The organism is Salinispora mooreana (assembly GCF_000379065.1).
GTDB classification, from domain to species: Bacteria; Actinomycetota; Actinomycetes; order Mycobacteriales; family Micromonosporaceae; genus Micromonospora; species Micromonospora mooreana.
The window spans coordinates 3343309-3399781 of record NZ_KB900614.1; the positions used below are offsets into that span (position 1 = coordinate 3343309).

Annotated in this window: 52 protein-coding genes, 6 pseudogenes and 1 riboswitch (1 of these 59 cut by a window edge); of the genes and pseudogenes, 20 read left to right on the forward strand and 38 right to left on the reverse strand. The window is 66.5% G+C overall.

The features are described 5' to 3' along the window. Positions 1-195, forward strand: partial view of an AEC family transporter gene (locus SALPAC6_RS0115880; RefSeq protein WP_018254375.1) — the 3' end only. 840 nt of this gene lie to the left of the window's left edge; only the last 195 of its 1035 coding nucleotides appear in the window; its start codon lies off the left edge, out of view; its stop codon occupies positions 193-195. 66 nt (positions 196-261) lie between these two features. Here SALPAC6_RS0115880 and SALPAC6_RS0115885 read toward each other — a convergent pair whose 3' ends face one another. The 4 genes from SALPAC6_RS0115885 to SALPAC6_RS0115900 form a co-directional block, all read right to left on the reverse strand. After that, positions 262-552, reverse strand: coding sequence for a putative quinol monooxygenase (locus tag SALPAC6_RS0115885; protein WP_018254376.1), 291 nt, complete (start codon positions 550-552; stop codon positions 262-264). A 215-nt stretch (positions 553-767) separates the two neighbouring features. Next, complete coding sequence (locus SALPAC6_RS0115890) at positions 768-1058, reverse strand: putative quinol monooxygenase (protein ID WP_018254377.1); 291 nt, start codon at positions 1056-1058, stop codon at positions 768-770. A gap of 146 nt (positions 1059-1204) precedes the next feature. Beyond that, a complete protein-coding gene (locus tag SALPAC6_RS0115895) occupies positions 1205-2383 on the reverse strand; it encodes an alpha/beta fold hydrolase (protein ID WP_018254378.1) in 1179 nt (392 codons plus the stop codon). A gap of 233 nt (positions 2384-2616) precedes the next feature. After that, positions 2617-3321 carry a TetR/AcrR family transcriptional regulator gene (locus SALPAC6_RS0115900; protein ID WP_018254379.1) on the reverse strand — a complete coding sequence of 235 codons (705 nt, stop codon included), beginning with the start codon at positions 3319-3321 and terminating at the stop codon, positions 2617-2619. Between the two features lie 110 nt (positions 3322-3431). On the opposite strand from SALPAC6_RS0115900, the gene SALPAC6_RS0115905 reads away from it, so the two are divergent. The 4 genes and pseudogenes from SALPAC6_RS0115905 to SALPAC6_RS27900 all read left to right on the forward strand — a co-directional run. Further along, positions 3432-4415 (forward strand): NAD(P)-dependent alcohol dehydrogenase, encoded by a 984-nt coding sequence (locus SALPAC6_RS0115905; protein ID WP_018254380.1) that lies wholly within the window; start codon positions 3432-3434, stop codon positions 4413-4415. A 35-nt stretch (positions 4416-4450) separates the two neighbouring features. Further along, positions 4451-6241, forward strand: coding sequence for a glycoside hydrolase family 15 protein (locus SALPAC6_RS0115910; RefSeq protein WP_018254381.1), 1791 nt, complete (start codon positions 4451-4453; stop codon positions 6239-6241). A 26-nt stretch (positions 6242-6267) separates the two neighbouring features. After that, on the forward strand, positions 6268-7047 hold the full coding sequence (locus SALPAC6_RS0115915; RefSeq protein ID WP_026189729.1) for a glucose 1-dehydrogenase: 780 nt from the start codon (positions 6268-6270) through the stop codon (positions 7045-7047). A gap of 27 nt (positions 7048-7074) precedes the next feature. Next, positions 7075-7296 (forward strand): annotated as a pseudogene (locus SALPAC6_RS27900) (NmrA family transcriptional regulator); the annotation flags it as partial. A 38-nt stretch (positions 7297-7334) separates the two neighbouring features. Here the strand turns inward: SALPAC6_RS27900 and SALPAC6_RS0115925 are convergent. Next, a complete protein-coding gene (locus tag SALPAC6_RS0115925) occupies positions 7335-8246 on the reverse strand; it encodes an SMP-30/gluconolactonase/LRE family protein (RefSeq protein ID WP_018254384.1) in 912 nt (303 codons plus the stop codon). A 96-nt stretch (positions 8247-8342) separates the two neighbouring features. Here SALPAC6_RS0115925 and SALPAC6_RS0115930 point away from each other — a divergent pair, with 96 nt between their 5' ends. Then, the gene (locus SALPAC6_RS0115930) at positions 8343-8798 is read left to right on the forward strand and encodes an Lrp/AsnC family transcriptional regulator (protein ID WP_018254385.1); all 456 of its coding nucleotides are present in this window, start codon (positions 8343-8345) and stop codon (positions 8796-8798) included. A gap of 65 nt (positions 8799-8863) precedes the next feature. On the opposite strand, the gene SALPAC6_RS0115935 is transcribed toward SALPAC6_RS0115930, so the two are convergent. The 6 genes from SALPAC6_RS0115935 to SALPAC6_RS30300 form a co-directional block, all read right to left on the reverse strand. Next, positions 8864-10171: an MFS transporter gene (locus SALPAC6_RS0115935; RefSeq protein WP_018254386.1), complete on the reverse strand. Its 1308-nt coding sequence runs from the start codon at positions 10169-10171 to the stop codon at positions 8864-8866. 109 nt (positions 10172-10280) lie between these two features. Further along, positions 10281-11309: a hypothetical protein gene (locus tag SALPAC6_RS0115940; RefSeq protein ID WP_018254387.1), complete on the reverse strand. Its 1029-nt coding sequence runs from the start codon at positions 11307-11309 to the stop codon at positions 10281-10283. Between the two features lie 111 nt (positions 11310-11420). Then, positions 11421-11924: an S-ribosylhomocysteine lyase gene (locus SALPAC6_RS0115945; RefSeq protein WP_018254388.1), complete on the reverse strand. Its 504-nt coding sequence runs from the start codon at positions 11922-11924 to the stop codon at positions 11421-11423. A 61-nt stretch (positions 11925-11985) separates the two neighbouring features. Beyond that, positions 11986-13182, reverse strand: a complete 1197-nt coding sequence (locus SALPAC6_RS0115950; protein ID WP_018254389.1) for a UDP-N-acetylglucosamine--LPS N-acetylglucosamine transferase — start codon at positions 13180-13182, stop codon at positions 11986-11988. After that, the gene (locus SALPAC6_RS0115955; protein WP_018254390.1) at positions 13179-14033 is read right to left on the reverse strand and encodes a polysaccharide deacetylase family protein; all 855 of its coding nucleotides are present in this window, start codon (positions 14031-14033) and stop codon (positions 13179-13181) included. The genes SALPAC6_RS0115950 and SALPAC6_RS0115955 overlap by 4 nt, the downstream gene beginning before the upstream one ends. Before the next feature lie 28 nt (positions 14034-14061). After that, positions 14062-14478, reverse strand: coding sequence for a hypothetical protein (locus tag SALPAC6_RS30300; RefSeq protein WP_018254391.1), 417 nt, complete (start codon positions 14476-14478; stop codon positions 14062-14064). Between the two features lie 733 nt (positions 14479-15211). Here SALPAC6_RS30300 and SALPAC6_RS0115970 point away from each other — a divergent pair. The 4 genes from SALPAC6_RS0115970 to SALPAC6_RS27920 all read left to right on the forward strand — a co-directional run bounded on the left by SALPAC6_RS0115970 (position 15212) and on the right by SALPAC6_RS27920 (position 17798). Then, positions 15212-16030, forward strand: a complete 819-nt coding sequence (locus SALPAC6_RS0115970; RefSeq protein ID WP_018254392.1) for a helix-turn-helix domain-containing protein — start codon at positions 15212-15214, stop codon at positions 16028-16030. Next, entirely contained in the window at positions 16027-16347 is a 321-nt protein-coding gene (locus SALPAC6_RS27915; RefSeq protein ID WP_080636073.1) for a DUF397 domain-containing protein, read from the forward strand. Before SALPAC6_RS0115970 ends, SALPAC6_RS27915 begins: the two co-directional genes overlap by 4 nt. A 279-nt stretch (positions 16348-16626) precedes the next feature. Continuing rightward, the gene (locus SALPAC6_RS0115975; RefSeq protein WP_018254393.1) at positions 16627-17400 is read left to right on the forward strand and encodes a class I SAM-dependent methyltransferase; all 774 of its coding nucleotides are present in this window, start codon (positions 16627-16629) and stop codon (positions 17398-17400) included. Next, positions 17397-17798: a hypothetical protein gene (locus tag SALPAC6_RS27920; protein ID WP_018254394.1), complete on the forward strand. Its 402-nt coding sequence runs from the start codon at positions 17397-17399 to the stop codon at positions 17796-17798. The genes SALPAC6_RS0115975 and SALPAC6_RS27920 overlap by 4 nt, the downstream gene beginning before the upstream one ends. 65 nt (positions 17799-17863) lie before the next feature. On the opposite strand, the gene SALPAC6_RS26115 is transcribed toward SALPAC6_RS27920, so the two are convergent. After that, a complete protein-coding gene (locus SALPAC6_RS26115; protein WP_223874312.1) occupies positions 17864-18553 on the reverse strand; it encodes a DUF3626 domain-containing protein in 690 nt (229 codons plus the stop codon). A 217-nt stretch (positions 18554-18770) separates the two neighbouring features. Further along, positions 18771-19970 (reverse strand): RtcB family protein, encoded by a 1200-nt coding sequence (locus tag SALPAC6_RS0115990; RefSeq protein ID WP_018254396.1) that lies wholly within the window; start codon positions 19968-19970, stop codon positions 18771-18773. Positions 19971-20213: 243 nt separating this feature from the next. Between SALPAC6_RS0115990 and SALPAC6_RS26120 the strand changes: the two are divergent. After that, positions 20214-20792: pseudogene (locus SALPAC6_RS26120) on the forward strand (hypothetical protein); the annotation flags it as partial. 118 nt (positions 20793-20910) lie between these two features. Continuing rightward, positions 20911-21451: pseudogene (locus SALPAC6_RS27925) on the forward strand (IS1380 family transposase); the annotation flags it as partial. Positions 21452-21807: 356 nt separating this feature from the next. Here the strand turns inward: SALPAC6_RS27925 and SALPAC6_RS0116010 are convergent. The 8 genes and pseudogenes from SALPAC6_RS0116010 to SALPAC6_RS0116045 all read right to left on the reverse strand — a co-directional run bounded on the left by SALPAC6_RS0116010 (position 21808) and on the right by SALPAC6_RS0116045 (position 27936). Then, positions 21808-22470, reverse strand: a complete 663-nt coding sequence (locus tag SALPAC6_RS0116010; protein WP_026189731.1) for a 4Fe-4S single cluster domain-containing protein — start codon at positions 22468-22470, stop codon at positions 21808-21810. Next, entirely contained in the window at positions 22463-23320 is an 858-nt protein-coding gene (locus SALPAC6_RS0116015) for a ComEA family DNA-binding protein (RefSeq protein ID WP_080636074.1), read from the reverse strand. The genes SALPAC6_RS0116010 and SALPAC6_RS0116015 overlap by 8 nt, the downstream gene beginning before the upstream one ends. Further along, on the reverse strand, positions 23304-23522 hold the full coding sequence (locus SALPAC6_RS0116020) for a DUF2997 domain-containing protein (protein WP_011905833.1): 219 nt from the start codon (positions 23520-23522) through the stop codon (positions 23304-23306). The genes SALPAC6_RS0116015 and SALPAC6_RS0116020 overlap by 17 nt, the downstream gene beginning before the upstream one ends. After that, complete coding sequence (locus SALPAC6_RS0116025) at positions 23519-23974, reverse strand: hypothetical protein (RefSeq protein WP_018254401.1); 456 nt, start codon at positions 23972-23974, stop codon at positions 23519-23521. The genes SALPAC6_RS0116020 and SALPAC6_RS0116025 overlap by 4 nt, the downstream gene beginning before the upstream one ends. Positions 23975-24005: 31 nt before the next feature. Further along, complete coding sequence (locus tag SALPAC6_RS0116030; RefSeq protein WP_223874310.1) at positions 24006-25340, reverse strand: AAA family ATPase; 1335 nt, start codon at positions 25338-25340, stop codon at positions 24006-24008. A 552-nt stretch (positions 25341-25892) separates the two neighbouring features. Further along, positions 25893-26054: pseudogene (locus SALPAC6_RS29080) on the reverse strand (IS1380 family transposase); the annotation flags it as partial. A gap of 156 nt (positions 26055-26210) precedes the next feature. Further along, positions 26211-27479 (reverse strand): hypothetical protein, encoded by a 1269-nt coding sequence (locus tag SALPAC6_RS26135; protein ID WP_223874442.1) that lies wholly within the window; start codon positions 27477-27479, stop codon positions 26211-26213. A gap of 52 nt (positions 27480-27531) precedes the next feature. Beyond that, a complete protein-coding gene (locus SALPAC6_RS0116045; protein WP_162561498.1) occupies positions 27532-27936 on the reverse strand; it encodes a hypothetical protein in 405 nt (134 codons plus the stop codon). Between the two features lie 40 nt (positions 27937-27976). Beyond that, positions 27977-28053, forward strand: a riboswitch (S-adenosyl-L-homocysteine riboswitch). A gap of 15 nt (positions 28054-28068) precedes the next feature. On the opposite strand from SALPAC6_RS0116045, the gene metH reads away from it, so the two are divergent. Next, positions 28069-31695, forward strand: coding sequence for a methionine synthase (metH, locus tag SALPAC6_RS0116050; RefSeq protein WP_018254406.1), 3627 nt, complete (start codon positions 28069-28071; stop codon positions 31693-31695). A gap of 438 nt (positions 31696-32133) precedes the next feature. Here the strand turns inward: metH and SALPAC6_RS0116055 are convergent, their stop codons facing one another. Both SALPAC6_RS0116055 and SALPAC6_RS0116060 read right to left on the reverse strand, forming a co-directional pair. Next, on the reverse strand, positions 32134-32781 hold the full coding sequence (locus SALPAC6_RS0116055; protein ID WP_018254407.1) for a nucleotidyl transferase AbiEii/AbiGii toxin family protein: 648 nt from the start codon (positions 32779-32781) through the stop codon (positions 32134-32136). A gap of 2 nt (positions 32782-32783) precedes the next feature. Next, positions 32784-33350, reverse strand: coding sequence for a hypothetical protein (locus tag SALPAC6_RS0116060; protein WP_018254408.1), 567 nt, complete (start codon positions 33348-33350; stop codon positions 32784-32786). On the opposite strand from SALPAC6_RS0116060, the pseudogene SALPAC6_RS30305 reads away from it, so the two are divergent. From SALPAC6_RS30305 to SALPAC6_RS29450, 4 genes and pseudogenes are all read left to right on the forward strand, one after another. Further along, a pseudogene (locus SALPAC6_RS30305) lies at positions 33321-33542 on the forward strand (IS110 family transposase); the annotation flags it as partial. The gene SALPAC6_RS0116060 and the pseudogene SALPAC6_RS30305 overlap by 30 nt on opposite strands. A gap of 383 nt (positions 33543-33925) precedes the next feature. Continuing rightward, positions 33926-34417: an IS110 family transposase gene (locus tag SALPAC6_RS30310; RefSeq protein WP_223874311.1), complete on the forward strand. Its 492-nt coding sequence runs from the start codon at positions 33926-33928 to the stop codon at positions 34415-34417. Between the two features lie 267 nt (positions 34418-34684). Continuing rightward, positions 34685-36253, forward strand: a complete 1569-nt coding sequence (locus SALPAC6_RS0116075) for an ISL3 family transposase (protein WP_018254410.1) — start codon at positions 34685-34687, stop codon at positions 36251-36253. 212 nt (positions 36254-36465) lie between these two features. Beyond that, positions 36466-36612 (forward strand): hypothetical protein, encoded by a 147-nt coding sequence (locus SALPAC6_RS29450; RefSeq protein ID WP_162561499.1) that lies wholly within the window; start codon positions 36466-36468, stop codon positions 36610-36612. A gap of 506 nt (positions 36613-37118) precedes the next feature. Here SALPAC6_RS29450 and SALPAC6_RS0116085 read toward each other — a convergent pair. Together SALPAC6_RS0116085 and SALPAC6_RS0116090 are read right to left on the reverse strand one after the other, a co-directional pair. After that, positions 37119-37982, reverse strand: coding sequence for an IS5 family transposase (locus tag SALPAC6_RS0116085; RefSeq protein WP_018253008.1), 864 nt, complete (start codon positions 37980-37982; stop codon positions 37119-37121). Between the two features lie 698 nt (positions 37983-38680). After that, entirely contained in the window at positions 38681-39523 is an 843-nt protein-coding gene (locus SALPAC6_RS0116090) for an IS5 family transposase (protein WP_018251394.1), read from the reverse strand. A gap of 316 nt (positions 39524-39839) precedes the next feature. Here SALPAC6_RS0116090 and SALPAC6_RS27940 point away from each other — a divergent pair, with 316 nt between their 5' ends. Continuing rightward, on the forward strand, positions 39840-40712 hold the full coding sequence (locus tag SALPAC6_RS27940; protein WP_223874443.1) for a DNA-methyltransferase: 873 nt from the start codon (positions 39840-39842) through the stop codon (positions 40710-40712). A gap of 91 nt (positions 40713-40803) precedes the next feature. Here the strand turns inward: SALPAC6_RS27940 and SALPAC6_RS0116105 are convergent, their stop codons facing one another. The 8 genes from SALPAC6_RS0116105 to SALPAC6_RS26145 form a co-directional block, all read right to left on the reverse strand. Beyond that, positions 40804-41220: a hypothetical protein gene (locus tag SALPAC6_RS0116105; protein WP_018254412.1), complete on the reverse strand. Its 417-nt coding sequence runs from the start codon at positions 41218-41220 to the stop codon at positions 40804-40806. Further along, entirely contained in the window at positions 41217-43193 is a 1977-nt protein-coding gene (locus tag SALPAC6_RS27945; RefSeq protein WP_080636075.1) for an AAA family ATPase, read from the reverse strand. Before SALPAC6_RS27945 ends, SALPAC6_RS0116105 begins: the two co-directional genes overlap by 4 nt. Continuing rightward, positions 43194-43433 (reverse strand): hypothetical protein, encoded by a 240-nt coding sequence (locus SALPAC6_RS0116120; protein ID WP_162561541.1) that lies wholly within the window; start codon positions 43431-43433, stop codon positions 43194-43196. Beyond that, positions 43426-45084: a DEAD/DEAH box helicase family protein gene (locus SALPAC6_RS27950; protein ID WP_162561540.1), complete on the reverse strand. Its 1659-nt coding sequence runs from the start codon at positions 45082-45084 to the stop codon at positions 43426-43428. Before SALPAC6_RS27950 ends, SALPAC6_RS0116120 begins: the two co-directional genes overlap by 8 nt. Positions 45085-45572: 488 nt before the next feature. Beyond that, entirely contained in the window at positions 45573-46238 is a 666-nt protein-coding gene (locus SALPAC6_RS31290; RefSeq protein ID WP_397540900.1) for a hypothetical protein, read from the reverse strand. A gap of 118 nt (positions 46239-46356) precedes the next feature. After that, positions 46357-47082: a transposase gene (locus tag SALPAC6_RS0116125; RefSeq protein WP_450097619.1), complete on the reverse strand. Its 726-nt coding sequence runs from the start codon at positions 47080-47082 to the stop codon at positions 46357-46359. A gap of 979 nt (positions 47083-48061) precedes the next feature. Continuing rightward, a complete protein-coding gene (locus SALPAC6_RS0116135) occupies positions 48062-48508 on the reverse strand; it encodes a prepilin peptidase (protein WP_223874390.1) in 447 nt (148 codons plus the stop codon). Between the two features lie 233 nt (positions 48509-48741). Continuing rightward, complete coding sequence (locus tag SALPAC6_RS26145) at positions 48742-49128, reverse strand: winged helix-turn-helix transcriptional regulator (RefSeq protein ID WP_050563453.1); 387 nt, start codon at positions 49126-49128, stop codon at positions 48742-48744. 282 nt (positions 49129-49410) lie between these two features. Here SALPAC6_RS26145 and SALPAC6_RS26150 point away from each other — a divergent pair. After that, a pseudogene (locus SALPAC6_RS26150) lies at positions 49411-50305 on the forward strand (IS5 family transposase). Between the two features lie 20 nt (positions 50306-50325). Here the strand turns inward: SALPAC6_RS26150 and SALPAC6_RS0116150 are convergent. Next, on the reverse strand, positions 50326-51123 hold the full coding sequence (locus SALPAC6_RS0116150) for a MarR family winged helix-turn-helix transcriptional regulator (protein WP_162562067.1): 798 nt from the start codon (positions 51121-51123) through the stop codon (positions 50326-50328). Between the two features lie 119 nt (positions 51124-51242). On the opposite strand from SALPAC6_RS0116150, the gene SALPAC6_RS0116155 reads away from it, so the two are divergent. After that, a complete protein-coding gene (locus SALPAC6_RS0116155; RefSeq protein ID WP_026189523.1) occupies positions 51243-52598 on the forward strand; it encodes an IS4 family transposase in 1356 nt (451 codons plus the stop codon). Between the two features lie 234 nt (positions 52599-52832). Here SALPAC6_RS0116155 and SALPAC6_RS0116160 read toward each other — a convergent pair whose 3' ends face one another. The 4 genes from SALPAC6_RS0116160 to SALPAC6_RS0116175 form a co-directional block, all read right to left on the reverse strand. Then, positions 52833-53183 (reverse strand): histone-like nucleoid-structuring protein Lsr2, encoded by a 351-nt coding sequence (locus SALPAC6_RS0116160; RefSeq protein WP_018254420.1) that lies wholly within the window; start codon positions 53181-53183, stop codon positions 52833-52835. Positions 53184-53315: 132 nt separating this feature from the next. After that, positions 53316-54473: an FAD-dependent monooxygenase gene (locus SALPAC6_RS0116165; protein WP_018254421.1), complete on the reverse strand. Its 1158-nt coding sequence runs from the start codon at positions 54471-54473 to the stop codon at positions 53316-53318. 234 nt (positions 54474-54707) lie between these two features. Continuing rightward, complete coding sequence (locus tag SALPAC6_RS0116170; protein ID WP_018254422.1) at positions 54708-55235, reverse strand: hypothetical protein; 528 nt, start codon at positions 55233-55235, stop codon at positions 54708-54710. A 112-nt stretch (positions 55236-55347) separates the two neighbouring features. After that, entirely contained in the window at positions 55348-56082 is a 735-nt protein-coding gene (locus SALPAC6_RS0116175) for a hypothetical protein (protein WP_018254423.1), read from the reverse strand. Positions 56083-56473 lie beyond the last annotated feature (391 nt).

Sequence of the window (56473 nt, forward strand, 5' to 3'; positions counted from 1 at the left end):
GCCGCCGCGCACGTCTTCGGTATTCACGGCCCCTGGCTGACCTATCTCGTCCTCATCGCGGCGATGCCGGCACCACAGAGCCTGTTCATCGTCGCGCAGCGCTACGGCGTTGATGTAGAGATGTCGGCCGCACTGGTGGTGAAGAGCTCGGTCGCGGCGCTACTGCTGCTGCCACTCTGGATCCACTGGACGTAAGCGGGGTGAACTCGCTCCCCACACCCCTGCACGGCGAGACCAGAGCCAACCCCGACCAACGATGACTCACTCAATCTGCGTCATGTCCGTAAAATTGTATTCGTCAATCTTGCCGGCGGTCGCAGCCATGTACTCCTGCAGGTGCGGGACGTGCTTGTGAGCCTCCCAGATCTCGCGGGTCTCCCAGTTCTCGTAAAGGAAGAAATGAGCCGGGTCGTTATTGTCCTGGTGCAGGTCGAAGTTTATGCACCCCTCCTCCGCTCGAGTTAACGGGAGAAGCTTTTTCAACTCGGCTTTGACCAGGTCCACCTGGCCCGGCTTGGCATGAACGTTGGCAACAATGGTCAAGTGCGACATGCGGAACTCCTGGTCACCTGGTCGTTCATTGTGGAACTTCCTCAGCCTAGTGGAGGAGTCCGCACCAAGCCCAGCGAATCACCGAAGGAGCGCTCGAGGTTGATCAGGCAGTCGTCACCCTGGACCTCGACCGGACTCCGGCCCCGGACACACTGGGCACCACCGCCACGTCCCACCCCCGCAGGACGCAGCCGAGCCACACACCCTAACGACCGTCAATCAATGTGGGTCATCTCGTTGAGTATGAAGTCATCCACTTTACCGGCGGTCGCCGCGGCGTACGCCTGTAGGTGTGCGGCGCTCATGTGGGCCTGCCAGAGGTCGCGGGACTCCCAATTCTCGTAGAAGACGAAGTGGGCCGGATTACTGTTGTCCTGGTGCAGATCATAGTTGATACACCCCTTCTCTTCACGAGTAATCGGGATGAGCTTTTTCAGCTCCGCCTTGACCAGGTCCACCTGGTCCGGCTTGGCGTGAATGTTGGCAACAATAGTCAGGCGTGGCATGTTGTACTCCTGTCGCCGCATCGTTCATTTGTGGAACTTCTTCACGCTAGCGGAGGAGTCCACCCCCAGCCACCAAGTCGCCAGATGAGGGTTCAAAATTGATCAGGTGGTCGTAGATCGTACGGCGCGACGCGGCGTACCCGCCCTCACGGTCCGGTCGCGGCCGCATGGACGGACTTCACCGCCTCCACCACCACCGACGGAACCTCGTCCTGCACCCAGTGGCCGTGGGTGCTGTCCCGCCACTGGCCGACGACCGCGCTGGGGTGCCACTCCGACAGGAACCGCTCCAGCGGATACCAGTAGGCCGCACCGGTCTCATCGTCCACGCAGTTGGTCCGGGTGGTGACCGCCGCGGTCTCCGGGTGATAGCCGGGCTGGCAGAGTTCCCGTTCACCGCCGAGAATCGCCAGGTCGACCTTGTACGGCCCGAAGGCCGTGTCGTCGCCGAAGGCGAAGAAGACCGGCTTCGACCGCAGCGCGGCCAGTTCCCGGTCGAGTTGGTCGAGGAAGGCACCGTCCGCGATGGTCGCCATGGCGGAGATGTGCACGGGCTGGGTCACCTCCGGGTAGCGCAGGTCATGCGGGGGTTCCAGGGTGAGGTAGGGCCCCCACATCGCGTCCCGCAGCGCCGCGTACTCCGCCGATCCTTCCACCGCGTTGCGTTCGGCGACCCCGATCGCACCACGGCGGATGAGCTCGCCCTGCGTGTAGAACTCTGGCTCCAGCTGCGCATGGCGCCCACGGTCGTGCACCGCGTGCATGAATCCGGTCCGCCCCTGGTCGATGTGGTCGAGCTGCCAGGCCCAGGTGTTCATCAGCACGAGACCCCGCACCTTCTCCGGGGTGGCGACTCCGGCGGCCAGTCCGATGGGTCCACCCCAGTCCTGCAGCACCAGGTAGAGATCCTCTAGGGCCAGGTCGGCGATGAAGTCCCGCAGCACCGTCGTGTGCGAACTCGGCAGGTAGTCGAATTCGCTGACCCTCGGCTTGTCGGAGAACCCGAAACCGAGGTGGTCGGTGAGGATCACCCGAAAGCCAGCCGCGCGCAACGGGTCGACGATCTTCCGGTAGATCATGCTCCAGGTGCCGTTCCCGTGGACCGCCAGAACGGTGCCCTTGGGGGCATGGCCCGCCGCTGGTGGTAAGTCCACATAGTGGTATGCGAACCCACGCCACTCGTAAACCTTCGACTGGAACGGGTATACGCTCTCCGCCACCGGAAACGGCCGTTCCCATTCCGGGGTAGCCCTGCTGTCCCGCCGCGGGACGCCGCTACCGGTGGCGGCTGCCAGGGCGGCGAGGGTCAGCACCACCGACGCCACGAGGAGGCGAACAGAAATCTTCCTCGACCTACCGCTCACGGCAATCTCCCCAATCCCAACGACCTGGTCGGAGAGCAGCACGATCTCAGCCCATGGCCGGCGAACCGCTCCCGTCATAGCGAGCCTAGGAACGCAAGGGTGGGCCAGGACATACGGCGTGCCAGCCAGTCTTTACTGGGGACAGCCCTACCCGAATTGGCGGCGCAATACGGTCCGCTGTCCCTAACGGCGCCTCAGCGAGAGGACGTCCAGCCCTGCTGATGCAGCCGTTCGATGCCCTCCAGCAACAGGTCCAGGGCGAACTCGAACTCAAACTGGTCGTCGCAGCCACGCCCCACCACCGACGCATCGTCGTGGGAGGCCACCACGGCGATCTCTGCAAGGTTCGGGAATCGGTCGGCGAACTGCGCTGGTAGGGCCGCCGGCGGCTCCGGACTGCTCGCGCCGCTCCGGCCGGCTTTCCGTGCGGCGTCGAAGAGTTCCTGACTGAAGCCCAGGATGCGGCTGCCCATCGCGTGCATCACGTGGTGGGCAAGGTCAACGGAGAAGCCGCCGCCTCGGAACGTCCCGACCATCGAGTCGAGGTAGGCGAGGATGCCCGGCGTCGCCGTCTGCTGTGACTCGATGGCGAGGGACATCCAGGGGTGACGCTGCAGCACCCGCCGCGCGGAGAGAATTCGCTCCCGGACCGCATGCTTCCAGCCACCGTCGGCCACCGGCGGGTCGATCTCGTCGACGACCACATCGATCATGCCGGCGACCAGTTCGTCCTTGTTGGCCACGTGCTTGTAGAGGGCCATCGGCACGACACCCAGGTCCTGGGCAAGGTTGCGCATGCTGAGGGAGTCGATCCCGGCCTCGTCGGCGAGCGTGACAGCGGCCCGCAGGACTCGCTCTCTGCTCAACGGCGTTCGGCGCACCTCGGTCTGCTCAGCCATCTCGGTTCCTCGTCTCCAGCGGTGCTGGAAACCATAACCGCCTTGACGAGTGTACGGCGTACACCTATTCTGTTCAGGCATCAGCGTACGCCGTACACCTTGGAGTGAAAATGAAGGCCATCGTGCAAGACCGCTACGGGCCGCCGGAGTCCCTCACCCTCGCGGAGGTTGACCCCCCGGCACCCGCCGCCAACGAGGTGCTGGTGCGGGTCGAAGCCGCAGCCCTCAACGCCTATGACTGGCATGTGCTGCGCGGCGACCCCCGGCTGGCACGGTTGGCGCTGGGCCGGTCAAGGCCCCGGGCCCACATCCGTGGTCGCGACTTCGCCGGCGTGGTGGAATCCGTCGGCGAGAACGTTCAGCAGTTCCGCCCCGGCGATGCGGTCTTCGGCGATCTCGGCGACGCCAACGGCGCCTTCGCCGAGTACGTCCGCGTACCCGAAACGCTGATCGCACCGAAGCCGAGCAACCTGACGCCGCGGCAGGCCGCCAGCCTGCCGCTCGCCGGCGTCACCGCACTCATGGGGCTGGCTGACCTCGGGCGGGTCGAGCCCGGCCACCGCGTCCTGATCAACGGCGCCTCCGGCGGCGTCGGCACCCTCGCCGTGCAGCTGGCCAAGGCGCTCGGCGCGAGCGTGACCGCGGTGTGTAGCACCCGCAACACCGACCTGGTCCGCTCCCTCGGCGCCGATCATGTCGTTGACTACACCCGGAGCGACTTCACCCACGACTTCCAGCCCCACGATGTCGTGTTCGACCTGGTCGGCAACCGCTCGCTCACCGCACTCCGGCGAGTGCTGACCCCCGCCGGGATGTTGATCCTCTCCGGCGGCGGGGTCTACCGCGGCGGTAGCCTCGTCGGACCGGTCTGGCTCATTACCCGCGGGCGACTGCTGGCACCCTTCGTCCGACACCGCATCGCCGTTCTCACCACCATGCCCAGCCGCAAGCACCTCGACCTGCTCCGCGACCATGCCGAGACCGGCGACCTCACCCCGGTTATCGACCGGAGCTACCCGCTGCACGAGGTACCGCAAGCACTGAGGTACCTCGAAGGCGGACACGCGCGGGGGAAAGTAGTGATCACCATCTGAGGCGTAACGGGCGCCATCGCGGGTAGAAGCCGGGTGTGGCGGAGATCAGTGACTATGCGTTTCTGGGCGACTGCCAAGGCGCGGCGTTGGTGTCGGCGGACGGTTCGGTGGACTGGTGGTGTCCACCCCGGTTCGACGGGCCAAGCGTCTTCGCGCGGCTACTCGGCACCGCTGGCGGCCACTGGTGGATCCGACCGCACGGGCAGTACACGACGAGCCGCTGCTACCTCGACGGCACGATGGTCGTCCAGACCGACTTTCACACCCAGGACGGGGTGCTGCGGCTGACCGATGCGCTCAGCCTCGGCGTCGGGGAACGCGGTCACCAGATCGGCCTCGGCTCGCCGCACGTCCTCCTGCGCCGGGTCGATGCCATCGTCGGCCCGGCGCAGGTGACGGTCGAGGTGGCGGCCCGGCCCGAGTACGGCCTGGTCAGCCCCACCGTTTCCGACGCCACGACAGGGATCGAGATCTCCGGCGGCGCCGATCGACTCACCCTGACCAGCGACCACGACCTGACCATCGATGGTTCCGTGGTGACCGGAGAGTTCAGCCTCGCCGAGGGGGAGAGCGCGGTCTTCGCACTGCACCACCGATGGGCCACCCACCCACCGACGATTCCCCTCGACGGGCGGGCGGCGCTGCGGGACACCATCGCCGCCTGGCGGTCCTGGGACCGCATTCACCAGGGCTACCGAGGGCCGTACCGGGAGCAGGTCCGACGCAGTGCCCTCGTGCTGCAGGCGCTGACCTACCAGCCAACCGGAGCCGTGATCGCCGCCCCCACCACCTCCCTGCCGGAGGAGGTCGGTGGCGAGGCGAACTGGGACTACCGTTTCGGCTGGCTCCGCGACGGCGCCTTCACCCTGAAGGCGCTCTGGGTCGCCGCCTGCCCGGACGAGGCACACCGGTTCTTCGACTGGATGGCCGAGTCGGTGGGCTCGGTGGAGGCCGAGGACCATGTCCCGATCATGTTCGGCGCGGGTGGCGAGCGTGATCTCACCGAACACACCCTCGAGCACCTTGAGGGCTACCGGGACAGCCGCCCGGTGCGGGTCGGCAACGACGCCTGGCTACAGAAGCAACTCGACGTCATCGGCGAGGTCATCGAGTGCGCCTGGGTCCTGCGGGACCAGCTCACCGAGCTGTCGCCCGCCGCCGCCAGCCTGCTCCGTTCCCTGGCCGACCGGGCCGTGGACACCTGGCGGGAGCGGGATGCCGGAATCTGGGAGGGGCGTGAGGGTCAGCGGCACTACCTGACCTCGAAGGTGATGTGCTGGTTGGCCCTCGACCGGGCCGTCAAGCTCGCCGGGCTTCTGGATGCCGAGGCGAAGGTCCCGCAGTGGACGGAGGCGATGGCGCAGGTCCGGGCGGCGATCCTGGAGGAGGGGTGGAACAGCTCGACCAGGGCGTTCACCGGTGCCTTCGGCTCCGACCACCTGGATGCCGGAGTCCTGGTCATGCCCATCCTCGGGTTCCTCCCCGCCGACGACGACAAGATCCTGGCCACGGTCGATGCCATCGAGCGGGACCTGGTCCAGGACGGCCTGGTGCAACGCTGGACCCGGGCCGGGGACGAGGGCGCCTTCATCATCTGCTCGTACTGGCTGGTCCAGGCCCTGGCCCTGGCCGGGCGCCTCGACCGGGCCCGGCAGGTCTTCGAGACCGTCACCGCGCGGGCGAACGATCTCGGCCTGCTCGCCGAGGAGATCGACCGACGCGACGGACGCCTGATCGGCAACTTTCCCCAGGCGTTGTCCCACATCGGTCTGATCAACGCCGCCTGGACCATCGGCCAGGCCGAGGCCGCGGGAACCAGTAGGTAGTGGCAGTCGAGGAAAGGAGCACGTTGATGAGCGGACGACTGATGGGTAGAACCGCCCTGATCACCGGCTCGGACTCCGGTATCGGGCAGGCCACCGCGATCGAGTTCGGCCGGGAGGGCGCCGACGTGGTGGTGCACTACCTGCATGACCATGCGGGGGCGAGCCACACCAAGGCCGAAATCGAAAAGGCGGGTCGACGCGCCGTGGTGGTGCAGGGCGACATCAGCGTCGAGCACCAGGTCGAGGCGATGTTCGACGAGGCCTTGGCGACCTTCGGAGAGCTGGACATCCTGATGAACGACGCCGGGGTGGACGCGTCCGGCATCCCGGTCGCCGATCTGGACACCGAGACCTGGGACCGCGCCATCCGCACCAACCTGTACGGGATGTTCTTCTGCTGCCGGCGGTTCGTCCGGCACCGCCGCGACCACGGCGGACACGGGAAGATCATCAACATCACCTCCATCCACCAGGAGGTGGCCCGGGCCGGCGGCGCCGACTACGACGCCAGCAAGGGCGGCATGCTGGAGCTGGCCAAGAGCATCGCGCTGGAGGTCGCCCCGATACACATGAACGTCAACAACATCGGGCCGGGCATGGTGCTCACTCCGTTCAACCAACGCGCGATCGACGACCCGCAGTACCTGGAGGAGCAGGTGCAGTCGATCCCGTGGAAGCGGGCCGCCCAGCCGGAGGAGATCGCGAAGCTCGCCGTCTTCCTGGCCAGCGACGACGCCAACTACGTCACCGGGTCGACCTACTTCATGGACGGTGGCCTCATGCAGAACCAGGGGCAGGGCGCGTAGGGCGCGCTCCGACGCGAAGGGGGGACGGTCGGCGCCGCGATCGGGCGCGACATGCGCTGGGAGGATGTCCCCCCTCCGGCCATCCGCCCGATGCTGGCCGAGGCGATGGGGAGCCCCGCCTGCACGGAGATGGCGTTGACCGGCTGGGCATCGATGGTGGAGACACCGAAGCAGGTGGCCGACGATGTCGCGACGGCACTGGGGCGGCCTGCACGCACCTTCGCCCAGTGGGCCGCCGACCTCGCCTGAACCGCCCCGGGGGCCCGGCTTCAGGGTCATCAGCCGCTTCATTCCGGGTAGCGGGCGCCGTTGAAGGTGACCCGCAGCGCGTACACCGACCGGCCGGCGGTGATGTAGAGCTGGTTGCGTTTCGGTCCACCGAAGGTGAGATTGGCGACGGGCTCGGGCAGGAGCAACTTCCCGATGAGGCTGCCATCGGGAGCGAAGCAGTGCACGCCGTCCCAGGCCGCGGCCCAGACTCGGCCGGCGTCATCGACGCGCAGCCCGTCGAAGCGGCCGTAGTCACACTCGGCGAAGATCTTGCCGCCGCTGAGGGTGTCGTCGGCGGCGACGTCGAAGACCCGGATGTGGCTGGGTTCCTGTCGCGTGTCGACGATGAACAGCCGTTGTTCGTCCGGCGAGAACGCCAGCCCGTTGGGGCGGAAGAAGTCGTCCGCGACCACCCGCAGGTCCCCGGTGCGGGGGTCGAGCCGAAACACATAGCACGAGCCGCCGAACTCGGGCTCGGCCCTGTTGCCCTCGTAGTCACTGTTGATGCCGTAGCTCGGGTCGGTGAACCAGATCGTGCCGTCGGACCGGACCACGACATCGTTGGGACTGTTGAGCCGCCTGCCGGTGTAGCGGTCTGCCAACACGGTGATCGTTCCGTCGTGCTCGGTGCGGGTCACCCGCCGGCTTCCCTGCTCGCAGGTGATCAGCCGGCCCTGCCGGTCGATCGTGTTGCCGTTGGCGTAGCCCGAGGGTTGGCGGAACACCCCGACCGCGCCGGTGGTCTCGTCCCAGCGCAGCAGCCGATCGTTCGGGATGTCGCTCCACACCAGGTAGCGCCCGGCCGTGAAGTAGACCGGGCCTTCCGACTTCCGCGCGTCGCCGTGCAGGACCTCAAGAACGAAGTCACCGTCGAGGTCCCGGAAACGCTCGTCCAGCAGTCGGAACTCAGCAGGGACTGTATCAGGCATATTGACCTCCTAGCAGGATGATGTTCTACAGCAAAGCCTGCCTTCCGAATCTGGTAAGGTCAAGTTGTTCATCTTTCCAATCCCGATGGGTGTTCGATGCTTGACGATATTGACCGCGTCCTGGTGACCCGCCTGCAGCAGGACGCGACCCAGTCCTACGCGGCCCTCGGCGCGGCCGTTGACCTGTCCGCCGGTTCGGCACACGAACGCGTACGTAAGCTGCGCGAGCGGGGCGTGATCCGGCGTACCACCGTTGACGTCGATCCGGCCGCAGTCGGCCGGGGCGTGCTCGCCTACGTGATGCTCGGCGCCGACGCGTGGATGGGGGACGCGGCCACCCGGGACGCACTCGCGGCTATACCCGAAATCCAGGAGGCACACATCACCGCCGGCACGGCGAGCGTGCTGGTGAAGGTTCGCACCGCCACCACCGAGGACCTGCAAGCCCTCCTGAGACGCCTCTTCGCCATCGACGGAGTCACCAGCACCCAGACCATCGTCGTCCTGGAGTCGTTCTTCGAACGGCCGATCAGCGTTGACCCGGCTCGCTGAGCACAGCCCCGACCGTCAGCCGAGGCACCGGGCAGACCCGACCTCCGGCGCGGAGCCAAGGGCGTTCACACCTGCTGCTCCGCATCCCGCTCGGCAGCGTCAATCGCGCTGTCGGTCACCCAGAACAATCCGATGACCAGGCTGAGCGCCAGCACACCCATGACCGCGAAGACCGCGCGCAGGCCAAGCCACTCCGCCAACAGACCGCCGGTGAGCGCACCGAGAGGCATGCCGCCCCAGGCCAGCATCCGGTAACTGCTGTTGACCCGGCCAAGCAGCCGGTTGGGGGTGATCCGCTGGCGGAGCGAGATCGTGATGACGTTCCAGGTGGCGACCAGAATCCCGCCCCCGAAGTAGACGGCGCCCACCACGTACGGGTTGGTGCTCAACGCCGGTGCGCCGACAAGCACGGCGGCGGCGACCATTGCCACGCCGAGTGTGGCGGAGCGACCCAGCCGTCGCTCAATCGCCCCCGCGACCAACGAGCCGAGCACAATGCCGACGGCCAAGGTCGCGAGCAGCAGGCCGTACCCCGGCTCGGTGAGCCTCATCGCCGAGCCAGGGCCGACCGCGTAGAGCACCAGCACCGCGAGGACCGCGCTCATCGTGAAGTTGCTGACGCCCACCATCACCGCCATGGTGCGCAGTAGCTGGTGTCGCCAGAGAAACCGGAGGCCTTCCGCGATGTCCCGGCGCAAACTGGTCGACGTGTCCCGTGCGACCTGGAAACGGCCACGGATGAGAAGCAACACCACGGCCGCGACCACCCACAGCCCCGCCGGCCCCGCCACCGCCAACGCCACGCCGGTAGAGACCAGGAACCCCGCCAGTGGTGGGCCGACGAACTGGTTGGCCGTCAACTCGACCGCGTTCAGCCGTCCGTTGGCGCGCGGTAGCGCGTCCCGCGACACCAGCTGCGGCAAGATCGACTGGGCCGAGGTGTCGTAGAGCGTCTCGGCGACGCCGGCGCCGAACGCCACCACGTAGAGCAGCCAGATCGACGCCACGTCCAGGGCCGCGGCCAGCGCCATCGCCCCGAACAACACCGCGCGCACCGTGTTTGCGGCCGTCATCACCCGGCGGCGGTCCAGCCGGTCGGCCAACGCGCCCGCCGGCAACGCGACCAGCAGCCACGGCAGGCTGAACGCCATCGCCACCCCGGCCACCAGCACCGGCGAATCCGTGAAGCTGACCGCGACCAGCGGCAGCGCGAGCTTGACGATCCCGTCGGCGAGGTTCGACGCGGCGGACGCGGACCACAGCTGCCAGAACGGGGTGCCCAGCTTCTCGGCGTCCCGACGCGGGGCAGGCAGGTGACGTTCCGGGCCAGGCGTCGTCCGTTCATCCGGGCGGGCGAGATCGTCAATCGTCACCCGGGGATGCTCTCAGAACGGGCACATAGTTCGCCGCCCAATAAGCAGACAGGCGAAACCACCGAAGGACGGGTGAGTGCGCGGGCTCGGCGGCGGAGAGCGAACCGGCCTACTCGAAGGTCACCCGCAGTTGACGCAGCAGGCCACCGTAGTCCTCGTCGTCGTCCCCGATGAAGATCGGAAGTGAGCCGGCGACCAGTCCCACGCCTTCGACCTTGAGGCCCGAGCTGCGCGCCAGCTGCTGGGGCGGCTCGACCGGACGCAGCTGCGCGCCGATGCGTCCGCCCTCCCGGACCGTCGCCGCGCGGTACACCGCGCTGTCAAAGGGGCCCAGATCACCCGGGTCGTACGCGGACGAGACGAAGATGTTGCCCCACCGGTCGATGTCCATGCCCGAGGCGGGTCGTCCATCCGGTGGTTCGAGCGCCGTGAAGGGAACCGAGGTCCAGCGCCGGCCAAACCTGATCTCGCCGTCCTCGTACACCTTCAGGCGAGTCATGTTGATGAAGGTGGTGTCCCGGCCCTCCGCCCGCTCGGCGTAGAGGAAGTAGTCCTCTCCGCGGATCGTCGCCACGGCCGTCGCCTCGACGTTCACCAGCGGCTCGGGCGTCTCGGGCCACGGCACCGCGCTCACGATCTCGACGTTGAGGTCCCGGTCCCACCGGGCGAGATAGATCGTGGGGTCGGGGTCGTCGCCGTCGGCGTTGCTCTCCGCCAACAGGGCCGCGTTCCGGCCGGGCAGCCGGGCGATGCTCTCGAGGTCATTCGGCACACTACGACCGGGAAAATCGACATCGAGCTCGTCAACGATGATGCCGTTCGGATCGACGGGCGTACGCACGATCGAGAGGCGCGGCAGGTCGCGCTCCGCATCGTTGTCCCGGGTGTCGTGGCAGACCAGGAAGACCTCCTGCACCACCCCGTCGTTCTTTTCGGTGGTCAGCCAGGCGATGCCGCTGAACTCGCGGGGTGCCCGGATCTCGAGCCGCTCGGCCGAGGAGGCGTCAACCGTGTCTCGGGCCGAGAGGCTGTCCGCCCCCTGGCTGAGCTGCGCCGAAACCGGTGTGGCGGGCGCAAGCAGGCTCAGTCCGGTGGCGACCGGCAGCAGCCCGCAGGCGATGAACCGACGGCGAATCATTCGTCCCCCTCCACCTGGCGGGCACGACCGCCGGGCCCGCTCGGGACAAAAGTAAAATCATTCTCGCCTTGTCGCGGAACGTTCCTCCCCCGTTACCACCTTCGTGTCGGCTCACTGGCCCGCGGCGAGTTCCCGCAGGTCCGCCTCGCTCACCTCATGGGCGTCCGGGCCCGGATCCCCCCACTGGTCCCGCTTCGCGAGCAGCCGCGCGGCGAGGTCCCGCACCCCCGCCAGCGAGTGGTGCTCGGCCCAACCACACTGGACAACGTTCGCGAGTGGCACCTCCTCGGCGTCCTCGACGGAGCGCAGCCCAGCCGCGATGACCTCAGCCAGATCGTCGAAGCTCCACGGGCCAACCGTCCACACGTACAGGCCGGTCATGCAGCCCATCGGCGCGACGTTCATGATCGTAGAGTGATGCTGACGTACGTAGGTGCCGAGAAAGTGTTCGAGTGAGTGCATGACCGGGCCCGGCACCGGAGACACGTTCGGCTGCGCCACCCGGAAGTCCCAGAGCGCGACCGGCTGGCTCGTGCCGGGCACCGTCTGCTGGTTGACGATCCGCAGGTAGGGCGGCACCACGTGGCGATGATCCAAGTCGTGTGACTGCGGCATAACCAGGACTCCTCAATCCTTCCCAAGGCGGACTCGACCCCAGCCTAGGAAGAAATCACTCTCATACTGACCGCTTCCAGTCATACCGGTCGCCGCTCCGGACAACCTCCGAGATCAAACTGGCCATGTCGGTAGCGCTGCCGACGGGGAGAGCCGGGCTGACCTCCGCGCCCGTCAGCGCGGTCAGCTCGGTTAGCTCGGTCAGCACCGGCGCCAGTTCGGCAGCGGTGGTGACATAGGCGGTGAGCCCAGCCTCGGCGAGTAGCTGCGCGTTGGCCCGACCATGCCCAGAAATCGGCCGATAGGTGACGGTGGGAAGCCCGCCGGCCAGCGACTGCTGGCAGGTGAGGCCGCCGGCGTTCTCCACCACCACATCAACCGCCCGCATCAGGGTGGGCATGTCCTCCACCCAGCCCAGGACATGTCCGGGGAAGGTACGCAGGCGTTGGCGGAGCCGGACGTTTCGCCCACACGCCACGACGGGGGTGACGCAGCCGGCGCCGAGCACGTCCCGCGCGGTACGGGCCACGTCGCCCACCCCCCAGGAGCCGGCGACGATCAACGCCAGCCGCTCCTGCTCGGGCAGACCGAAACGGGCCCGAGCCGTACGCTGGCAGGCCGTTGCCGAGGACGCGAACTCGGCGGAGATCAGCGGATTGACCACCCGAACATCAGCCGCCCCACGCGCCGCCGCCTGCCGCTGTGTCCCGTCGTGAATGACGCAGTAGGTGTCGACACCCGGCGAGATCCAGATCGGGTGGGCGACGAAGTCAGTGACGTAGCTGAGCACCGGCACGGTGAGCTGCCCCGTCCCGCGCATCGGGCCGAGTAGCTGGTTGGCGAACGGGTGCGTCGTCACCACCAGGCAGGTGTCCGCCGATATCCGCGACAGCATCCGCGGTACGGCCGCCCGCAGCGCGGCCCGGAACCCCCGGACCATCAGCGACGACCGGTCGGTGAACCGGAAGAGCGCGTCGTAGCTCCAGGGAAACCGCTGGAGCATGGTGCGATAGCCCTCCCGAACGAGCCGGTGCAGCGGCCGGGGCAGGGCCGTAAAGAAGTTGAGCTGCTCCACGACGACTCCGTCGCCGGCGAGCCGGGCAGCGAGTTCGGCGGCGGCGGCGTCGTGGCCCGCGCCGATGTCGGCGGAGACGACCAGGATCCGCAGCCGACCCGGGCCGCCGCCGGGGTCGTCGCGACCGGCACCAACCGGGGACGTACCGGCGCGCGGACTTCTCCCGCCCGGCCGTGGCTTCACCGGTTGCGGTTACCCACCCGGTACGTCGCCATGCCCCGGTCGCGCCCGGGCCGGTATGCGCCACGCCATGGGCTCCCGGCGGCCTCGGTCTCCTCGTGTGCGCCGAGCGTCCCGATTGTCAGCTCCCGCTCCCGGGCCCAGCTCACGAGGCGCGGCAGGACCGCCAAGGCGCCGCGCCAGGCACCCGGGCTGGACGCATGATCCGAATCGTGCAGCAACAGCGTGCCGCCACCGTCGAGATCCTGCACGATGGTTTCCCAGATCGCCGCCGGAGACCGGGTGGCGTCCCAGTCGCGCCCCCAGGCGGTCCAGAGGCGGGGGGTCAGGCCCAGCCGCCGGCACGCCAGCAGCGCCGACGTCGTCAGCACCCCGTATGGCGGGCGGTACCACAACGGGGCGGCTCCGGTGACCGCCGCGACGGCATCCCGAGCGCGGGCGATATCAGCGTAGGTCGCGGCACGCGATCGGCACAGCAGGTTCCGGTGCTCCCATCCGTGCACCGCGAGCTCATGCCCGGCCGCCGCCATGTCCCGACCGAGTCCCGGATCGCGATCGAGCAGCGTGCCGAGCAGAAAGAACGTCGCCCGTACGTCGGCACGCTCCAGCGCCCGCAGAAAGCGGGCGGTGGAGGCGCGGCGTGGACCGTCGTCGAAGGTCAACGCGATCCGGGTGGCCGCACCCACCCCCGCCAGCCGGGGCCAGCACCGGCGCCGCAGCGCACCGCTGGCGGTGACCACCGGCAGCGCGTGCACCACCGCCCCGCCCGCGGCGACGGCGGCCGTCCCCGCCAGCCAACGCCGAAGTTCGGGCCCCCCGACCCGGACGCCACCTGCCCCGACGCCACCTGCCACGGCGTTCCGTTACCCACTTCGGACTCCGCTACCCGCTTGGGCGGCCTTCCGATGGCCTTCGTAGGCGGGCCAGCCAGTCGTCGGCCCAGTCGAGATGCGGACAACCCTTGTTCACGCACCGGGGGCAGGTCCGTCCCCCCCAGTGGCTACGGATGATCATTTCGATTCCGCGAAACACCAGGTCCCGGTCCAGGTCTCCCGACTCGACGGCGCTGGTTGTGGGGTGGTCGGGTTCCGCCCGCCAGCACCAGTCGACAAACCTCTCCCTGAGGTCCGGTCTGGTGCCGTTGAGCCGGGATAGCTGATCTGATGCCTCGGCCAGGAGCTTTTGCTGGTGGGCCAGCAGCGCTGACCTCCTGCCGCGATACTCGGCCAGCAACGCGAGCCGCGCGGGCTGGCAGGGCCAGTCGGCGCCGCAGGCCCGGCACCGCCACAGCGGGCGCATGGGGTCGTGTGCCTGTCTCACCACCGCCGGCTCCCGCCCGTGTGGTGGTCACGTAGGCAGCGCTTGAGGTCACCACACCGGGGGCACCAACTGCCCGAACGGCTCTTGGTCACCAGGCCCAGAAGCACGCCAACGGCGAGCCCAACGACTGCGGCAGTAGCAACGACAGCCATCGACGTCCCCTCAGTCTCGCCTGTCGGCGCTTCGGGCGGGCGGCTGGTGCGCGGTCACCAGCGACCTCCGTTGGCTCGCCACTGCTGGGCCGGGGTGAGCCAACCGAAGCGGCCTACCTGGGGATTGGCGACGGTGGGCTGGGTCATCCACGCCGGCAGATTGGCTGGTCGCTTCGGGTGGAAGGCACTAGCGCACGCCGCGTACGGGGTGGTGGGGCCGGTAGCGCCCGACGGTGCGGGGCGGCGGCAGCGGCGAAGTAGCCAGCGAACCATGGTCTGTTCCCCTCTCAGATCAGGCGAAGACCGGGAGTACGAGGTATCGCACTTACTCCCGAAGGGTTCGGTTCGATTGCGCATGGTGACCGAACTCCACTCGACTATCGCAGTGATACTCTCGCGACACAAGTATCACGACTTGCTTTCTGTTCCGCTGGCCTCGCGCTGCTGTCCTGCTGACCCCCAGCGCCGACAGTGCGGTCTCAGGCTGAGACACTGTGGGTGTGGCCAGGGACTACGAGGAGAGGAACATGCCCACTCCAGCCCCAGTAGCTGGCCCGACCGTGGTGCGCCGCCAACTCGGCCGGCAATTGCGCCGGCTACGCGACACCACCCGTGCATCGGTTGACGAGGTAGTCGCGCATCGGCGACTCGGCATCAGCCGAGCGAAGTTGTTCAAGATGGAGGCCGGGCGACACCCGGTCAAACCCCAAGATGTCGCGGTGCTGTGTGCGCACTACCAGGCATCGGCGGACGAAACCGAGCAGCTGACCGCGCTCGCATTGGCGACGGGCGGTCAGAGTTGGTGGCACATCTATGGCGACGATGTCCCGGAGTGGTTCAGCCTCTACTTGGAGATCGAGCCCGCTGCGGCCATGATCCGGACCTACGAGTCCGAACTGATCCCGGGTCTGTTGCAGACGCCCGAGTACGCGCGCGCCGTCTACCAGGCGCGCAACCCCGACGACAGCGACTACGAAATCGAAAGTCGTGTCTCGCTAAGGATCAATCGCCAGGCGATCCTCACGCGGGCCGACCCCCAACCACCGGCCTTGCATGTCGTACTCAACGAGGCGGCGGTGCGGCGCGAGGTCGGCGGGTCGGATGTGATGGCCGAGCAAATCACCAGGCTGCGTCAGGTGGCAACCCGGCCCAACACCACCATCTCGGTCCTACCACTCGCAGGTGGAGCGCACGCCGCGATGGAGTCCGCGTTCGTGATCCTGGACTTTCCAGATCCTGCCGAGGACCCGTCAGTTGTATATCTCGACTCGCCCAGCTCCGCTGCGTACCTACAAAAGGACGTCGAGATCACCCGGTACGAAACGATATTCAGGCTTGTCTGCTGCCAAGCCGTTCCGATCCTGGAGTATCAGCCATGACTCAGCTCCGCGAATACCGTAAGAGCACCCGGTCTGGGGGCTCTGGTGGCAATTGTGTTGAATGGGCGCATTCAGCCCATACGGTCTACATTCGGGACAGCAAAGACCCGGCTGGGCCGGAGCTGGCCGCTACCTACTCCGAGTGGGAAGACCTCATCCGGGCGGTGGGGGCGGGCCACGAGCACCCATGGGTCATCCAGCAACCCAGCGGCGTCCAAGTCTGCAAGGACGGGCAGGAGCTGCGGTTCACGTCGGCAGAGTGGACCGCGTTCCGCGCAGGGATCAACGATGGAGAATGTGCACCGGTAGGCGTATAGACCTGGTCGCGCTGGTGTTCGGTCCGGAGGCGTGGCAGGCGTTCGTTACGCACGCCCGGCGCTGACAAGCACTTAAGCCCCCCAGTGCTGGCGCGCTGGGGGGCTTGAGCATGCCCGGTCCTCGACGTCAGGTATCACCTCCAGACAGCCGATAACGGCTTCGAGCCCGGCCGTGCTCGGCTGGTGAGCGGGCCGCGAACACCCGTTCGTGAGCACGGTCATCGGCCTCGGTCGGCCCTGAAAGGTCAAACCGGTTGACGGCACGGTCAAAATTCGGAGGTGCGTGCCTTCCAGGAACTGGTTGACGAGGCAGCAGCGGCGGACGTGTCCGGGTGGAGCTTCGACTGGCTTGACGGCCGGGCGACCGAGCAGCGACCGCCCTGGCGCTACTCACGTCTGCTCGCGTCCCGGCTACCCCACTCCCCCGCGGCACTGGATATCGACACCGGCGGCGGTGAGGTCCTCGCCGAGGTGCCCCGGTTGGCGCTCCGGATGGTGGTCACCGAGGGCTGGCCACCGAACGTGGAGCGCGCCCGAACGCTGCTACAGCCCCGCGGCGCTACGGTCGTCGCAGTCGAACCGGGACGACCGTTGCCCTTCGCCGACGCCAGCTTCCCGCTGGTGACCAGCCGCCACCCCGTCCGCCCCGACTGGCCGGAGATCGCCCGGGTGCTCCAGGACGGCGGCAGCTACCTCGCCCAGCATGTCGGGCCCGCCTCCGCTTTCGAACTCATCGAGTACTTCCGCGGCCCCCTGCCCCACGAGCGTTTTGCTCGTGACCCACACCGGGAGGTCGCCGCCGCGCGGCGCGCCGGGCTGGAGATCGTGGAGCTGCGCACCGCCCGCTGCCGGATGGAGTTCTTCGACATCGGCGCGGTCGTCTACACCCTGCGCAAGTGCGCCTGGTGGGTGCCCGACTTCACCCTGGAGCGGCACCGCGCCCGACTCGAACGGCTCGACGCCCACATCCGCGCCCACGGCGCATTCGTCGCGCGCTCCACCAGGACCCTGATCGAGGCCAACCGCGTACCCCGCCGAAGGGCACGACAGTGATCGGAGCCAAGATCGGCGCCGGGCGGGAGGCGGACGTACACACGTGGTGCGACGACGCGGTCATCAAGCTGTACCGGCCCGGGCTGCTCTGGCACCGCGCCGAGGCGAGAGCGCTGGCCACGCTGGCCGGGCACGGCATCGCCCCGAAACTGGCCGACACGGTGGAGTGGGATGGACGCGTCGGCCTGGTGCTGGCTCGTAGGCTGATCACGAGCAGCCGGTCGGTGTTCACCCGCCGCTACGCCCGCGCCTACCGGGCTGGCTCGACCCAGCCACTACCGCAGTCGGGGCCCTGGCTGGCGGTACAGGCCGCGGCTCGCCTCGCGGAAGGCATCGCGGGCGAACGAGCCACCCTCATCGCTCTCTTGGAGCGCCTCTTCCACCAGACCAAGCGGTAGCGAGCCTCGCCCCCGCGGCTTCGACCGCACCGCGCCGTCCGCCGGGCCGCCCCAGGAGAAGACCATCAGCCAGGGATGCGGGACGGCGTAGCGGGTCCGCCGAAACGGACGAGGTGGTGCCAGACGCGCTTGAGATCCTGGGGGTGGTAGCAGCCGGTGCGGACAGCGTCCCCGATGAGTCGCGGGTTGAGGTAGCCCCCAACGGCGAGAGCGACACCGAGCTCCACGTAGCGCGGCCCACGGTAGTCCGGATGCTGACGGAGCTCGGCTACGGAGAGCCGGAATCCCGGATGCCACTCCAGCCGGCAGGGCAGGCGACGGGCTAGACTCTCGACGTCGGTGCCGCGGTAGCAGGCGTCCAGCACGAGGGCCTCGACGTCGCGGTCCAGCCGAACCCCACCGTGCACCTGCGCCTCAACGTAGTCGTCCAATTCGTCCCGGTGATCGGCGTGGGCCAGGTCGACCAGCGACATGCGTTCGGCCACGCCGAACATGGTTGGCTCGAGATGGCTGTCCGGGTAGCAGAAGGTCGCTCGGCTGAGGGTGGATGCCGTCAGCCGCAGGTGAGCTGAGCCGAATCGGGGCGCGGCACCGACCGACTTACGCCGAAAGTTCAGGCCGCCGTACACCGGTCGGTGGTGGGCGGGGACAGCGTCGTAGGCGCCCCCGAACATCCGCTGCTCCCAGCGCCACCGATCGCCACCGGGGTGGGCGGTGAGCCCGCCGTTGCTGGTGCCGGTGACGAACTGAGACAGGTAAACCCATCCGCCAGCATTCGGCCGAGAATGGGGCTACCAGCGACGATCCGGTCAGGATGAAAGTTCAGCGTGATCCGCAGGGACGCGTCGACCGGGGGCCCCGCGGAGCAGCTTGCCACATAGCGCAAAGCCTGTGCACAGGCAGAATGCAGGTTTCCTGCCGGATAGTCCCATGCACCCATGAGTCCAGTGTGCAGTGCAAGGTTGAATCGACCTACCCCTTTACGCACACCACCTGCTTGAGGTGCGCTACCACCTCGACCAGGTCGGTCTGCTGCGCCAGCACGGCCTCAATGTCCTTGTACGCGCCGGGAATCTCGTCCACGACCCCGGCATCCTTGCGGCACTCCACCCCGGCGGTCTGCGCCGCCAGATCATCGGTGGTGAAGCTCCGCCTGGCCTGCCCCCGGGACATCCGCCGGCCCGCGCCGTGCGACGCGGAGCAGTACGCGGCCTCGTTCCCCCTACCCCGCACGATGTAGGACCCGGTCCCCATCGACCCGGGGATGATGCCCAGCTCCCCCGCCCCGGCCCGGATGGCGCCCTTGCGGGTGACCAACACCTCCACGCCGTCGTAGGTCTCCTCGGCGACGTAGTTGTGGTGGCAGCTAATCGGCTCGTCGTAGCGCACCTGCGGGAACCGGTCCCGGACCACGGTGCAGAGCAGCGCGAGCATGACCGCCCGGTTACGCCGCGCGTACTCCTGCGCCCACCACAGGTCCCGGCGGTAGGCGTCCATCTCCGCCGTCCCGGCGAGGAACACCGCCAGGTCACGATCGGGCAGGTCGGCGTTGTGCGGCAGCCCCCGGGCGATGGCCATGTGCCGCTCCGCCAGCTCCTTGCCGATGTTCCGAGAGCCGGAGTGCAACATCAACCACACCCGGCCCGCGTCGACACCACCCTGCTCAAGGCAGGCCTCGATGAAGTGGTTCCCGCCGCCGAGGGTCCCCAACTGGTTCATCGCTCGGCCTTCCAGCCGGGCGACTCCGGCGTGCAGGTCACCGAAGCGCCGCCAGAAATCGTCCCATCCCGCCTGCGCCAACCCCCAGATCCGACGCGGGTTCACCGCCTTGTCGCGCTGGGCGAAGCCGACCGGAATCGCGTCCTCGATCGCGTGCCGCAGCCCCGCGAGGTCGTCCGGCAGGTCGGCCGCGGTCAGCGAGGTCCGAACCGCCGACATGCCGCAGCCGATGTCGACGCCGACCGCGGCTGGCGAGACGGCCTGCCGCATCGCGATGACTGAGCCGACGGTGGCGCCCTTACCGAAATGCACGTCGGGCATCACGGCTACGCCCTGCACCCAGGGCAGGGTGCCGATGTTGCGGAGCTGCTGAGCGGCCTGCGGTTCGATGCGGTATGGGTCGGTCCACACCCGAACCGGAGCCCGGGTGGCGGGCAGCACGGCGTACGTCATGATCTGCACTTCCTGACGGTTGCGACTCACAGGTCTACAAAAGACCGGTTCGCGCGCTCATGCTCGGCGACGACGGTCTCGACCTCGTCCGCCCAGTATCGCGAAGACAACCACCGAGATCACCGGAATATTGGGGGCCAGCATGTCCCGACGCCCAGGTGTCGATTCGAACAGGCCGGGTGTCATCTCACTGACCACCGAGGTCAGGTAAGGACGACTATCCACCGGCAGCAGCAACTGGGTATGTCTTGCGACAATGCGCCAAGGAAATCGCGCGCTGTCAGCACGGTTGACCGGAGCAGTCGATGGTGGAGTGCGCTGCGGCTCGTTATGGTTCTACTGTGGCTGGTGGCGGCGGTCGCTGCCTGGTGGACGGCTCCCCGGGAGCAGAGCTACGACAAGGCGCATGCCGATGCCGCTGCCGGCCGCGTGACGGCCTTTCAGTGGGGCGACCACTGGAACAGCACCAACGCGGGGCGTTGGTTCGGAACTCCCGGTCTGCAACAGAGCTCCAGCCAGCTCGGCTCATTCTTCGCGTGGAAAACCTCCGATGGCCGGTGGTACTGGACCGACACCACCACTTTCACACAGGTAGAGGCGCCCATCGACGATGACGGCTACTCCGGGCCTGGAGCCGCCGGCATCGCGCAGCAGCTACGCGTCGCCGGGGTCGAGCAGCGAGGCGGCACGCTACCCCTGGGGGCATCCATCACGGCCGGGATAACCTTCCTTCTCGCCGTGGTCACTCTTGGCGTCGTGCTCGCCGGTCCACCGCCACGCCGGGGCACTCGATGGTTCTGGTTTTGGCTGATCTACCTAACCTCGGCCCTTCACTGATGGGCGTCCGCATGGTGGATCATGAAAGAGGAAGTGCCTTCTGATCTGGGAGGATCTGACTTGTCTAAGGTCCAGATCGCCCGTCACGGAAGGCACTTGCTGGGTGAAGGCTACCGGAACGCGCCCGAGGATCGTTGTCAGCGGTGACGGGCGGGGCGTGGTCGGCCACGTCGGTGCGCGTCTGCTCGCCGATGTCGCTGATGCCACCGGTTTGACCAGCGGGTTCAGCGATGCCCTGGCTGTGCTGCGGCAGCGGCAGGCCATGACCCCGGCCGGGTCGCGGTGGACCTGGCGGTGATGCTCGCCGACGGCGGGGAGGCCATCGCGGACTTGGCCGTCCTGCGTGACCAGGCGGCCCTGTTCGGTGCTGTCGCCTCGGATCCGACCGCGTGGCGGGTGCTGTCGACGCGGCGTTGCAGCAGATTCCCGACGCCCACCGCTACGGCACCGAGATCCTCGTGCGCTCGGACTCGGCCGGCTGTACGCACGGGTTCCTCGCCCACATCCGCAGCCTGCGTGAGCACGGCATGTGCATGCGGTTCTCCGTCGGCGTCGCGATCACCTAACCGGTCCGCGAGGCGATCCGCGCCGCCACCGGCTGGATCCCGGCGCTGGACGCCGACGGGGACCTACGCGACGGAGCCGAGACCCGCACCCCGGCGCCCAAAGACCGAGGCTGGACAGGATGTTCAGGTCTACAGGCTCGTCTACGATGCGGCCGACTGGCGTCGGGGTTAATTTCCCTCCGTCCGGTCGCGGGCTGCTGTTAACTCGCACCTGTTCCGGCCAACACTGGGCAGCATCGCCTGCGTCGGCGTCGAGCTGCCATGGCTTGCCGCGGAGCAAGCGATCTTCATCGCGGTCAACCGCATGCCTGGTGAGGACGTTCGCGACTATGCGGTCTGGATCGTCCTCGCCGCCCGGTGGCCGAGGACGACTGCCCGCCAAGTCACCCTGTAACCCACGCTGCGATGCAATTCGCAGGAGACACTGCCGGGAGTCACCGGTTGCGTAGCGGTCGGGCCACTGGCGCGAGCAGCTCGTCCAGCAACTCCAGCTCCGCCCACCCGTTGATCGCGATCTGGCCGGAGGTGTCGACGTTTATCTCGACGCGGTCGGGCGTGCGTCGCAGATGGTCGAGTAGATGCGGGAAGCGGTCGCTCAGCACGACGAACTCCTGGTTCGTCGAGCCGACCCAGGGCCGAACAGGGTCGATCCGGTCGTTGAGGAAAGGTCCAGCAACGAGCAGGTCCGTCTCGCCGAGCAGCGCGGCAACATCGGCGCGGCCCGCCTCGATGGCCTGCCGCAGCTTCGCCTCGGTGTATCCGGTGAAGGTCATGACCGATCGGCCAGCACACCGCACCGCGCGAGCGACCTTGGACAATGCGGCGGCTTGATCGAAGGGTTCCCCGCCGAGCAGCGTCAGCCCGGCGGTGCCCGAGTCGAGGATGCGGGTCACCAGGTCGTCTGTTGCTACCTGTTCCCCGCCTCGGAAGCTCCACATGTGCGGGTTGAAGCAGCCGGGGCACCGGATGGCGCAGCCCTGCACCCAGACCGCGGTGCGCTCGCCCGGTCCCTCCGCGTGAGTTGAACCAAGGAACCTCGCTACTGACACCACCGCCGAGTTGATGGTAGGTCGAGGAGCGAGTTCGTCATCAGACATCGAGCACACGGCCGTGGGGTGGTGGCGGCGCCTGGTCAGGCTGCCGCCACTGCGGAGGTGTGCAGGTCAGCAGGTTCCGGAGATGGGCGAACTCGTGCGGTGCAAGATCCGCCACTGCGGCGATCTCCTCTACGCTGCCGAACCCGCGGCGTGCCTGCCGCTCGGCGATCATCCGGTGCACGCGGTCTGTGTGGAGGTGCGGGAGCGCAGCGAGCTGCTCGAAGGTGGCCGTGTTGACATCGATAGCCGCCGGGCCACCGGCCGTGGCTGGCGAGACCGTGGAGGGCTGCGGCGACGTGCCGTCCGACTGCTGCGGAGGCGCTGGTACTGCTGCTGGCCCAGCCCCGTAGGAGGTGGCCGGGTTCGGCATGATGTCGGCGACCGACGGTGGCGGGGATGTCGGCGTGTAGCGCGATGGCCCGGGGGGCGCCGGGGGGTAGGGGCTGCCGGTCCAGGTCGGCGGTGGTGCGGTTGGCTGCGCGTACCAGGGAGTGTGGGATGCCCGCCAGCGCAGCCACGCCGAGTTGATGAGGCAGGCGTGCAAGATGCTCCCCGCCCAGATGGCCAAGAACGTGCCGCCAGCCCAGCCGCCCACGGTGGTCGTCTCGCCTGGGTCGTCGAGGAAGGAGAAGGTGCCTGCACCGATGACGGTGTAGGCGATGCCGGGGATCCACCAGTCCGGCCGTCGGGCGCGAAGCCCGACGTAGAGGAAGCCTGCTCCGGCGAGGCAGCCCATGCCGCACATTGGGAGCAGGAGCCACCAGCTGTGCTGGATCCGCCATTGCAGGCTCGCGCCCGGGTTGGCGGGAGGCAGTGGAGGTGTCCACGGTCCGTTAGGCACGTTCGACATTGCGCTCTTCCTGGAGGTTCTGCGTGTTCACGTTCGTTCTGGTGTAGTCGGCGGTGTAGGCACTTTCAATGGTGTGTGCGTCGAGTAAATCTTCCAGGATCGTGATGTAGTCGAGGCAGCCGCTTCCCGCCAGGCCCTTGGTCTCGGCGCTCACGATGCCCGCGCTCGTCACGGTCAGCAGGATTTGTGGCTTCTCCGTCATGACGGCCGTCCCTCGACAGCGAACACCATCCGTACGCTCGCATCCTCGGCGACGGTCTCCGACTCGAGCCGAAGTCCGGCGGCCGGTGCGCGTTCCCGCAGCCGCTCGAGCACCGTACGCTGCACCTGCCGCCCGTACTCGGCGTCGATGGCCCGAACGATGTCGACGGCTCCTTGCTCGTCGACGTCACCCGTGAGGTGCGCGGACCACACCGCGTCCGGCCCGCGCTGGAAACTCGCCTGTACGCGGCCCCAGGACGCCACGATCTCCTGATAGTCGGCGGTGACCACGGCGTTGGTGTCGCGCAGCGCCGCCGAGAGCAACGTCTCATCCCGCATCCGCGTCTGCACCTGGCAGATGACGCGGCCGCGCTCGTCGCGGCTGGCGGTGGCGCCGCGCACGGCGGCGACCGTGGCCACGGTCAGCGGCACCAGTATCAGTGAGACGCTCAACGTGGCACTCCCCTCGGTCCTGTCGTCGACATCAAAACTCGACCGATCTTCCACCACTGTGACGGGGTGGTGCATCGCCGGGTTGGGTAGGAGCCGTGGACGCAATGGTGGTCCCGAAACGGCCAGGAAGGTCCCAGTCTTCCGCGGCCGTGGCCGCCACAGCACGCATATTCGCCCAGGCGCGGATGTCGCTGATCCGCTCCGCCTGGGTCACGCTGAGCGGCACCATGTTGACCACGCCGTGGATTAGATCGTCCTTGCGCAACGGGCGTCTTTCCGAGAAGGCGTCGAAAAGGCCGGCGATGACCGCCTGCTCGAGCTCGGCTCCCGAATAGCCCTCGCTCAGCCCCGAGAGCTCCTTCAGCAGTGCGTCGTCGACGGTGAGATCTCTGGCGACAGCAGGATGCGTCATCCGCTTTGCGATGTGCATGGCCCAGATCGACGCGCGCTCCGCGATGGTCGGGAGATCGACGAAGAAGATCTCATCGAAGCGCCCCTTACGCAGCATCTCAGGCGGGAGGCTTTCAATGTTGTTCGCGGTCGCGATGACGAAGACGGGCTCCGTCTTCTCCTGCAGCCAGGTGAGGAAGGTGCCGAACACGCGAGATGACGTTCCCGAGTCACCAGCGGCGCCGCCGCTGGCGAAGCCCTTCTCGATCTCGTCGACCCAGAGAACGCACGGTGAGGTGGCCTCGGCGGTGCGGATAGCGTTGCGCACGTTCTGCTCGCTGGATCCGACCAGTCCGGAGAAGACCCGACCGATGTCGAAGCGCAGCAGCGGCAAGCCCCAGCTAGCGGCGACGGCCTTTGCGGTGAGCGACTTGCCGCAGCCGGGCACGCCAGTGATCAGCACACCGCGCGGCGCGGGAAGCCCGTACTCCGCCGCCTCCGCCAACCAGAAACTATCCCTTTTGGCCAGCCACCGCTTCAGATTTTCCAGACCACCGACGTCGGCCAGGTCGACATCGACATCGACGAACTCGAGCAGTCCCGACTTACGTACCGTCTGCCGCTGCTCCTCGTTCACCACCGCGATGTCGTCAAGGTCAAGCACACCGTCGTTGACCATCGCACGAGCGAAGGCGTTCTCCGCCTCCTGCAGCGTGAGGCCGAGAGCTGCCTTCGCCAACCGCTCCCTCCCCACCTCATCCAGGCCGATGCGGATCCGGCCGCTGGCGGAGTTGGCCGCGATCATCCCTTCAAGCACCATGCGGATCTCGTGCTCACTGGGCAGCGGAAAGTCGACGATCGTGACGTCCTTTTCCAGCTCCACCGGAATCCGCAGCACGGGAGAGATAAGCACCAAGGCCCGCGCGACCGGGCCGCACTTGAAGGCCGCCGCCACATCCCGCAACCGCCGAATCACACCCGGGCTCCCAGGCCTGTCGCCACCCCCGTGCGCCGTGTGTAGGTCCCTGAACATGAGCACGCTGGGCTCGTCGATCCGAAGCACGGCGTTGAGCGCATCCTCCGGGTCCGTCGTGCCCTTCCTCGGGGTACCGTCCGGCTGAACCAGTCCTTCTGTCGCGGACCAGGTCCAGACGGCCCTGGGAGTACGAACCAGGGCCGCATCGCGGGCTACGGCCGTCACCTCCGCGACCACCCGATGCTCTTCGTACGACTCTACGTAGAGGATCGGGAAGCGCGCTTTGAGCAGTTGCGACAGTGCCTCGCGGAAAGGCCTCACCATCGCCGTCTCCCCCTCCGACCGCCACCAGGCCGGCCGACTGTAGCAGGCCACAGGCAGGGCTGGATCCAGGGAAGTTGGCATTAACCCCGGTCTTTCGTGAGCTGGTGATCAAGGCTGCAGCCAGCGGAGTTGATCTCTCTAGGGTTTTCCGGGGTTGATGGGCATGGTGATGGCCCGGCGCGGTGGCCGGGTCCTCCAGTGCTGTTCGTCGGGACGCGGGGGCGGGGTTCAGGTGACTGGTTGTGGTAGTGCGGTCAGCCGCGCGAACGCGGTGACCAGGTCGGTGGCCCAGGGCCAGCCCTCGGCGATACGCAGCCGGGTGCGTCTGTCGGTGCGGGTGATGCGGGCGGCGACGTGCAGGAGCCGGTAGCGCAGCTTCTCGGACACCGCGCCGAGGCGAGAGCGCTGGCCACGCTGGCCGGGCACGGCATCGCCCCGAGACTGGCCGACACGGTGGAGTGGGATGGACGCGTCGGCTGCCCCCTCTGCCACCAACTCGCCCCAACCTAACAAAGCACTACTTACGGCCTGGCCGCATTCTTCATCTCAGTCGGCAACGTACTCACGATGGCGGCCTAGAGCACGCGGGGTAGGAGTGACGGCGACCGACGCAGGCGGCTCCGCAGGATCGCTGGCCCGCACTCTCCTTGCCAGTAGTACCGGAAGGCCGACCACGGGCACCAGCCACATCGCGACGTAGAGCCGGTCACCCTGAGAGAGTATTGGATGGGCGACTAGGGTGGCCAGTCCGGTACTGGCCACGGCCAGGGTGAGCCAGGCCAAAGCGCGATCGTGGCGCAGGAGCGCCCAGGCGCCAAAGGCAAGGCCCAGCAGCAGCCACGGCGTTCGCAGCTCCTGTTGTAGCCAGTGCGGCAAAACGTTGGCGTTGAGGTCCACCAACCGCTGCCAGGGGTCATCGACATCGGGAGTCGTGAAGTGGTTAGTCCACTTGTCCTGCAGCGTCTCCCCCGCCCCAGACAGGCGGAGCACCTTCGCGGTCGCAAGAATGGCGACCGTGGCCAGACTGCTGACGCCGACCAGTATTCCGGTCCCGGCGTGCCGATGTCGCGGGCTAGTAAACAGGATGAGCAGTCCGGCAGCGGCCAGTGCTCCCGCGACCAGCAAGAAGGTGGAGTATCGCACCATGGTACCCGCCGCCAGCGCGCCGATCAGCAGTGCCAGCCCGGCCGCTGTGCGCTGTCGCAGTAGCCACCACGCTCCGAGTAAGGCGGCTACGGTGAGCGCCACCATCGGCCCCTCGGTCAACGGATAGGAGCCGCGATTCCCGATTGGCGATAGGTAGTAGGCAATCTGACCGACCACCGCTAGATGTGGGGGTAAGCCCACCTCCCGTAGTAGGCGGACGATCAGGAGGCCACCGATCGCGGTACACAACACGGAGGTCAAAGTGAGCCCCGCATTGACCCCCAGGATCGCCACAAGCGGAGTGGTAAGCGCCGGGTAGCCCACCCGGTCGGTGAAGATCGCCTCGTAGCGCGGCTCGTTCGGCGTCAGCCCGTCTGGGTACTTTGCGATGCACGCTTGGGTGCGTTCGGCAATCCGGGGGGAGTCATACATAGTCAGGGGGTTGATCGACGCTCGACGGGCTTCGTAGCGAGACACTTTGCCGCAGTAGGCCGCCAATGCCTCACGCTGCGCGTCGGCTGGCGACTCACCAAGCAGTTCGAGCGCGATGGTGGCGTAGCGGTAGCCATCGTTGGTCGGACCGGCAATCGGCCGGAGCGCCACCGCCCAGAGTCCTACCCACGCGAGCGCCACGAGCAGGGGCACAAGACCACGCCTCAACGATCTCACGGGGCTCCTTGGGATATCGAATGATGAATCGCTGGCTACGCCGGCCGGGATTCTATCGCTCGGCTCGTTGCTGAACTCGGGCGGTAGCGACAGAAGCCACCGCGGGGCCGGGTTTCAATCGCACATCGAGGTTCACGCGCTCCCGGTACGACGGCCCAGCAATGAGGGTGTCCGAAAGATTCGCTTCCTCGTTGATCGGCTCTTCCAAGGGAAGGACCGCCCGTACCAGCGTCAGCATGGGTTGGACGAGTTGCAGCTGACCCACCCGGAAGGCCGCTGCGGTCCGCGGGATCGACCGCCGCACGTACTCCGGGCCCGCGCCCCGGGGCCGGAACGTGCCGCCGATGTGCTCACCATCGGTGTCGACTCGCTCCGCCGCCATCTCGCCCGTGCAGGGCGTTGCTCGTCCTGATCCGGCTTGCCGGGTGACCGCAGCAGCCAGATGCCGACGCCTCATGGGGGACTCCAGGCAAGCTGATCGGGTACTATCTGTCTCTCGGGTCGAGAGGCGCTGCGACGGGCAGAGCCCGCCACGCTCGGCCCTGATTTGTTAAAACAAGGGCGCCTCCGAGCTTTGGAGGCGGCCCGCGTGAGCGCGTTACTGAGCCAGAAGAGCACGGCATCGTCGCTGCGGCAGCTAATGTCGCAGCGGGTTCTGGTGCTGGATGGCGCCTGGGGCACGATGTTGCAGGCCGCGAAGCTCACCGCCGCGGACTATCGAGGCGACCTGATCGTCGACCATCCGCAGGACGTCAGTGGCGACCCCGACCTGCTCAACCTCACCCGGCCCGACGTCATTCTGGACGTACACCGGCAGTACCTGGCCGCCGGCGCTGACATCACCACGACCAATACCTTCACCGCGACGAGCATCGGCCAGGCCGACTACGGGCTCCAGTCACTGGTTCGTGAGATGAACGTTCAGGGTGCGCGGCTGGCCCGGCAGGCGGCGGACGAGTTCGACAACCGATTCGTGGCCGGCTCGATCGGGCCGCTGAACGTGACGCTGTCGCTGTCGCCGCGGGTCGAGGACCCGGCGTATCGCGCCGTTGACTTCGACGAGGTGCGCGCGGCGTACGCGGAGCAGATCTCGGCCCTGGCCGAGGGGGGTGTCGACCTCCTGCTGATCGAGACGATCTTCGACACGTTGAACGCGAAAGCGGCGATCGCCGCAGCTCGTGAGGTCGCGCCGCAGCTCCCGCTGTGGATTTCCGTGACCATCGTCGACCTCAGCGGCCGGACCCTGTCGGGGCAGACCGTGGAGGCCTTCTGGCGCTCGATAGAGCGGGCCGAACCGCTGGTCGTCGGCGTGAACTGCTCGCTGGGCGCGGCCGAGATGCGCCCGCATATCGAGGAGCTTTCCAAGATCGCCGGAGCCTACGTGGCGTGTCACCCCAACGCCGGCCTGCCGAACGCCTTCGGCGGCTACGACCAAACGCCGGAGGAGACCGCCGGCCTGCTCGGCGACTTTGCCGCGTCCGGCCTGCTCAACATCGCCGGTGGCTGCTGCGGCACCTCACCGGAGCACATCGCCCGGATCGCCGCCGCGGTGGCCGGCACACCGCCACGGACGGTTCCCGCCCTGCCTGAAGCCACCCGGTTCAGTGGGTTGGAGCCGTTCGCGATCGGACCGGACACCGGGTTCGTGATGATCGGTGAGCGCACCAACGTCACCGGCTCGGCCAAGTTCCGTCGGCTCATCGAGTCGGACGACTATCAGGGCGCGGTCGACGTGGCCCTGGAGCAGGTCCGCGGTGGTGCCAACCTGCTCGACGTCAACATGGACGCGGACCTGCTGGACAGTGAGCGCGCCATGACGACCTTCCTCAACCTTATCGCCACCGAGCCCGAGGTCGCCCGGATCCCGGTAATGATCGACAGCTCGAAGTGGACGGTGCTCGAAGCCGGCCTCAAGTGCGTGCAGGGCAAGGGTGTGGTCAACTCCATCAGCCTCAAAGAAGGCGAGGAGTCGTTCCTGGCTCAGGCCCGCCGGATCCACGACTACGGTGCCGGCGTGGTGGTGATGGCCTTCGACGAGCAGGGCCAGGCCGACACCACCGAGCGCAAGGTGTCCATCTGCGCCCGGGCCTACGATTTGCTCGTCGAGCAGGTCGGGTTCGCGCCGGAGGACATCATCTTCGACCCGAACGTCCTCGCGGTCGCCACCGGCATCGCCGAGCACAACGGGTACGCGAAGGCGTTCATCGACGCCCTCCCGCTGATCAAGGAGCGCTGCCCGGGTGCCCGCACCAGCGGCGGCATCTCCAACCTGTCATTCTCCTTCCGAGGCAATGACGTGGTTCGCGAGGCGATGCATTCGGCGTTCCTGTTGCACGCTGTCCGCGCCGGGTTGGACATGGGCATCGTCAACGCCGGCCAGCTCGCCGTGTACGCCGATATCCCCGCCGACCTCGTCGAACTCGTCGAGGACGTGATTTTCGACCGGCGCCCGGACGCCACCGACCGCCTGGTCACCTTCGCGTCGACCGTTACCGGTTCCGGCACGAAGCGTGCGGTCGACCTTTCCTGGCGCGAGGCGCCGGTGCACGAGCGGCTGTCGTACGCGCTGGTCCACGGCATCGTCGACTTCATCGAAGAGGACACGGAGGAGGCCCGGCAGGGCCTCGACCGGCCCCTCAATGTCATCGAGGGTCCGCTGATGGACGGAATGAAGATCGTCGGCGACCTGTTCGGCGCCGGCAAGATGTTCCTGCCGCAGGTGGTCAAGAGCGCCCGGGTCATGAAGCGCTCGGTCGCCTACCTCGAACCGTTCATGGAAGCCGAGAAGGAGCAGGCCCGCCTGGAGGGCCGGATCGACCCGGGCCGCGGGCAGGGCAAGGTCGTGCTGGCGACCGTGAAGGGCGATGTGCACGACATCGGCAAGAACATCGTCGGCGTGGTCCTGGGCTGCAACAACTACGAGGTCATCGACCTGGGCGTGATGGTTCCGGCCGGCCGGATTCTGGACACGGCCGTCGCCGAGGGCGCCGACGCCATCGGCCTGTCCGGCTTGATCACGCCATCGCTGGACGAGATGGTGGCCGTCAGCGCCGAGATGCAGCGCCGCGGCCTCAAGGTGCCCCTGCTGATCGGTGGGGCCACGACATCGCGTCAACACACCGCCGTGCGCATCGCCCCCGCGTACGACGGCACAACCGTGCACGTGCTCGACGCGTCCCGGGTCGTCGGCGTGGTTTCCGACCTGCTCGACGACGGTCGGGCCCGCGAGCTGGACCGCGCCAACCGCGCAGAGCAGGAGCAGCTGCGCGAGGCCCATGCCAACCGGCACTCCCAGCCGATGCTCGGCTTGGCTGAGGCCCGCGCGAACCGCGAGCAGGTCGACTTCAGCGACCTGCCGACCCCGCCCTTCACCGGCTGGCGGACGGTCCAGCCCACCCTGCCCGAGCTACGCGAGATGATCGACTGGCAGTTCCTGTTCCTGGCCTGGGAGCTCAAGGGCAAGTTCCCGGCGATCCTGGACCAGCCGGTCGCCCGCGAGCTCTACGACGACGCCAACGCCCTGTTGGACAACATCACGAAGGATGGCTCTTTCCAGGCCCGAGGCGTCTACGGCTTCTGGCCCGCGCACTCCGAGGGCGACGACATCGTCCTCGGCAACGGGGTGCGCCTGCCGATGCTACGCCAGCAGACGGTGAAACCGGCCGGCCGCAACAACCGCTGCCTGGCCGACTACGTGGCCCCCGACGGTGACCACCTGGGTGGCTTCGCCGTGACCATCCACGGCGCCGACTCCCTGGCCGCGCACTACGAGGCCCAGCACGACGACTACCGCGCAATCATGGTCAAGGCGCTGGCCGACCGGCTTGCCGAAGCCTTCGCCGAGTACATCCACCTGAAGGCCCGCCGCGACTGGTTCGAACCAGACGCCACGCCGGACCTCGCCGACCTGCACGCCGAACGCTTCCGGGGCATCCGACCGGCGCTCGGCTATCCCGCCAGTCCGGACCACAGCGAGAAGCGGGACCTGTTCGACCTGCTGCAGGCCGCCGAGCTCGGCATCGGCCTGACGGAGTCCTTCGCGATGACGCCGGCAGCAAGCGTCAGCGGGCTGATCTTTGCCAACCCGGCGGCGAAATACTTCACAGTGGGCCGGATCGGCAAGGACCAGATCGAAGACTACGCCGCCCGCCGCGCCATCAGCGTCGTCGACGCCGAGCGGTGGCTGCGCCCCAACCTGGCCTATGAGCCGTCCTGACGGGGTGTAGCGGCCAGGCGGGTATAGCATGCGGGGCGGGAGCGCCATGCCGTTGTGCCGTCGGGCATCCGCGTCTGCACGCCAACACGGTTTACCGCGGGCGATCGCCGGTCGTACCCCGGGGGTACGTGTGCTCGGGGTGTGCTCCTGGGCTGGGCGAACAGGGGTCCGGGTGACGTGGGTGAACGTGGGCCACTCCCTGCCACCCCAGGTGAACCCCCGGGTCGCTAGACTGGGCGCTCGCGCCCTCGTAGCTCAGGGGATAGAGCAACGGTTTCCTAACCGGACGCTCCGCCGATGTCCGCAGGCCGGTGACCTGCGGCTTTCCTATCGTCCCCGTTGCGTGCCGGTCGCTTCACGGGCTCGCTGCGATCGCTTGCCGAAGATCAGCTGGAACGTTATGGGTCCTGCGTGTACATGCTTGACCCTGCCGCCGTATCATCCCCCCTCGTCATCGAGCAGTTCGCGGCGCCACTCCGCGAATCGGCTTCGGAGATCGTCCAGCGCTGGGCCGGTGACGCCGTACTGGGCGAAGTCGTCAGGATCGAGCTGGGTGGCTTGTCCGAGGGCGTCGGCGAAGATGCGCGGGTCGAATCCACGGTCGGCGCGCTGCGCGAGGGCGAGAAGGTTGTCGCGGGTGTAGCGGCCGGATCGGAGGGTGGCATCGATGTCGATGAAGTCCCGGGCGAACGCTCGCCCGTAGAGGGCGCTCATCTTGTTCGCTACCGCGTCATCAGGGTGTAGGACGGGTCCGATCGCCATGAGGATCGGTTCGTTGGCGCGCCAGTCCACGCCGAGTTCGACCTTGGAAACCCGCGCACCATCGGTGACGGCCAGCCGGGCGAAGGTGTCGTACTGGCGCTCGGTCTCGACGGTGAGGCCGTCGTCTCGGTAGGCGTGCACGACGGCGGTGACCGCGGCGGTGAACTCGTCGCGGCGGTCCCAGGCGGTGAACAGGTCGACGTCCTCACTGGGCCGCTCCAGCAGCCCGGCGGCCTGTACCGCGTAACCCCCGGCCAGCGCGAAGCCGTATCGATCGGCCGCCCCGAGCCCGGCACGGGCGAGGCGTTCGTGGAAGGGGTCCACCGCTACGCCGCGTTGCTGCGGGTGGCGGCTAGTTCGGGGAAGGCGTCCTCCCAGCGCTGCCGGAGTTGGGGTGGCAGCCAGAGGGTGGGCCAGAGTCGCCGGAGGAGGTCGGCGTCGAGCCAGATGTGCAGATCCTCGACGGTGCTGGCTTCGGTGAGCACTACCTTGTACATGCTGGCCAGGCGCGCGGGCCGGTTCAGGTCGTACTCGGCGTGCCCGGACCAGTCGAGGTGACGCGGAAGCGTCACCACGCCCTTGGTGGGGCCGTGCAGCGCGGTGAGGGTTTCGGCGATCACGTAGGGCTTCCGGTCGCCGTAGGGTCGGTAGTCCGCCGGCGGCCGGGGTGGGGTCCGGCGTCGGTTGAGGTTGGTCGCCTGCCGGACTTCCGGTCGTAGTGCCTGACGGATCGTTTCCCGGCTGTACCCGGTGACCCGCTGTAGATCCACCGGCCGCCACCCGGCCGCGTGGAACGCCCGCAGTTGCTCGTCCCGCTCGGTCAATGCCCGTGCCCGCATCGCCTCGTACCGGGAGACAACCGTATGCAGCTCATCCTCGGAGAACCGGCCCATACCGACCAGCCTACCAGGCTAGGCCCAGCACGCTTGGCTACTTCGTTGCTGGCGGTCCGATTCAACCGGGGCGTGGACGTCCGCTACGTCAGCGGTACGGTCACCTCACGGATGGCGGAGGCGTTCCACGGTGAACGCAAGACCGACGCCCACGACACCTACGTCATCGCCCAGACCCTGCGCATGCGCGGCGATCTACCGACCCTCACCCTCGCGGGCGAGGTACAGCAGCAGCTGAAGCTGCTCGTCTCCCGCCCGCCTCGACCTGGTCGCCGACCGGGTCCGCATCACCGCCCGCATCCAGGACCTCCTCACCATGATCAGCCCCACCCTAGAGAAGACGCTGAACCTGCGCAGCAAGAGCGCGCTCCGGCTCCTCGCCCAGTGGAGACACCCGTCGGACTGCGCCGCGCCGGCGAAGCCCGCATCCCGGCCTCCCTACGCCAGCACACCGTCGCGGGCCGCCAAGGGCTCTCACCGCCAAGGTCCTCACCGCCGCGCGGACGCAGACCGTCACCGTCGCCGTCGCCGTCGCCGTCGCCGGAGAGGCAACCGCGGCCGGGATCGTGGCCCAGATGGCCACCGACCTGGAAGCGGTCAACGACCGGACACCCGCCATCGAGGAAACCATCGCCGTAGTTGTCGCCGAGCACGAGCTGGGAGAGATCGCCACCAGCCTGCCCGGCATCGGCACCACCCTCGCCGCCGAGTTCCTCGCCCACGCCGGCACCCTCACCACCTACCCAAACGCCGCCGCACTCGCCGCCCACGCCGGAATCGCACCGATCTCCCGCGACTCCGGCCGCCGACAAGGTCACCAGGCTCGGCCGCACCGCAACCACCGGGGCCTAGGCCGGGTGATCAGCATGTCCAGCTTCACCGCCCTGACCCACTGCCCACGATCCCGCGCCCACTACGAAGAGAGCCGAAGGAAAGACCCGCCACCAAGCCACCGCCGCCCTGTCCAGACAACGCCTCAACGTCCTCTGGGCCTACATCCTCGACAAGACCCCTACCAGCCCAAACAACCAAGATCAGCACAGGTGGCGCTGCGCCAACTCGCGTAGAGACTCCGCTTGCCGAAGATCGGCAGAACAGGTGTAAGTCCTGCTCAGGGCCTGCTTCGGTCGTGCGATGATCTCCTTGCGGGTGCGTTGGCCGTCGGGCCCGCCGGTGTCGCGGCGCAGCCGGAACACCGGCCGGCGGCGGGGAGCAGGGCAGCGTCGGCGGGGCAGCCCGCAAAGCATGTGCGGCCTGTCAACGGCGGATTGGGAACTGGCTCTGGCACACATTTTGTGAGTCGCGCTCGTCGGTAGTTCGGGTTGGGTGCCGGGATGGAGATCATTCCGGCGTTGCTGCCGCACCTGACGGGCCTGCGGTTGGAGGCGGTGGTGATCCGGGCCGTCGGGGTCAGGATCACCGCGGCGACGCAGACGGTGCGGGCGCGGTGTGGCGCCTGCGGCGTGTGGTCGACCACTGTGCATGGCCGCTATGTGCGGCGGCTGGCCGATGTCAGGTTGGGTAGCCACGAGGTGCAGGTCGCGTTGACGGTCCGCCGATTCACCTGCGCCAACACCGAATGCGGGCGGCGAACGTTCGTCGAGCAAGTGCCCGGGCTGACTCGTCGGCATGCCCGTCACACCGTCTCGGCCGCGGGCGACCTGGAAGCCGTCGCGGCGGCGCTGGGCGGTCGACCGGGCAGCCGGCTGGCGCATCGGCTAGCGGCATCGGTCTCCCGCTCCACATTGATCCGGATGATCCGCCGAATGCCCAACCCGCCGCCGGTGACACCGACAGTGCTCGGCGTGGACGACTTCGCCCGCCGTCGAGGCCACCGCTACGCAACCGTGCTGCTCGACATGCACACCCGCCGACCGATCGACATTCTGCCCGACCGCACCGCCGACACCCTCGCCGCCTGGCTGCGCGACCATCCCGGCGTTCAGATCATCTGCCGCGATCGAGACGGCAGCTATGCCGACGGCGCCCGCAAAGGGGCACCTGACGCGATCCAGGTCGCCGACCGGTGGCACCTACTGAAGAACCTCAGCGACACCATCGAGAAAGTCATCCGCAGGCACCGCCGATGCCTACGCACCCACACCGAACCACCATCTGCCCTGGCCGCACCGCCCAACGAGCCCGTCGCAGCCCGACGACGGGCGACGAACACCCGCCAACGCCACGCCGCCGTGCACGCCCTACGAGCCGAAGGACTGTCGATCAAAGCAACCGCCCGCCGCCTCGACATGAACGTCAGAACCGCCCGCAAGTACGCCCACGCCGCCACCGCCGAAGCGTTGATCGGCCCGAACTCCAGCAGCCGACCCAGCGTCCTCGCCCCATTCCACTCCTACCTACGGCAACGCCTCACCGACGGCATCCACCAGACCGCTGACCTGCACGCCGAGATCCTGGCCCGCGGCTACCAAGGCAGCTTGCGGGTGCTGCGCGACTGGCTCACCACCAACCACACCCGACCTGCCCCCGCGACCGCAGTCCGGGTACCGTCGACCCGGCGGATCACCGCCTGGATCATGCGCCCCGGCCACAAACTCACCGACGACGAACACGCCAATCTCGCCGACGCCCGCCGCCGCTGCCCGGACCTCGACACCGTCGCCAGCCTCGCCCGCGGGTTCGCCACGCTGGTCCGCCACCAAGGCACCGGGCAGCACCTCGACGCCTGGATCGACCGCGCCCGCCACGCCGGCTACCCCGAAATCCGCGGCTTCGCCACCGGTCTTGTCAGCGACCGCGACGCCGTCGTCGCCGGCCTCACCCAACCTTGGAGCTCAGGTCCAGTCGAGGGCCAGATCAACCGCATCAAGACGACCAAGCGGCAGATGTATGGCCGGGCGAACCTCGACCTCCTGCGCAAACGCGTCCTGACCAACTCGTGAACCGCCACCAAGATCAATCACAAAATATGTGCCAGAGCCAGTCTCGCGCGTCGTCGACACGGCCTGCGAAGTGAGCGGCTGATTGGCCTTCAGGATCGGGGCGTAGTGAGTGTGCAGGTTACCGTGGACTAGCCGGGCCGCCTTCTTCGTCGTGTGCAGGGCGTCCAGGGTCAGGACCATGCCGCCACCTCCAAGCCGCCAAGCAGGACTCGATGACGGATGCCATCACCGCGTTTGTCCCCGACCTGCCATTGGCCCAGCACGGTCCCGGTCCCGTGGCCGATCGCCGGGTCCAGGAACACCTGACCGGCCGCCGCAACGGTCCCGTTCAGCAGTTTCCCGTCGATCGCGGCGTCTGATAGCAGCCCCGCCGGAACCGGATGTGTCACCGCGCGAGCCGCGGCTTGGCATTGTTCGCATTTCGACCGGCCCGGCAGCAGCGGGCAGGACCTGGGCGAGGCTGTTACCGCAACTCGTCAACGACGATACACGCTGACCGCCACGTCCAGGGCGTCAACCGTCCAGGTCGGTTAGTACCCGGCGAAAGGTCCGCTCGACAGCCGGCCGATCAACGCGTCGTAGCGGAGGCCGATGCAGGCCAGGACCTCTTGCCCGGCACTGGTCGCCCACCGAATTACTCCTGAACAGGACCTTATGGCCTCGAAACCCAAAGATCACCAGAAGTCGCGCTCGTCCTCTACGCAACCCCAGCCATGGCTTTCGGCACGACGCCGAACAAACAGAGCAACGCCGGGTCCCCGGCCTCCGACCAACTCTCCACGAACGAGCACGAGCCCAAATGACGTAGCCGAGGCGATCATCTGAACTAGTTCAGGGACGCATGACCCCTGAGAGGACGTCTGATTCACGTATTTTGTGTGTGTTGTGGTTGTAGTGGTTCTCGCCAGGTTGGGGTGGTTTCGGCGGTGAGGCGTTTGGCGAGGTTGTCGATCATGGCGAGGGTGATCATGCTGGCGGAGTTGTCGGGTCGTGCTTCGTAGTCGCGGACGAGTCGGCGGTGGTGCATGAGCCAGCCGATGGTGCGTTCGACGACCCATCGCCGTTTGACCACGCTGAAGCCTTTGGCTTGGGGGTTTTTGGTGACGGTCTCGACGTCGACGCCGAGGGCGGCGCCGTGTTCGACGACGCGGTTTGTGAAGCCGGCGTCGACCCAGGTTTTGGTGAGGGTGGGGTGGGTGGTGGTGGCCTGGTTGAGCAGGTTGATGCCGATGGTGTTGTCGCTGGCGCTTGCGGCGGTGACGGTGACGGCGAGGAGGAGGCCGAGGGTGTCGGTGATGATGCCGCGTTTGCGGCCGACGATTTTCTTTCCGGCGTCTGGGCCCTGTGTGGATAGTGGGACGTTGGTGGAGGTCTTCACGCTCTGGCTGTCCATGATGGAGGCTGTTGGTGTGATGGTGCGGCCGTGGTGGTCGCGGACGAGGCCGGTGAGCTGGTAGTTGAGTTCGGTGAAGATGCCTTCTTTGCTCCAGGCGGCGAAGTAGCCGTAGACGGTGCGGTATGGCGGGAAGTCGTGGGGTAGGTAGCGCCAGGCGATGCCGGTGCGGTTGATGTAGAGGATGGCGTTGAAGATGTCGCGCAGGTCGTGGGTGGGGGTACGTCCGCTGACGCCGGCGTCGGTGCGGGCTTGCCGCCAGGCGGTTAGGCGGGGTGCGATGAGGGCCCAGCGGGCGTCGGACAGGTCGGACGGGTAGGGGCGCCGTTCGGTCATGAAGCAGGCGTACGGTGTCGGGGCCTCGACCTGGCGGACGTCATGTCCGTCGGTGCGGGATGAAAGTGAACCAGACACGATCCCGGGGCGATATCCGCTGAACCCGGTAGGCCTATGTCCACCGATATGTTTTCTTTCTAGGTCGGGTCGGGCATCTCGCGCTACCGAGGTCGAGGCGCGAATCGGCCATTACCGGCCCGAAGATGAAGCAAACGTCCAGTGAGAGGGTGGTTCGGGAGTGTATGTCCGGACTGGGTTTGACCGCTCATTAGGGGCCTTGGTGGTCGGGGTTACGTCGACGGTGGGGTCAGGGTGAACAGTCCGGCCTCGGGTTCGGTGAGGATCTGGCGGGTGACGAGGCGTTTGAGCTTGGCGCGGAGGTTCTCGGTGTCCTTCGCGGTGGTGCCGGTCCCAGGGCCTGGCAGATGTCCTTGGCGCGCATCGGTGTGGTGGGCGTGTGGAACACGGTGAGGATCTGTTGGTAGGCGGGGCTGGCGATGGTCGGGTCAGCGGTGGTGCCGCGTCGAGTGGGTCGCCGAGGCTCAGGAGCGTTTTGCGGGTGATGGCGAGTTCGGTGACTTCGGTCTCGGCCGTGGTGAGCTGTTCGTTGAGGGTGGCGATTTGGGCGCGGAGCCGTTCGACGGTGAGGCCGGCGGCGGTTTCGCGTTCGGTGAGCAGGGTCAGTAGCGACGGCGGGGTCACCGCTGCTGGCCTGTGTCGCGCCAGGACGTGGTGGCGGTGCCGGTGAGCCGGCGGATGAGGTTCGCTGTGGAGGCCCACCAGGTGCGGGACACCGCGGAGGCGGGTCGGCTCTCGTACTCGCGGACCAGGCGGCGGTGCAGCATCAGGGTGCCGTGGGTCTGCTCCACCACCCACCGGCGTTTCACCGGCACGAACCCGGCCGTCGTGTCGGACCGAAGGACCTGCTCGACGTCGATATTTCGGATGGCGCCGTGGATCTGCACGTCGTCTTTGAACCCGGCATCGACCCACGCCTTGGTAACCGTCGGGGTGTGCGCTACCACGTTGTCCAGCAGTTTCACACCGATCGTGTTGTCGGTGACCGACGCGGCGGTGACCACCACCGCGATGATCAACCCGAGGGCGTCGACCGCGAGGCCTCGCTTGCGCCCCGGGACCTTCTTCGCCGCGTCCTTGCCGGTCGTGGCGGCCGGGACGTGGTTGGCCGCCCGGATCGACTGGGTGTCCAGCGCCACCGCGGTCGGATCCTCCCGGCGGCCGGCCCGCTCCCGCGCCTGACAGCGCAGCAGATCGTGGATCACCTGGTCGGTGCCATCATCACGCCACAGGGCGAAGTAGTAGTAGGTGGCCGACTTCGGCGGCAGGTCGTGTGGCAGGTACGCCCACTGACACCCGGTCCGGTTCTGGTAGAAGATCGCGTTCACGATCTCCCGCAACTCGTAGCGGCCCTGATGCCCCGACACCGACGGATGCCGGTCCTTCCACGCCTGCAGAAACGGCCCGACCACCGCCCACTGATCATCGGTCAGGTCACTCGGATACGCCGCACGTCCATTCATGATCAGCCCAACGCGGCCGGGCCTCCCCGGTTACGACTACGGCTCACATTCACATGCCAACCCAAACCCACAAGGGACGAAAGCTACCGAACCACCCTCTGACAAAAGTGTCAGTTGCCTCTGGTAGAATGCTTAATTGCCTGCGGCATTCCGTTAGTGTGCCAACTACACCGGCACGCTAGGTCGGTGGCGCCCGAGGAGCTAGATGATCATGACTCAAGCGGATCCGCTCGCGAAGATTGCGCATAGCAGTCGTGTCTATACAACAGGTAGTGGCATCCAAGTTTGCGCCGACAGCCGTGAGATCCTACCGAAGTTGCCTGCGAACTCCATCGATTTAATCGTTACGTCGCCGCCCTTTCCACTTCTGCGGAAGAAGGAGTACGGCAACGAGGACCAGCACGCCTACGTCGATTGGCTTGTAGATTTCGCCAAGGCCGCTAAGGATGCGTTGAAGGACACGGGAAGCCTGGTTCTTGACATCGGCGGGGCCTACCAAAAGGGCCGGCCGGTTCGGTCGCTTCACCAGTATCTCGTTCTAATTGCGCTTGTCGAGAATGTCGGCTACGAACTTGCTGAGGAGTTTTACTGGTACAACACCGCGAAGCTCCCCTCACCAATCGAATGGGTAAACAAGAGGAAAATCCGAGTAAAGGACGCAGTAAACACCGTATGGTGGCTATCCAAGACTGACTTTCCTAAAGTCAATCTAGACCCCGTTAGGGTTCCCTACTCACAATCGATGAAGCGGTTACTCAAGAACCCCGAAGGCTACTATAAACCAAAGCTCCGAGACTCTGGTCATGCGATCGGCAAGGCTTTCGGCCAGGATAACGGTGGCGCCCTTCCGTCGAACTTGCTCTCTTACCCGAACTCTGATTCGAATGGCTTTTACATACGAACCTGCAAGCAGCTCGGCCAACGTGCACACCCGGCCCGATTTCCGGCAGCTCTCCCTGAATTCTTCGTCAAAATGCTGACTGAGAAAGACGACCTGGTGGTAGATATTTTCAGCGGCTCCAACACAACCGGCCATGTTGCCGAGCGGCTCGGTCGCAGATGGCTTTCAATCGAGGAGAGCCGCGAGTATGCCGACTTGTCCAGCATACGGTTCATGGAGGGCATAGAGCTCGATAAGATACGGGGTATCTACGGTTCCGTAAAGTCTGACAGCCGTCCAAATTTGTAGCTACCGCATTGCGGCGCTGTGCGCTATCACGAAACAATATCTAGCACAGCGCCGCCCTTACCACCGACAAAGACGTGGGGCTGAGTTTGTTCTACTGAGGCTCGTTTAGCAAGTCTCGAAGCGAGAGCACTGCAGCGGTAGCGATCTGATTATCCAGGCTGATCGTGCCGATATTCAACAGGGTTTCGATTACCCGGTAAGGGTCCTCCGACAGTTCAGGCCGGAGGGCCAGGAGGAGATCCCGAAGTTCTCCTTCCGGGTCGACCGATCCGATGTTGTACAAGGTGCCACTTAGGGCGCCGAAGTCAGCAGGCCTCTCAACCGGCAGTTTCTCACGTAGCGCATAGGCCAGACCCAGCCGGCCGGCGTCCAAAGCGTCGGGGAGATTGAAATGATCTTTTACCCTCTTGGCCGCAGACTCCGCCGCAGCTGTGAAGCTCATGGTCTTCTTGGGGGCCTTGGCGGAGGAACTTGTTGCGGTCGCGCCGCGCTGCGTAGGCGTAGTCATGATACCTGTGCTCCCCGCTCGATTTCCGTGTGACGTGCCGATCGCCTACGGAGGTGATGCTCCGAAACGAGAAGGTGGTCAAGTTCTTGGACTGCGGTCTCCCGATCAAGTTCGTCGTCGTGCACAAGCAGGAGCACCTGATCAGTCAACATTGGTAGGGCCTTCAAGACATGCCGTTTGTGCGTCCGGTCCAAGCGGCCAAAGGGGCTGTCGGTGATGATCGGTCCGCTCATCGGTGAGCATCTCTGCAAGGCGGCAATCAAGGATAGTGCAACAATATGCTCGTACCCGCTACTGCGGTTGACGATCGGTTGGCCATCCTTGTGGAGGATTGTCAGCCCATATCCTTCGTTGATGCGAAGTCGGTCGTAATCAGGCTCTCCTGAGAGGACACGGAAGACGGCGGTAGCATCTTCCTCGATTCGCTCACGTAACCTCTCCCGGAAGTCAGTGACAGCAGCGTCAAGCAGGTCATGCAGCCGGATAAGAAGCGCTACTTTACGGTCGTACGGTCCGGTCTGATTATTCCCGGCCTTAGCTAACCTCTCAGATAGTTTAGCGACAGCCGCCTCCTTATTGACCAGCAGTCGACGTTCTTCAGCAAGTATTGCCTTTGTGTTGCCGAGGCTTATTCGTGTATTGGCATGCCGTTCGACGAGCTCCATGAGTGCGTCTTCGCCGCTGCCGTCCTCCTTAAGGTGAGCCTCGAGTTCGTTCAACTGTTGCTCCGCATCCGACAGATCGACCAGCGTTTGTTCAGCCTCGCTCTCGAGCCGGGCAAGTAGGGAAGCCTCCCCCCTCAATCGCCGAAGTGCACGTTGGCGGTTACGGAGGTCAACGAGTAAACGGTCGAACTCTGCGGGATCCTGGGCGGGCGACTCTTCAGCCACGTCTAGCGTCTGGATCGCCGAGGTGCCCTGGCCACACGTCGGGCACTGGCCACTCGAGATCAACACGGCCCGGCTCCGTGCGGCGTTTCGCGCGAGAACAGCATCGTCCCGACTGTTCGTGACTTCATCGATCTTGTCGTCGAGCTGGGTCAACACCTCCTGTGCCGTTGGCTCCAGCACAGCACGCCAGGCGGTACCAGACTTTACTTTGAGATCATTTACTAGCTCGTCACGGCGTTGGCACAGCCGTTCGACCTCGTCACGCTTTGCGTTGCGCTTACCTAGCCGTTCGCGTAAACGTGTTGCCGATGCCAACCTTTTCTCAAGATCGCTAACGCTGCTGGTGAGCTCGTCGACCTTAGTGGTCAAGTCATGAACGTTCTCGCGATGTTGGTCCGCCTGCTCGCTTGAAATCTGAAGGTGATTGCCAAGCTCGCGTGTGCTCTTGTCACGTTGAGCTGCCTTGGCTTGGTCTGTACGGGCGGTTTTCAGGAGCGCTGCTGTGTGGGCTCGAGCCTCCGTTAGGATGGGTACACCGAGGATACGCTCAATAGCTTCCTTGAGGCGTTCGCCAACCTCACTGCCAGCCGTAAGCAGCTGCTCGTACTCCTGAAGCAGCTCGGCGTCGAACAGGAAGAAACGCGCAATCTGCTCCGGCAGCAGCCGGGCGATTTCCCAATTCCGCTCATCGGGACCCAGAGCAGCTCCGTCACGAAGAAGGCTAAGCTGCTCACGAAAATCCGCCGCAGAATGAGCCGGCCGTGTGGGATCGTAGGGCTTGAAGGCGCGTGTGAGCTTATAGGACCGTCCAGCATAGACAAAAGAGAGGACGGTCTTGAAGCCCCGTGCTCCGCGATGCCCTTCTACCTCGCTGTTCCCAACAGTTGCAAAGTCGATCTTCGCGGAACCGCGGCCAAGAATCACGCCGAATAAAGCATATCGGAGTGCGTTCAGGAATGAGGTTTTGCCTCTGCCGTTCTCGCCCCACATGAGCTCAACGCCTGGCTTGTCTGAAAACTCGTACGTTTGGGTTCCTCGGTAGGGGCCGAAATCCGTAATTTCCAGAGACTTGAGGCGCAGCATTTACTGGCCCTCCCGAGAGAGGTAATCTTCCATGGCCCTTGCTACGGCCCGGGTTGCAACTGAAGCATTGTCGAGGTTATCCCGCTCGGCGCTGAGCACGGCCTCAAGAAGATCCGCCGGGACATCCGGAAACTCTGCCTCGCGTAGGTCCTCGGCGGCACGCAACACATCCTCTACCGAGGCTTGAGGCAAGATGTGCTCCGTGTCGGAAGCCAGCTCGACTCCTGCAGTATCACTCATCGTCATAGTCCTCCGACTCAATACCCTCGGCACCGTCCGCAACATGGTTTGCGACGACTTGAACTCCATGCTCGATGCAAATTCGTTCGACCTCGGTCATGGCTTGAGGGTTGGCAGCACCACCCGCAAAGTCAAGCACACGACCGAGCTCGCCCGCTAGAAGCCGGTCGGCATCACGTCGTCGGAAGTTTGGCGACGACGCATGCTCACTCTTCTCGACGCTTGGTGTAGTGACTGCGTCGTGGAGGCGCGCATAGATTTTGCCAGGGTGTCGGCGGAGGATGCGGCCTCTGCGCTGAATGAACTCCCGCGGGTTCCGGCTGCTAGCTAGGATCAGGGCGTGCGACACTGCTGGGAGATCGACGCCTTCGTCCAAGCAGCGAACACTTACCAGCACTCCGCCATTGAGCTCTAGCTCCACCAGCGTAGCTTCTCTGCTGCCGTCCATCTCTGAGTGGTATTCCAGAGATGGTATCCCTGCCCCGCTTAGTGCAGCTCGCACCTGCTGCACCTGCTGAATGCTGTCGCAGTAAACGATCCACCGCTGCCCGTCCTGCCAGTGATCGACCAGAACCCGGCGTGCCAGATCAACCTTTGCCGAAGCCTGCTTCAGGATGCGCGCTCGGGCGATAGCGAGGCGGCGAAGCCGTTCGTTACTTTCGATGTCACCAAAGTCAGTGGCGTTTCTCGCGGACTCTCGACGGATTCTGCGGGTTATATCCTCGTATTCAGCCTGCTCCGGCCCAGTAAGCGGAGCAGTGTGTGGATGGTACGTATATGGCGTGAGGACCCGATCTCGGATTGCGTCGGCAAGACTATACGCCGGCTTTAGAATGCCGCCAAAATAGTCGAGGATGGCCGAGGTCCCTTCGGCGTCACCTGCTCGCCGTGGAGTCGCACTGAGCCCTAGGCGCCATCCTGCACTAATTGTTAGTAGGCTTCTTGCCTTAAGGCTGCCCAGCCGGTGGGCTTCGTCCGCCACAAAAAGGAGGCGGTCGTGCGGGTAGAGCCGATTGCGGAAGCCATCAGTGCAAGCAGTTTGCATTGTCGCCAGAATAATCCGTGCTCCTGAACCACCGGGGGCACTCCATGGCCTCAAGAGCTCTTGACGCCGCCAGTCCTCGTGTCCGTCACCGGCGAGCAGGAGTTTCGGTTCTAGGTCCCGAAGGCCCTCACCTAATTCGCGCTGCCATTGCCCTAGAAGTAGTGCGCTTGGGACGACCACAAGGGCGTTACCGCCATCTTCTAAAGCGGCGCGAATGGCGTTGATCGCCGTGTAAGTTTTGCCGCTACCAGTAGCATGCTCAACTAAGCCGCGCCGGTTGTTGAGCTCCCAAGACGCCAGGGCCTGTACTTGGTGGTCTCTGAGCGATGAACGTGCTCCGCTGCTCTTCGCCCGGACGGAGGCTTCTGCTATTACTTCGTCAACCAATACCTCCCAGTCCTCGGCTCCGGCTTCGCGCACCCGGGACATGGCATCATCACTTAGCGGCTGCACGCGGACGCCCTGTGCCCGATCATGCCAAAGCAACTCGAACCGTTCGCGCGACTTCTCGGTTCGTCGCGCATCGCGTGGGTCAAGCCATGATGCGAAAACGTCGATGCTCTCAATGTTTCCGTCGGCGGCTAGGCCAAGGTATGTCTCATTCATCGATCCACGGAAACCGACCCAATCACCACCTGGGTCTCCGAAGATTCCAACTTTGTCGTGAAACATTCGACGCTCTGAAGCCCGCGCTGACGCGCCGACGCTGGCTAGGCGAATCTCCACTACTCGACTTGCTATAAGCCCAGCGAGTATTCGCGTTGGCTTCCTGGACCGGTCACTGGCGAGCAGGATGTTCAATTCTGTGATTAAGGAAGCCGCAAGATCTTCGTTGGCTAGCGATTCCTTACCTTCTCGCAACACTGCCGAGTCGGCGGAGGAGAATACGGGTGAGCAAATAATCCGCATCGTTCCACCCGAACGGACGAATTCTTTCAGCGCGGGCCACGCGATCCCGAAAACGGCTGACGAGAAGTAGCCGGAAATTCGATCGTAGCGCGTCGCTAGTCTCATGCAGGGCAGATAGAAGTCCTCCGCTATATCGTCTTCGCCCTTATCGTAGCTTTCCCTCAGCTCTAAATCCCGGAGGCGCCTCACCAGAGTTCTCCCTGCGATGAATCAGCCCTAGGCGACGGACGCCCGCTGTGGTATTGCTGCGTCTCTAGTAGGAGGTCGTCGCGCGTGATTTCATGTCGTCGTATTAGTGCTCGGACTAGGTGGTCCGTCCGTGCCGCCACTACGTGTTCGGTAACCCCTGCAGACCGGATCAGGCGAATCTGCTCGGCGACTCCATCGATAGCCGCTTCGTGTACCGTCCGGGCGGCCACCTGAACGCCCTTCGAGTAGGGAAATTCTGAATGGGCGGTGGCGTCCCACATTACGAAGGTGTCGAACTCCTGGATATACCCAGCTAGAACGAGCATTGATCCGGGTTCGGACTCCAGGGTGCCTCGTGACCGCGGTCTTTGGCCCGGCAGCCGGAGCTGGATGCGGTAGTCGCCCGCGCGGCGTTCCGAGGGGTGATCTGTGGCGTTGAACAAGTAGACAATCAGCCGAGGTGGCAAGGGCGAGGCCGCACGGAGCCTGAGAGGCTTGGACATGATGTCAGAGGGAGACGGCCACTCGGACAGGTGGTCTCCCAAACCAGAGCAGAAGTGACGGTGCAGCTCATACACGGGCCATCGGGCGGGGTTCCCAGACACACCCGAAGAGTACGCAGCTCCTCCCGCTTGGCTGCCTACCACGCCGCACCTGCCCATCTCTAGTCCTGACGCCACGCATTGACCCTGCCATGCTCGTACGACATCCCGTACGTGTCGACTGTGCAGCGTTCGCGGTCGTCGCGCGCGGCAGGCAGGATGGCCGGTAGTTGTCAAGTCAAACTGAGACGGTTGGTTCCTGCTGGGTTGGCTTGTTGATCCAGGCGTGGTCGGGCAGTTTCGGTGCGCGGGGCCTGCGGTTGAACCGGTCCGGGTGGGCGGCGTGGGCCGCGTCGAGGGTGTCCTGCCGTTGCTCACGGATCTGCTCGGCGGTGCCGTAGTGCACCGACGCCGGGGTGTGCCAGCCGATCCCGGAATGTCGGTGTTCATGGTTGTAGGCGGTGAAGAAGCCGTCGCAGAAAGCTTTCGCGTCAGCGAGGGACCCGAACTTTTCCGGGAAGTCCGGCACATACTTCATGGTTTTGAACTGGGCTTCGGAATACGGGTTGTCATTCGAGGTCCGAGGTCGGGAATGCGACCGTAGGACACCGAGGTCGACGAGCATCTGCGATACCGGCTTCGACACCATGACGCCGCCACGGTCGGCGTGGATGGTGTGCGGCTCGACCCCGTTACGGCTGATCGCATCGGCCAGGAAGTCGCGGGCCACGACCGCGTCCTCCCCGGCCGCGACGAGCCACCCGACAACATAGCGCGAGTAGATGTCGATAACGACGTAGCACCGGTACCAGAGGCCTGTGACAGGTCCTTTCAACGCGGTGATGTCCCAGGACCACACCTGACCCGGCCCCGTCGCGACCAGTTCCGGACGTACCCGGGGTGGATNGGCCGCCAGTCGACGTCGTTCCCGGCTCTGCCCGGCCGCACGGGCGATGCGATACATCGTGGATATCGAGCAGTGGTAGCGGCCCGCATCCAGTTCCCTCGCCCAGACCTGCGGGATCGCCAGGTCGGCGTAGACNNGCGAGTTCAGCACCGCCAGCACCCGGCCGCGTTCGGCCGGGCTGAGTGCCTGCGGTGGCGGGGTCCGGGGCAGCCACGGCCCGTGCCGTGGACCGACCGGCTTCACCCGCCGGTAGTACGTCGCCCGCGAGGTCCCGGTCAACGCGCACGCCCGCTGCACCGAGANATCCGCGCCGCGTAACTNNCCGAACACGGCGGTCAGGATCTCTTCGGCGGGTTGTCGTTGTCCGCGCTCTCGGAGAGTTCTTCCAAGAGCGCGTGCGCTTTTCCCATGATGTCCAACGCCATACGGGTCTTCTTCAGNTCCGCCTGCAGCTTCTCGTTCTGCCGGCGCAGCTTCTCCAACTCCACCTGCTCCGCGGACTTCTTCACCCGCGACCCCGCCGCAGCACCGGAACCCGTGACCGGAGTCCCTACCTGTCCGAGTTGCCCGGCATCCCGAGCCCGTGNCCACTCGATGATGTGCGACGAGTACAAACCTTCCCGTCGCAGGATCGCGCCTTTCTCCCCGTTCGCGGCGTTCTCGTACTCGGCGACCATCGCACGTTTGTACTCCGGGCTGAAAACCCGCCGCGACGGCTTCGGCGCCGGATCAACCCCGTCGCCGGACGCCGGCTGCTTGCCAGATGAAGTGGACACGTACACAAGGATCTCCGATCCCCGCCCTCAGCAGGCCCGCCACCCCACTCACACAGGGTGTCTCACACCATCTTGACCAAGAGGGGGCGGGCGGCGCAGCATCCGAGGAGGGCTGCTCGAGGACACGCGCAGCAGCCATCGCCGCTGACCCACTTTGTGCCCAGTGATGTTCCATCCCTAGCGAGGAGAGCGGTGGGTCCGCAGTCCAGGGGGAGCCGTCGTGCTATCAGATGCCACCCCGTGAGGGCACGACTTGGTCTTTAGACGGTGATTAGGAGTGCGGCGAGGGCGCCGGCCACTAGGTATGGCCCGAAGGACATGCTGCCCTCACCCGGACGGCTTACCAGGCGGATGAGCGCGGCGGGCGCCGCGAACATGTACGGCAAAACGGCGCCGACAAGAACTGCGTCCCAGCCGAGCGTGCCGAGGGCGGCCCCGAGTAGTGCGGCGAGTCGTACGTCGCCGAGTCCCAGGCTGCCGGCTATAAGGGCGAGCAGCAGGTATCCGCTGCCGACCGCCGCGCCGGCCGCCGCAGCGTTGGCTAGCCGCCGCCCGTCAGCGGTAATGGCCGCTTCGGTTGCGAGGATGGCGATGACCGCTGTTGCAGCGGCGGCGATGACAGGAGTGGGCAGGCGGCGCGCGGCGATGTCGACGACTGCGAGCAGTGCCCCGCTGTAGAGAACGACCAGCCATACCGCCAAGGTCACGAGGCGGGGTGGCTCTACAGGCTGTAGGCGCAATTCGATGCCGACCGAGGCGACCGCGAGGCTGGCGCTACCGACCAGCCTTCCCCGGAACGTGCCCCCTGTCGATCCCGTGGTGACGCTGCCACACGGGCTGGCTGGCACCGCTAGCAACCGTGCGGCCCATGGTAGAGCCGCGCCCGCCAGCGCACCGGTGAGCCCGACGCTGGCGAGCACGACGGCCACGTCGATGTGACTTACCAGGACTGAGCCCGTGCGTCCTCGGCGCTACTCAAGCGCGGTGCGCGGTTGTGGACCGAGGACTGGTGGGTCTCGTCGCCGTAGGTGTCGAGCCACTGCCCTAGGTCGGCCATGAATGACATGAGCACCGGCAGTAGTTCTTCGCCGGCTTTGGTCAGGGCGTAACGGCTGCCCTCAGCACTTGCGACGTGCCCAACCAGGCCATACTCCTGCAGCCGCCGCAGAGCCTCGTTCAGCGATTTCGAGCTGGGCGCAGGGCTGATGGTGTGCAGCAGATCAGTGAAGCGCATGGGCTGCCCCTGCTGCAGCGCGGTCAGGATCTCCAGAGACCATCGATGTCCGCACAGACGGACAGCCTCATAGACGCGTTGAAAGGAATGCACTGCCTTCCCTCCCCGTCAAGGTCGGCTACCCCGAAGAGTGTAAGGGCAGCACTGCGCAGCGTGAATAGCAAAATTCACGACCTCCGAAGGATGGGGTGCTGGCTAATCGACAGGCGCGCATCCTAGGTGTGGCTTTCACCCAGTTTGTCGCATGCCTGCACTAAGGCGTGTTTCATAAGTCTTGGTGGCCGGTGAAGGTCACGGCGTGTCGGTGATCGATTGCTGACGAGGTCTCCGGTAGACGGTTCAGCGACCAAGCTCGAACGTCATACCGGAGACCTCGTGGCTACCTTAGCGGTGACGAGGCGGCACGACCTTACCGACGCTCAGTGGCAGCGGCTCGCCGTACTGCTGCCTGCCGCGTCGGTGAAGGGTCGGCCGCCGAAGTGGGACAAACGGCAGCTCATTAACGGGATCAGGTGGCGGATCCGGATCGGGTCGCCCTGGCGTGACGTGCCGGCCGAGTACGGACCCTGGCAGACGATCTACGGCCTGTTCCGTCGCTGGCAGCGCGACGGCACCTGGGACAAGATCCTGGCCGCCTCGCAGGCCGCCGGCGATGCGCAAGGCCGGATCACCTGGCTGGTTAGCGTGGACTCGATGACCAGCCGTGCCCACCAACACGCCGCCGGCGCTCGTGCAGACGGCCACCTGCAAAAAGAGCCACCCGGGTGGTGTGCACGACGAACCCGCCGATCACGCCCTCGGACGATCCCGCGGCGGTCTGAGTACCAAGACGCATCTGGCCTGTGAGCAGGGACAGAAGGTCCTGTCGATGGTCGTGACCGCCGGGCATTGTGGTGACAGTCCGCAGTTCATCCCGGTTCTGCGCCGTATCAAGGTGACCCGTCTCGGGGTGGGACGGCCCCGCACCAGCCCCGACCTGGTCCTGGCCGACAAGGCCTACACCAGCCACGGTAACCGCGTCTACCTGCGCAAACGCGGCATCAAGGCGTGCATCCCCAGCAAGAAAGACCAAGACGTCCACCGCAAAGCCAAGGGCAGCCGCGGCGGACGCCCACCGAAGTTCGACCCCGACCTCTACCGGATGCGACACGCCGTCGAGAACGGCATCGCCCGACTCAAGCGCCACCGCGGCGTAGCCACCCGTTACGACAAGTTGGCTGTCCGGTTCCAGGCCGTCCTGACCATCACCATCATCTGCGAATGGCTCTGACCGGACTTATGAAACAGGCCTTAGTCGGCCTGGTAGGTGGCGACTTTGGTGTCAACTCGCGTGACGGAGCCGGCCATGGCGAGCTTGTCCAGGGCATTCGCCACCGCCCCCGCGCTGGCCTTGTTGACCTGCTCGCCGTCGCGGGACTGGTTGATCAGCTTGCAGATTTCCCCGACCTTGTAGGCGGTGCCCGGGTTACCTTGCAGCAGCGCCAGCACCTCTTCGCGGAGTTCCCCCTTGCGGCGTCGGGGCTGGGACGACTTCCGACGGCCGTCGCGCTCCTGCGGGCCGGTTCCAGCTCCCTCGGTCAGTGCCGGTGTCTGGTGCACGGCTTCCGTCGTCGAGTTGGTCTCCAGTTCGGGCATCGGTTCCGACCCGCCCGCCACGTCTGGGCCTGGCGCTTGCGGCGGCGTCGGGCTTGCCGGGCCGGTCTCCGCCGAGTCGCCGCCCTGTTGGTCGGTTGGCGGGCTACCAGGTGCCGGGTCCTCGATAGGTGCTCCACTGCCGGGTTCCGGCTCCGCCTCCGGGTGCAGGTCGGCTCGCTGCTGCGACTCACCAGCCTGGTCATCACTCGGTGACGGTGCCTGCATGCTGGTGCTACCGGTGGTGACCGACGCGACGGCGGCCTTGCCGGTTTCGGTCACCTGCCATAACGTCGTGCGCTGCTCGGTGCGAAGCCGCTCGGCGTAGCCCGCGCTTTCCAGCTCTCGCAGTTTGGGGGTAGTCGTTGGGTAAGCGATGCCGACGACCTCGCTGATCCTTGCGGCCGTAGCCGGGCCGAGCTCGGCGAGCGCGGCCAGCACCCGCTCTAGATTCAATGCCGTTCAGTTAGGCGTGGGCGTGACTGGTCAATGGTGTGTTGGTCAGGGCGTGAGAAGCGGGGTTCCGGTATCAAGGTTTGTCACTCCAAGACAACCCGAACCAGGAACCCCGCTCGGTGGATCAGATTGCCATAACACGGACAGTCACGGTAGCTGCCGGGCCGTTCGCGGCGGGTCACCTCGGTGAGTTGACCCGCCTTGTGCCGTTCGAAATGGTCGATGACGTCCTCGCCGCGACCCGGCGGACGCAGCGGCGGGTCCGTCTGTTGCCGGCCCGGGTGGTGGTGTACCTGCTGCTGGCCGGCTGCCTGTTCGCCGACGTGGGTTACCGGCAGGTGTGGGCGAAACTCGTCGCCGGCCTGCGCGGGCTACCCGTGGCCGACCCCAGCGGCAGCGCGTTACGACAAGCCCGGCAACGACTCGGCCCGACCCCACTGCGGGCCTTGTTCGACCTGTTACGAGGCCCGGTGGCCACGGGCGCCGTCGCTGCGGTGTGGTGGCGGGGCCTGCTGCCGGTCGTCATCGACGGCACCATGATCACCGTGGCGGACTCGCCGGCCAACCTGCGCCGCTACGTCAAACACCGGTGCAACAACGGCGGATCCGGCTACCCCACACTGCGGTTGAGCGCGCTGCTGACCTGCGGCACCCGCTCGGTCATCGACGCCGTGTTCGACCCCAGCACCACCGGCGAGATCACCCAAGCACACCAGCTCGCCCGCAGCCTACGCGCCGGGATGCTGCTGCTAGCCGACCGCAACTACGCCGCCGCCGACCTGATCGGCGCGTTCACCGCGACCGGAGCGGACCTGCTGATCCGCTGCAAGACCAGCCGCAGGCTCCCGCTGGTCCGCCGCTATCGCGACGGTTCCTGGCTGTCGGTCATCGGCGGCCAGCACGTCCGCGTGATCGAGGCCCGGATCAGCATCACCACCACCGCCGGCCACCACACCGGCGACTACCGGCTCATCACCACTCTGCTCGACCCGCGTCGCTACCCGGCCGCCGACCTCGTCGCCCTTTACCACCAGCGATGGGAGATCGAAACCGCCTACCTGGAACTGAAGTCCACCATCCTCGGCGGCCGGGTCCTGCGTGCCCGCACCCCCGACGGCGTCGACCAGGAGATCCACGCCCTGCTGATCGTCTACCAGGTGCTACGCACCGCCATGGTCGACGCCACCGACAGCCGGCCCGGCCTCGACCCGGACCGGGCCAGTTTCACCACCGCACTCAACGCCGCCCGCGACCAAGTCGTCCACGCCGCCGGCGTCATCGCCGATACCGACATCGACCTGGTCGGTGTCATCGGCGAACGTGTCCTGGCCGACCTGCTTCCCGACCGCCGCGTCCGCACCAAGACCCGCATGATCAAACGCTCGAACTCCAAGTACCAGGCCCGCGGACCGAACATCGACCGCCGCACCTACAAGGCCACCACCAGCATCGACGTCATCACCAACGACCCTTGACCAACCAGCCACCGCCCTAACTGAACGGCGTTGGCTCTAGATTGGTCGGACTATTGGTGCTGTCGGTCATGACGAGTTCCTTTCTCCCTGCTCCCGATGAGTGAGTGACAGGGCGTGCACTCCATGCACGCTTCGAAACGGGGCACGATCAAGTCGTGCGGATACGGGGCGGTGACAGCCCAGGGCAGCGGCTACGCGCCCCTGGTACGCGACCCGCGTACACGCCGCGCAGGGCTAGTGGGCGCTGTTGTAGGCGTCGCGGACGGCCGGTGGGATCGCCCCTCGGGTTCTGGGCTCGGGCAGGTTGTGCTCCTGCCAGTGCGTGGCCCACCACCGCCGGACGCGGGCAGTGAGGGCGCGGCGATCTGCGCTGCTGCCGTGCCCGGTCTGCTTCCTCGCCGTCGCCTTCGGCAGGCGGCGGGCAGCAGCGATAAAGGGTTGGAAGGTGGCGGCCATCCGGTCGAAATTAGAGCGAGAGAGATCGATCTCGTACTGCACACCGTTGAAGGCGAACCGGTAGGTCCCCACTTCCTCGGCGGATCCGTCGAGGTCGTCGTAGATAACGCTGGTCATTCTGATGGCCATCGGGTCGTGTCCTTTCGATCTGGGATACAAAGGCGCCCCCGGCCGATGCGGCAGCGAGGGCGATGCGACGTGGGGGTTCTCAGCAAAGGTTCGGGCGGACCCGGTGGGACTCTGGCCGTCGAAGATGGGCGGCTAGGCAACGCCGAAACCGAGTTTGTCGCCGATGACGGGCCCCTGCTGCACGGAGGCGACCGCAGTGGGCAGGTGCCGGCTCTGCCACCCGTACAGGGCGGTGGGCAGGTCAGCGCCATACCGGCGGTGCTGGGTGAGGGCGACGGCCAGTCCGGCCGCCTGTTCGATGCCGGCGTTGGCGCCCCGAGCGGTGTGTGGGCGGACCGGGGCGAGGGCGTCACCGAGCAAGACAGCATGCCCGCGCCCGATGGGCCATACCATGCGGGTAGGCGAAGCGATGTCGAGCACCGGCACAGCCATACGGGTGGTGGTGGCCCGCACGACCGCCGCGTGGTCGGGCGGAAGCAGATAGTCGGCGTGCTCGTTGACGTGCTCATGGGCAGCCGGGGTGATGTGCTGCGGCAGGGCGAAGACCCGGCGGGTGGGCTTCGCGCCGAAATGCTGCTCGTATTCCGTGGCGGTGCAGCCGAGGTAGAACGTCCAGTCACAGCCGCCGGGCACCGGCGCGACATTGAACTGCGCGCCAGGGCACGGCTCCAGCCGGACGAAGTCCCGCAGGTCGTGGGGGGCGCTGGTCGCGATCCCGCGGTGGGCGACGTAGCCGGCGTAGCGCAGCGTGCGGGTCGGGTCGAGGAGGCGACGGCCGATCGAGGTTCGGCCGTCGGCGAACACGACCAGGTCGGCTGGTTCGGGGGTGCGCTCGTCGGCGAACCGCAGGAGCGGCCGACCCGCATGCTCACTTAGGCCGGTGACTCGCATTCCCTTGCGTAGGACGCCCGCCGGAACGCGGGCGGCCAACGCGCGGTGCAGCAGGGTCCAGGTGGTGTTCCGGCCGGGGTAGGTGCGCTGGAGGGTCTGTTGCGGCTTCCGGTCGCGGATCGCGACCTGCAGGATCGTCTCGGAGTCGTAGGCGATGAACTCCCGCTGGGCGATGCCGAGCCGGTCGAGTACGTCGAGGGCGGTGTGTTCCAGGCCGATAAGCCCGCCGCCGCGCGGGGCGGATGTCGGGGCGGCCTCGTAGACGGTGACGTCGAAGCCGGCCCGTCCCAACAACAGGGCGGTAACGGTGCCGGTCAGGCTGCCGCCGATCACGGCGATGTGCAGCCGGCGACGTCGGGCACCAGTGGCGCGGACGGCCGGAGCAGGGTTCGAGTCCATAGCGGTTCCCTTCAGCGAAGACGGGAACCCGGGCACGGCCATACCGGCCGTGCCCGGGTGCGCGGTGTGCGCGGGGTCGGCCGGGCAACGGCCAGGTCGTGCGAGTGCGATGGGGCGAGAGTGCGGCGGTCAGCCTGCGAGCGAAGGTAGGTCAGCAGCCGAGGCTGATAAGCCCGACGAGAATGGCGTGGAAGGTAGCGCTTAGCTCGTCCACGTCAAAGCGCTCATCGGTGATCAGAACTGACCTCTGGAAGAGGTATAGGGCGGCCCCTCCGCGGGCCGGGCGTGGTGGGATGCCCCAGCCTGGGGCGTCTGGCGGGAGCGCCGTTCGCGGCGTCGACCGATACTCGCCCGCAGATCTACGTCGATGGTGAACATGTCATAGCCGGCGGCGTGGCCAGCGCGGAGCAGGTCGAGCAGTCTGGCCTCGTCGAGCAGGGCGATCTGCGCCTGTATCCGTTGGCGGTGACGTGGTGGGCTGCCGAGCCATTCGGTCCAGGTAATGCCGTGTCCGTCAAGGCGACCGCGATGCATGCCGCGTGACGGTTCCGCGTTGACGCCGTGCTCGGACAGGCCTGGCGGGAAGTTCCCGTCCATGTAGAGGCGATCGTCGAGGTCTGCGCCGCAGGCGCGCATGAGGTGCAGCGCGGGCGGAGTGTGAGGCACGACGTTGCCGTCGATGTCGATCCGGTGAGGTGTGTTGATCGTGGCTTCGGCCAGATGCAGCACCGTGGCCAGGTCGAACCAGAGCCGTCGAAGCATACGGATCCATCCCTTCGAATGCTGTGGGAATGTGGTCGGGTGGAGCCGGTCGGGCAGCAACACGGGTCCCCTTGGATACGAGGGAGGTGTGGCTGGCCCGACCGGTCAGTGGTTACACGTGGTGCAGGGTGACGGCGAATAGCCGCTGGTTGCTGTCGAGCGAGTCCAGGTAGCGGACCGCCCGTTCCAGGTAGGTGATGCGGTCGGCGAAAAACGCGCTGGCCGGTTGCAACCGGTCGCCTGTCTCGGTGCAGAAGGCGTCGGTGCACACCGCCCACAGGGCGTGGTAGTTGGCGTACGCGCTGGCGCCGGCCTGGAACATCTCCAGGTCGCCCGGGTCGAGGTGACCAGGACCGTGTGTGGCGGCGTTGTACATGCGCATGGCCTGCACTCGTGGCTGCCGGTTGAACTCGGCGGTCGCCGTGTGCATTGGATACGCCAACGGGTCGGACAGATGCTGTTGCAGGAAACTCGGCCATGGAGTGGCCGGTCTCGTGCCCGCGACAACGTGCGCCCATTGCGCGTGGCGCACACTGGCCCCGACGTAAGCGCCGTGGCGCATACCGGACAGGTCAAGCAGGCGGATAGGTCCACCGGCGCAGTACCGAGGTCCGGTCTTGGTCTTGCGTAGGTCGATCAAGCTACGGCGTTGCCACGGGTAGAGGGCCGGGGAGGCCCAGTAACGGGGACAGCTGGTGCCCGAGACGCCGAGGTGGCGTTCGAGTTGCCGGGTGCTGTCGAGCATGCGGGCCAACTCCGGGCCTACACAGACGATCATGGTGCGAACGGGCGCAGCGGGGATGGCCGGGGCAGCGGTGGGGGCCGCGGGGGCCGTCTTCTTGGCCATGCTTCCTCCTGGGGGTCAGTCATGCCCTGCGGGCACGCGGAGATTGCCGGCCCACTGGGTGCGTGGGCTCCGACTGGGAAGGTGGGTTGGATTGGTACGAGGTGATAGATGCGACCGTCGGGTTTCGTCGCGAGGCTGCTGCGCCGACCGGCCTTGCGGCGGGTGGGCATCAGATGCCGGGATGCGGCGAAGGGTCCGAGGGTGGGACCTACCGGGTGGGGATATATGAGGTTGCTGTAGTGCCGTGAACCGTAGCGGCCTGATCTGTCAGCACTGAGAACACCGCAGTTCCCGTGCAGGGGGTCGCTGACCTGCACTGTCAGAGGCTGGGCGTCGTTCGAAGACGACTACTCACCGGGCCCTGACAGATCACCGCGATCTGAAGAGGGTG

Coding starts and splice junctions, on each gene's coding strand:
- SALPAC6_RS0115885 (WP_018254376.1), bottom strand. CDS start 552: ATGTCGCACTTGACCATTGTTGCCAACGTTCATGCCAAGCCGGGCCAG.
- SALPAC6_RS0115890 (WP_018254377.1), bottom strand. CDS start 1,058: ATGCCACGCCTGACTATTGTTGCCAACATTCACGCCAAGCCGGACCAG.
- SALPAC6_RS0115900 (WP_018254379.1), bottom strand. CDS start 3,321: ATGGCTGAGCAGACCGAGGTGCGCCGAACGCCGTTGAGCAGAGAGCGA.
- SALPAC6_RS0115905 (WP_018254380.1), top strand. CDS start 3,432: ATGAAGGCCATCGTGCAAGACCGCTACGGGCCGCCGGAGTCCCTCACC.
- SALPAC6_RS0115915 (WP_026189729.1), top strand. CDS start 6,268: ATGAGCGGACGACTGATGGGTAGAACCGCCCTGATCACCGGCTCGGAC.
- SALPAC6_RS0115925 (WP_018254384.1), bottom strand. CDS start 8,246: ATGCCTGATACAGTCCCTGCTGAGTTCCGACTGCTGGACGAGCGTTTC.
- SALPAC6_RS0115930 (WP_018254385.1), top strand. CDS start 8,343: ATGCTTGACGATATTGACCGCGTCCTGGTGACCCGCCTGCAGCAGGAC.
- SALPAC6_RS0115940 (WP_018254387.1), bottom strand. CDS start 11,309: ATGATTCGCCGTCGGTTCATCGCCTGCGGGCTGCTGCCGGTCGCCACC.
- SALPAC6_RS0115945 (WP_018254388.1), bottom strand. CDS start 11,924: ATGCCGCAGTCACACGACTTGGATCATCGCCACGTGGTGCCGCCCTAC.
- SALPAC6_RS30300 (WP_018254391.1), bottom strand. CDS start 14,478: ATGCGCCCGCTGTGGCGGTGCCGGGCCTGCGGCGCCGACTGGCCCTGC.
- SALPAC6_RS27915 (WP_080636073.1), top strand. CDS start 16,027: ATGACTCAGCTCCGCGAATACCGTAAGAGCACCCGGTCTGGGGGCTCT.
- SALPAC6_RS0115990 (WP_018254396.1), bottom strand. CDS start 19,970: ATGACGTACGCCGTGCTGCCCGCCACCCGGGCTCCGGTTCGGGTGTGG.
- SALPAC6_RS0116010 (WP_026189731.1), bottom strand. CDS start 22,470: ATGTCTGATGACGAACTCGCTCCTCGACCTACCATCAACTCGGCGGTG.
- SALPAC6_RS0116015 (WP_080636074.1), bottom strand. CDS start 23,320: ATGTCGAACGTGCCTAACGGACCGTGGACACCTCCACTGCCTCCCGCC.
- SALPAC6_RS0116020 (WP_011905833.1), bottom strand. CDS start 23,522: ATGACGGAGAAGCCACAAATCCTGCTGACCGTGACGAGCGCGGGCATC.
- SALPAC6_RS0116045 (WP_162561498.1), bottom strand. CDS start 27,936: ATGAGGCGTCGGCATCTGGCTGCTGCGGTCACCCGGCAAGCCGGATCA.
- SALPAC6_RS0116060 (WP_018254408.1), bottom strand. CDS start 33,350: ATGGGCCGGTTCTCCGAGGATGAGCTGCATACGGTTGTCTCCCGGTAC.
- SALPAC6_RS30310 (WP_223874311.1), top strand. CDS start 33,926: ATGGCCACCGACCTGGAAGCGGTCAACGACCGGACACCCGCCATCGAG.
- SALPAC6_RS0116075 (WP_018254410.1), top strand. CDS start 34,685: ATGGAGATCATTCCGGCGTTGCTGCCGCACCTGACGGGCCTGCGGTTG.
- SALPAC6_RS29450 (WP_162561499.1), top strand. CDS start 36,466: ATGACGGATGCCATCACCGCGTTTGTCCCCGACCTGCCATTGGCCCAG.
- SALPAC6_RS0116085 (WP_018253008.1), bottom strand. CDS start 37,982: ATGACCGAACGGCGCCCCTACCCGTCCGACCTGTCCGACGCCCGCTGG.
- SALPAC6_RS0116090 (WP_018251394.1), bottom strand. CDS start 39,523: ATGAATGGACGTGCGGCGTATCCGAGTGACCTGACCGATGATCAGTGG.
- SALPAC6_RS0116105 (WP_018254412.1), bottom strand. CDS start 41,220: ATGACTACGCCTACGCAGCGCGGCGCGACCGCAACAAGTTCCTCCGCC.
- SALPAC6_RS27945 (WP_080636075.1), bottom strand. CDS start 43,193: ATGCTGCGCCTCAAGTCTCTGGAAATTACGGATTTCGGCCCCTACCGA.
- SALPAC6_RS0116120 (WP_162561541.1), bottom strand. CDS start 43,433: ATGAGTGATACTGCAGGAGTCGAGCTGGCTTCCGACACGGAGCACATC.
- SALPAC6_RS27950 (WP_162561540.1), bottom strand. CDS start 45,084: ATGAATGAGACATACCTTGGCCTAGCCGCCGACGGAAACATTGAGAGC.
- SALPAC6_RS31290 (WP_397540900.1), bottom strand. CDS start 46,238: ATGGGCAGGTGCGGCGTGGTAGGCAGCCAAGCGGGAGGAGCTGCGTAC.
- SALPAC6_RS0116160 (WP_018254420.1), bottom strand. CDS start 53,183: ATGGCCATCAGAATGACCAGCGTTATCTACGACGACCTCGACGGATCC.
- SALPAC6_RS0116165 (WP_018254421.1), bottom strand. CDS start 54,473: ATGGACTCGAACCCTGCTCCGGCCGTCCGCGCCACTGGTGCCCGACGT.
- SALPAC6_RS0116170 (WP_018254422.1), bottom strand. CDS start 55,235: ATGCTTCGACGGCTCTGGTTCGACCTGGCCACGGTGCTGCATCTGGCC.
- SALPAC6_RS0116175 (WP_018254423.1), bottom strand. CDS start 56,082: ATGGCCAAGAAGACGGCCCCCGCGGCCCCCACCGCTGCCCCGGCCATC.